This is a genomic window from Collinsella sp. LCP21S3_A9 (genome assembly GCF_052118785.1).
Classification (GTDB): domain Bacteria; phylum Actinomycetota; class Coriobacteriia; order Coriobacteriales; family Coriobacteriaceae; genus Collinsella.
In genome coordinates this window covers 1-41,166 of the sequence record NZ_JBQKGN010000016.1, presented here as the reverse complement: position 1 = coordinate 41,166, position 41,166 = coordinate 1, and the positions used below count along the sequence as shown (strand labels likewise).

Here is a 41,166-nt window from a genome sequence, read left to right as displayed (position 1 = left end):
CTTGCGAAAAACGAATCCAAGTCAGACCATTTCAAATGGTTCGATGTCTGCCCGGATGCGACACATCTGGTGTGTCCATCCTCGCAGTATCCGGTTCTCAAGGTGCACGCCCTCGCGGTCAATCCGGTCCGACCGGGCCGCGCGGCAAGGAGATATATTGCCAGACCGGAGGGGCCCGCGGGGCGGGAATCCCGCACTCCATATTTTGTTCACAAACGAACCAATCCTTCAGCTGTTCCACTGAAGTCATATCTGAAGCATCGGCTTCCGGTATTGGCGATGACCAGCTGGTTTATAGGTGTTGAGGTATCGGTCATCTCTGGTGCGCTACTTTACTCTAACGGCATCTGGTTTTGGTTTCCTGTCGGTAAAAGGCTGGTTTTGGCCGCCAGGCGTCCTTATATATAGAGAAGATCGGGTTCGAACCCGTGCACCGGCAACAAATAAGCGGCCGGCATCCGCCAGTCGCTTTTCTATTCTATGGTGGGCCGTCAGGGGTTCGAACCCTGGACCTTGGGATTAAAAGTCCCCTGCTCTGCCAGCTGAGCTAACGGCCCGCGGATGGCATTGTACCACGGTCTAAGACTATTCCCAACTCCATTGGCCGTTCTGGAAAATCACAATTTCACGTCCATCAGGTGTAATGCCCGTAATATCGATGTCGTCCGTGCCAATCATAAAGTCAACGTGCGTGCTCGAAACGTTGACGCCATGCTCCAGAAGTTCCTCTTTGGACATGTCATACCCGCTTTCGATGCACTCGGGAAAACCGACACCCAACGCAAGGTGACAGCTGGCGTTCTCGTCATAGAGTGTGTCGTAGAACAGAATGCCGCTTTCACGAATCGGTGTGTTCTTGGAAATAAGCGCGACCTCGCCCAGATGAGCAGCACCTTCATCGGTTTCAATAATGCTCGCAAGCGTTGCCTTACCCACGCGAGCGTCATAGTCCACTACGCGGCCGTTCTCGAACTTAATCCAAAAATCGTCAACCTTATTGCCGTGGTGAATGAGCGGCATAGCCGAGTACACGATGCCGTCGGCGCGCATACGATCGGGCGAGGTGAAGACCTCCTCGGTGGGAATGTTGGGGAAGAAAGGGTGACCGTCGGGAGTTTTTCCCTTGCCGCCGGCCCACTCATGGCCTTTCGTCATTCCAATCGTCAGATCAGTTCCATTCGAAGCGGTGTAGTGCAGGCAATCAAATTGATTATCGTTTAGGAAGCGCAGGTTCTTTTCGAATGTGGCGTCATGGAGCTCCCAGTCGCTCTCCGGGTCCTGGCCATCAGCACGAGCGGTGTGCAGAATCGCATTCCACAGCTTATAGACTGCAACCTCATCGGCGTCTCCCGGGAATACCTCGCGCGCCCAAGCAGCGACCGGAGCGCCGGCGATGCACCACGGGTTAATGTTGTAGTCCAGTCCACGGCGGAAGACCTTGCACTGCATGTTCCTCGCCTTAGAAGCTGCGGCAGGCTTAGCGGGATCGATACCCTTGAGGGCAGCAGGGTCCGTGCCCTCAATAAAGATAAAGCAGGCTCCGTCCTGGGCAAACGAATCCAGCTGCATGCGCTTCCACTCGGGAGTCTGCTCAAAATAGCTTTTCTCGACATGCTCGTAGGTAAGCCTCGTCACGGCATCGTCAGCCCAGATGACCGTCACGTGACCGGCACCGGCGTCATAAGCCTCCGCAACCACCACGCGCGCAAATGACGCGCACTCGACGGGAGACTGAACGACGACCTCCTGACCGGGCTTAACGTTGACGCCCTTGCGGACAACGAGACGCGCATAATTGTTAATCTTGGGCTCCAGGGACTTCATACCCTCCAGAGCCTCTTCGACCGTCAGGGCAGCTCGAATCATGTGCCACTCCATCTATCTACAGGACAGTAAAAAGGCGCACCGCAAAAAACGACGCGCCTTATATCTTAGCGATATCTATAGGTTGTAACGCTACTACTTCTTCTTGGAGGCCTTCTTGTCCTCTTTGGCAGCCGAGCGCTCGATAATAGCGTTGAGCTTGTTATCGGACATGCCCTCGGCCTGCGCGCGATACATATTACGCAAGGGACGGATGCGCACGAAGTCGTAGATGAAGTCACCCAGAATGACGATGTAGGACAAAACAATGCCGGCCATCTGGACGGGGCTGGACACCATGCCAGCGGGAGCGAAGTACAGCGAAGACCAAATGGCCACGACGAGCACCATGCCGATAGTAAGCACGGCCCACCAGATGCGGCGGCGCTTGGTGTAGTCCTCATCCTGCTTGAGAAGGATACTCGACACCGTGTAGATGCGGTCCTCCTTGGCGCGCCGCTTAGCCTTGCGGGCGCGCTTCTCCTCTTTAGAGAGGCCCTCGAGGCTCTCGCCCTTCTCGAGCTCCTTGCGGCGTGCCTTGGATGATGCCGGCACGACGCGAACAGAACTCGCTGCCTGACGAGCTGGCTTGGCGGATGCGGCGGACTTGCGCGCAACCCCGGTAACCTCGTGGGATTGCGTGCGCTTGTTCGTGGCGCTGCGGGTACTCACTTACGCGTTCTCCTTCATGCTTGTAAACTGGGAGCCCGTGATGATCTGGAAGGCCTCGCGATAGCGCTCGGACGTGCCATCGATGACCTCGGCGGGCAGATGCGGGGTCTCCCCCGTCATATCCCAGTTGGCCTTGAGCCAATTGCGGACGAATTGCTTGTCGTAGCTAGGCTGAATCTTACCCTCCTCGTAGCTGGCGGCAGGCCAGAAACGGCTGGAGTCGGGCGTGAGGCACTCGTCGATCAGCGTGACCTTGCCATCGATGACACCAAACTCAAACTTGGTGTCGGCAATGATGATGCCACGGGTCGCTGCATACTCGGCGGCAGCTTTGTAGATCTTAAGAGACAGATCTCGGATCTGCGTGGCGATGTCCTCGCCAACGATCTCGCAGCAACGCTCAAACGAGATATTCTCGTCGTGATCACCGATCTCGGCCTTCGTGGACGGGGTGAACAGCGGCTCGGGGAGCTTGGAGGCCTCGGTCAGGCCCTCAGGCAGCTGGATGCCGCAGACGGTGCCGTTCTCGTCGTAGGTCTTCTTGCCCGAACCGGTCAGATAGCCGCGGACGATGCACTCGATAGGAATCGTCTGGGCCTTCTTAACCAGCATGGCGCGGCCTGCGAGATAGTCACGATACTCGGCAAACTCCTTGGGGAAATCCGCCGGATCGATGGAGACGAGGTGATTGGGGACGATATCGGCAAACTTGTCGAACCAGAACGCCGAGATACGGTTGAGCACCTCTCCCTTAAACGGAATTTCGTCGGGAAGAATAAAGTCGAACGCAGAAATGCGATCGGTGGCGACCATCAACAGGTTTTCGCCGGCATCGTAGATATCACGAACCTTGCCACGGGAATCCGGACGACGCTCCATCGTTGTCACGTGAGTCACTCCTTACCTAAATACGATAGAAATGCGGGTTCTTTCCCGCACGTTTTCGCAAACTCGGAGCGGCAGGGACGCGGCCCCTCCTTCACCGAATAGCGAAAAGCTAGTGCTCCATTGTAGTAGATGCCGCGTCCGCCGTGTGCTCGCGGGGCAGATGAATCGTAAAAGTCGTACCCTTTCCAAGCTCCGACTCCACGGATATGTAGCCATGGTGACGCTCGACGATCTGTTTAGTTACGGCGAGGCCGACGCCCAGGCCGCCAGCTTCGCGGGCGCGGCTGGCATCGGCGCGCCAAAATCGTCCGAAGATACGCGACAGATCGTCCTTGGCAATACCGATACCGGTATCCGAAACGGCAATACTGACATGCTTGCGGTCACTGAGCACCGACACTACGACCCAACCGCCCTCGGGGGTGTAGCGCATGGCGTTGCTCATGAGGTTGATGACGCATTGCGTGATCATGTCGGGATCGGCCTCGACGACATCGTCGTGCCCCTGGGTTTCATCTGCAAAGCGAAGGCGAAGGTCACGGTCGGCAAACAGACGCTCCTGGCCGTTCACAATCGATCGCACGAACGGAACCATGTCCACCGGTTCGAGATTGAGCGGAGCCGTGCTGTTTTCCATACGCGATAGGTCGAGCATCTGCTGCACCAAACGAGCCAGGCGACGCGTCTCGGAAGCGACCGTCTCCAGATGCTCGTCGTCGGTGGGATACACGCCATCTTGCATGGCCTCGACCGTTGCAAGCATGGCCATGAGCGGTGTACGAAGCTCGTGTGCGACATCCGAGGTCAGGCGCTTTTCGTGCTTCATATCTTTCTCGAGTGAGGTGGCCATCTCGTCAAAGGTCTCACCCAGCTGGTCGATTTCGTCATCGCCGCGCAAGCCCGTACGAGCAGACAGATCGCCGTCGCGAATTTGCTTGGCTGTGCTCGTAATACGATGAATCGGCTTGGTAAGCATGCGCGACACGAGCGATCCGATAACGACCGAGATGCAGATTGCAACAACCGCGGCAAGAGCCATGGCGTTAAAGGTCTTCTCCCTAAACGCAGAATCTGCCTTAGTGAGCAGAGCGTCGGAGCCGATAGCCCATAGCTTTACCTGTCCGACATGCTCGCCAGAGGACGTAACGATTTCGACGTTGGCAACGCTATCGGAGTCGGTGGGCGCTGACGAGACCGGGCTATGCGAGGCCTTTTTACCGCTCGAGCTGCTCGACGGCAATTCGCTCTCGCGCACATCGGCGGTCGCACTTGCCGAAGGCCATGAGTCGTCATAAACGACAACGCCCTTTTTGTTGACGACCTGCATACCCAGGTCGTCGGACACCAAGCTCGATGTCGCGACCGTGCGCAGCTCGCCCGCAGTCCAATTGCCGTTTTCCTCATACGACGTCGCAAGCTTTTCGGCAGCAGAATTGGCGATCTCGACGATATTGGAGCGCGTGTAATCCGAAAAGACGGTGCCCCACACAACGGAGACAACGCCCACCAGCACCAATACCGTCATGAGCGATGTCAGGGCAAAAGCCAAAGCCATACGCGAGGGATAGCTCATCGCCGGCCGTGAATCGGAACGAGGCGTGTTCCAACTTGCCTTGGAACCCGCCTCGTTCTCCTGCTTGTGCTTTTGTCCGATTTCAAAGCGCGCAGGTGTCATATGTGATTTACCTATTTCTCGTCCGACTTATCGGTCTTGGCCGGAGCCTCGAAGCGATAACCGACGCCGTGAACGGTATAGAGCCACTTAGGCTTCTTGGGGTCGTCGCCCAGCTTGGCGCGAAGGTTCTTCACGTGGCTGTCGATGGTGCGCTCGTAGCCCTCAAAGTCGTAGCCGAGCACCTTCTCGACCAGCTCCATACGGTTATAGACGCGACCGGGATGGCGAGCAAGCGTGGTAAGCAGCTTAAACTCGGAAGCGGTCAAATCAACTTCCTTGCCCTCGACCAAGATCTTGTGGCCCGAGATATCGATGACCAGATCGCCAAAGTCGAGTACCTCAACGGCGGGCTCGTCTGCCTGGTGAGCACGACGGAACAGGGCGCGAACGCGGGCGACGAGCTCGCGCGGCGAGAACGGCTTGATCAGGTAGTCGTCGGCACCAAGCTCGAGGCCGATGATGCGATCCTCGATCTCGCCCTTGGCGGTAAGCATGATGATGGGCACATCCGAGGTATCGCGGATAGTGCGGCAAACGCGCTCGCCGGGGATCTTGGGGAGCATAAGGTCGAGCACAACCAGGTCGAACTGGTGCTTCTCGAACTCCTCGATCGCAGACTGGCCATCGCCAACGCCAACAACCCAGTAGCCCTCGCGCTCGAGATAGGCAGCGACAGCGTCACGGATCGCCTTCTCGTCCTCGACCAGCAGAATCTTTTTTGCATCTGAAGCCATAACACGGCCCCCCTGTCTCAATTAGCTAAGAACAAGCCCATTTTAACGCACCTGAGCCCACCGGGCATCGCATGGGCGCGACAGCTCGGCGGGCGGTACTCACGGTTACAATGGGCTTATTCCCCCGTTGGCGCCTTTTTAACCCCTCGGCGCTAAAGAGAGAACAGGCGAGCGGTAACCGTCTCGGGAATTCCTTGGCTATTACGCACCGTGGCATAGGTTAAAAACGTATTCGATTTTCCCGCCGTAGCTGGATAGTCGCCATATTCGAGAGCGCGGTCGGGCGACAGCAGCGAACCATAGGTTTTAGCGGAGGTATCGATCAGAAAATGCGATGCCTGAACCTTAACCAGATATTTGCCCTTCCTGCCGGCGGCGCACGCGAGCGGTTCGCGCGATAGAAATTGATACGGGCCGCCCTCGTTACCAATGTAGGTACCCATATTGCCCAGGCCGCCCACGCCGGCATAGGTCGCCTCAATGGAGAACACAAACGTATCGCCCATATATACGGCCTCGAAAGGTGACACCGACGAAGGAAGGACCAGCTGAGCCCTCTTGGTATTGTTGCCGTCCGTCAGGTCGATCGCCGTCATGCCGTAGTAGACGCCCTCGTCATTGCGCACGCGGGGTGAGATAGTCAGGATGCCATCGCTCACGCGCGGTGCAGACGCAAAGCGGCCTGTCGACTTCCAGATTGCCTCCGCTTTAGATTCATCGAGCGAACGGCGGTAGCAATATGAATCGCTGCCGGTCTTATTGCCACCGGTCGAAGGCATCTTGTACCAGATGACCGACGAGTCAAAGGCGGTAAACAGCGGAGGGTCGTAGTCCTCACCGCCGCGATCAAGCTCAACGGCATTACCAGTAAGCGCCGCGCCCGACAGGGTTTGCGCATAGAGCTTCCACGACGAATTCGCGTAGTTCATCTCAACCCACGCAAACACGCTATCGGTGGCGCGAACGTCGTAAAACGCATAACCGGAACCCTCGACAGGATCGTCAATCAACGTGGTGAGTGAGCCGTCCCCCATGTTGAACACGCCAAGCGTGTTGGCATGCAGCGCAGATGCGGGCGCCATCATCGCCGCAGCGTAACCTCCATCGCAGTAGTACAGCAGCGTCCCCAATGGCAACGTCCACGACGCCGTCGGCTTAAGATCAATGTCGACGGCCTCATACTCTTCGGTAATCGAGACGATCTTGGAATCATCTTTGATAACCTGCGGCTCACCGGCAGCATCATCGCTGGTGCCCGTTTTTTTCGAGCACCCCGCAAGCAGCGTGGCAGCACTCGCGGCAGCACCACCCAACACAAATCCTCGGCGCGTTACCCCATTCTTAACGCGATCAAAAATACTCATTAGGCAATCTCGGCACGCGCGGCCTCGATGGCACGCGTAAGCTGGTCGGCACAGGAGGTCTTTTTCGTGCCGCACGTATTGCCGGCCAACACCTCAATCACACGATCGGAAGAAACACCTTCGACCAATTTAGAGATGGCCTTGAGGTTGCCGTTGCAGCCGCCGGTAAACTCAACGCCCAGTACTTTGCTGCCGTCATCGGAAAGATTGAGGTGAATATTGCGAGTACACACGCCCTGGGGCTTGTAATCAAACGAAATCATGCGATCTCCTTCTCAGAATGTCATTCGAGACGACTATTATCCCCGTCTTTCCATAAATGCAACGAGGCGCTTTACCGGCAACACACATTACCAGCAAAGCGCCCTAAAAAGCTAACGTTATGCCCGAACCTACTCGAAGCTCAGCTGCTCCAGACGATCGAAGACCGTATCGATGCGGGTGAGGAAGTCCCACGGATCAAAGATCTCGTCGAGCTTCTCCTGGCTGACGGTGCAGCGCGGATCGGCCTCGAGGCGCTCCTTGAAGGTGGGGCCGGAAACACAGTCCTGCACCTCATGCCAGGTCGCCATGGCGTTTTCCTGCACGATTGCGTAGGCGTCCTCACGGGTAATGCCCGTATCGACGAGGGCCAGCAGAACCTTGGAGGAGAAGATGAGACCGCGGGTCTTGTTGAGGTTGGCCATCATGCGAGCCGGATACAGCTGGAGGCCATCGATAACGCGGATAAGGCACTGGAACATGTGGTCAAGTGCGATAAAGCTATCGGCCTGGGCGACGCGCTCGGCAGAAGAGTGCGAAATGTCACGCTCATGCCACAGGGCGACGTTGTCGAAGGCGACCTGGGCGTTGGACTTCACGACGCGCGACAGGCCGCAGACCTTCTCCATGGTGATGGGGTTACGCTTGTGCGGCATGGCGGAGCTGCCCTTTTGACCCTTGCGGAACGGCTCCTCGGCCTCGAGTGTATCGGTCTTCTGCAGATTGCGAACCTCGGTAGCGATACGCTCGCAGGTGGCCGCCGTGGTGGCGAGGACGCCAGCGAGGTAGGCATGATGGTCGCGGCTGATAACCTGCGTGGACAGCGGGTCGTGAACCAAACCCAGGTGCTCGCAGACATACTCCTCGACAAACGGCTCGATGGAGCTGTAGGTGCCAACGGCACCCGAGATGGCACCGAAGGCGACGTTCTTGCGAGCGTCCTCAAGGCGATCCAGATCGCGCTTGAGCTCCCAGGCCCAAGAGCCAAACTTCATACCAAAGGTCATAGGCTCGGCGTGGATGCCGTGAGTGCGACCGGCGCAGAGCGTGTTACGCTCCTCGAAAGCGCGACGTTTGCAGATCTCGCCGAGTTTCTTGACGTCCTCGATAATTAGGTCGCAGGCCTGGGTGAGCTGATAGCACAGGGCCGTATCGCCCAAGTCAGAGCTGGTCATGCCATAGTGAACCCAACGGCTGGGTTTAGGCTCGCCCTCGGGAACATCGGCGTCGATATACTCCTTCATATTGGTCAGGAAGGCAATGACGTCATGGCGCGTGACTTCTTCGATCTCGTCGACCTTCGCCTTCTCAAAGTTGGCGTGGTCGCGGATCCACTGAGCTTCTTCTTTAGAAATACCGATCTTGCCGAGCTCCGCCTGGGCCTCGCAGGCCAGAACCTCAATCTCCTGCCAAATGGCGTACTTGTTCTCGAGGGAGAAGATGCGTCCCATCTCCGGGCGGGTATAGCGATCGATCATGGCGGCTCCTTTTTGGTTATTGGCACGTTGGTCGTAACTCAACCATTGTACCGTGCGCAGGTGCAAGTATAGGCAGCAGGTATTAACCTAACATTTTGCCATTTGCCTAACGTTCACACCCTGTCGGGTTCGAGTCCCGGCACTTTATTGAAAAAAGCACGACACCGTGATGGTGCCGTGCTTGTACTTTTAACTGGAGCGGGCAACGGGACATCCGCGCATTTGCTTCGCAAATCCGCACCGGCTTCAGGCGCCTGTCGGCGCCTTCACCTGCTCGCTACAAACGCTTCGCGTTTGCTTAACGCTCACACCCTGTCGGGTTCGAGTCCCGGCGCTTTATTGAAAAAAGCACGACACCGTGATGGTGCCGTGCTTGTACTTTTAACTGGAGCGGGCAACGGGACTCGAACCCGCGAGTGTCAGCTTGGGAAGCTGATGCCTTACCACTTGGCGATGCCCGCATATGTGGGGGATAGTATAACGCGGTTGTCTTGTTTGATACAAGGGCGCTAACCCTTGTTTTACGCATGGAAAATCATCTTCTTGTTGCTCGAATTGCGAAAACAGGGACTCGAGTAACCTGTTTTACACCGTCTTCTACCTGCTCTTTTGTTTGATTATCTAAAACCGGTCTCCATTTGTTGGGAACTTGGCAAGTTCTTGGTCAGCTCGCGGTACTTACCCGTATGACCCCCGGCGCTAATCTCATCCCACGCGCCGCAATCTCCCAGCGCGGCGCACAAAGGATAAGGAGCAGCCATGTCCAATGCACCCACGCACTCTGTCCACAGCGCAATCGCAACAGCACCGCTGCTCCTATTCCTCTTGTTGTTTCTAGCCTGCGCCACGCCTGGTACCGCCTGCGCCGTCGATGGAAACGATACGCTTAGTTTTCGCACCATCAGCGATATGTGCGGACCGTTTGGCATTGGCAAGTACGAGGCACAAGACACCTCGATTTCTTACTGCATGAACCAAGACTGCCCCGGCCCCAGCAGCCCAGGAGGACCCTGGCGGACCTACAATCAGGGTTGGACATGGCTCGACAACGAGTTTGCCGCCGTCATCTGCCATGGATACCCCTCCGCCACATCATTTGGCGGCCATAACCTAACGGCCGAACGCGCCCGCGCCGCAACCCAGATTGCCGTGTGGATGCTCAAAGGAACCACGCGCCCCGATGGCTCTTTTGCGTATACAAACAACGCCGGCGTTGCCAAAAGCGGCAAGTTCGATCAAGACGCCGAGGTTGTCGCGGCGGCGCGCTGGCTCTACGACAACGCAAAAGCCGGAAATATTAAGGCCGACCCGCATCGCGCCAGACGCTATCACGGACCCGTCTCTAACGAAGGCCGGCACCAGGATATGCTCTACGTTTTGCCCACCATCAACGTATCCTTTGAGAAAAGATCTGCAGACACTGTCATTACCAGCGAGAACGATACGTATCAGTTAGGTGGGGCGACGTTTAACATCTTTGAGGAAAACACAGACAAACACGTCGGCAGCATCAAAATGGACGGCAACGGTCGTGCACGGGCAACACTTTTGCCCAACACGGCATACTACCTAATCGAAACCAAAGCGCCGACAGGCTATCTGTCCCGACGCGATCGCATTGCCTTTACCACCGGAAAGAGCGGCGGACATGTCACAATCAACGAGCAGCCAGGTTCTATCACGCTGCGTGTCGTTAAAACCGATGCCGCCACGAATGCCGGAGCGCAGGCGGGAACCTCGCTCGCCAAAGCCGAATTTACCTGTGTCTCGCAATCTACCCCTGGGTGGACGCGTACCTTCACGACCGAAGGCGATGGCCAGGCGACCTTAAGCGGCATTCCCCTGGGAACCTTTACCCTCTACGAATCGAAAGCACCAGAGGGCTACCTGCTCCCCCATGACAGCTGGACCTATACGGTCGGCCCCAATCAACTAAACGACACGGGCGTCGTTGAGCTCGAACGCCGCATCCCCAATACTCATGTTGCGTTTGACCTCGAGATTTCCAAGTTCAAGGATTACGGGAACGGCGAGCAATCGGGATTAGAACAGCCAGCGGAAGGCGTCGTCTTTGAAATCGTCAGCAACAGCTCTAAGCAGGTCGTAGGCACATTGACGACAAATATCTATGGCTTCGCATCCACCAAAGACCAGCCCAAGGCCTGGTTTGGCGCGGGCACACGACCGGACGGCGTCCACGGAGCCATCCCCTACGATCGTGAGGGGTATACCGTTCACGAGGTCCCGGAAACTGTTCCCGCAGGCTTCAAGCGGGCAGAAGATTGGACCATCGCGCCCGAGCAAATCGCCGACGGAGCCAAGCTTCAGTACATAGTGGACAATCACACCCTTTCGACACATCTCCAAATCATCAAACGCGATGCCCAGACGGGAGCTTCCGTCCCCCTTGCCGGCTTTAGTTTTCAGCTGCTCAACAGCAACCGTGAACCCATCTCTCAAACATGCTGGTATCCGACGCACAACGTTATGAACACCTTTACCACCAATGAGACCGGCACCGTCACGTTGCCAGAATCGCTCAAGCCGGGCACATATTACGTACGAGAAGTCGCAGCCAAAGCGCCCTACCTTGTGGGCGACGAACTGAAGGTGACGATTCCTGCCGATGCAGATCTCACACCTATCGCCGCCGTCTCGTATTTCAACAGCGCGGCAACCGGAAGCATCGAGATCGTGAAGGCTGACGCAGTAGACGGCAGTGCCCTATCTGGTGCCAAGTTTGAAATTCGCGCTGCCGACGATATCGTTTGTCCCGATGGCCACATTGCCGCCCTTGCCGGTGAAGCCGTTGCCGCCGTCACAACTGATGAACAGGGTAAAGCTCGCGTAGACAACCTTTCGCTGGGTTGCGGAACGGCACGATACGAAGTCGTTGAAACCCAGTCTCCCGACGGCTATCTACTTGATCGGACAGCACATATCGTTGAGCTTGCTTATATCGACCAGAAGGTCCCCGTGGTCGAGTCGCAGATCGAATTGTCTAATGATTACACCAAGGTCGATTTCTCCAAGGTCGATATGACAGGCAAGCATGAAGTTAAAGGCGCCCGACTGGTCTTATGCGACGCCGATGGAACAGAAATTGATTCTTGGATATCATCCGAGCAGCCCCATCGCGTGGAGCACCTTGAACCCGGTTCTTATACCCTACGCGAAACAATGTCCCCGCGCTCCTATGACCTCGCTGAAGACGTATCCTTTGAAGTCGAGGATACGGGGAAGATCCAGGCCGTAACCATGACGGATACACCGATTGAGATTAAGGGGAGCGTCGACAAGCAACAAGAAATCGCGCGGCCAACCGCAAAGGGAACAGTAGCGAACGGCGACGGTAAAAACCGGGCGGCGACGCAACCCGACAGTAAGGGCTCCTATTCCTACACCATCGACGCTCAAAACGAATCGAGCACCTGGGTCGACGAGTTCACCGTCACCGACGATCTCGAATGTGCCAAAGACGGCACGGCCAAACTTGTCGCCATTAAAACCCCAATCGCCGTCGGCGACTTAAACGGGCTCTGCAATGTTTGGTATCGAACGTCACCGGCAGACAAGTTGGGCATAAAGGAAAAGGCCAACGCCACACTTGACGATGAACACACCAACCCGTGGCTCGAGACAGCCGAGGTCAAAGAGCGGCTGGGCGAGGATGTGCGGATTGTCGATTACGATGGCTGGAGTCTTTGGAAAGCCGATGTCTCGACCACGGAGTCTTCCACCCTCGAAGTAAAGGACCTTACGCTTTCGGACGACGCTGTTATCACGGGGATTCGCTTTGAGTATGGATCGGTTTCCGCAGACTTTACGACCCGGCGCGACAACGATTCTTGGAATCGCAATGGGCTTAAAGACGAGCATGACGACCTTGACGACGCGGCGGCAGCCCTCAAATCGGATTTACACGGAGCAATCATCCGGATGTGTGCAACCTCATCCTATACGCCCCAAACCGCACTCGCCAACAGTGCCCGTGTTGACCTTTGCCGCAACGGAGGAGGCGAAAAACTCGAGTCGCACGATAAAGATCGTGTTGTTCAAAAATGCGCCATTCCGCAGGATCTTCCAAATACGGGCAATGCACCCATCATCTCTTTTCTCACCGCATTATTGACCGCCGGTGGCACAGCAATTTGGCTCACTTGGCTAAGCTCGGCATCAAAAGAGGAGTAGGTAGAAATAACGGGCGAGCCGATATGCCGGCTCGCCCGTTATCTGGCGTATGTAACCAAAGGCTATTCCGTAGACGCAGACCCGCCGTCAACAAGTTCCAGATCGCCATCCGAAATGCCGTCGGCACCCAAACTCTGCTCTTGCTCCACCTCTTCGCTCATCGTGGACCTGGGCGTCGACCCCTTAGCGCCCACGATATATGCGGCCCCCAAACCCATAGCGATGGCGATCAAAAACAGAACCACATAGACGGGCCAATGGCGTTTGATGTATGAAAACACGCTAACTCCTTAGAGGTCCGCTACGAACGGCGGATGACCTCGGTGACAACCTCGGACACCGTAGCGATGTTCGTCGGGTTGACGTTGTACGGCAAATCGTCTTCGGTGCGCGCGCAGGCAAGACGCGGGCCATCGACACCGGCAATTGTGAGGGCGCGACGGCTCGCCTCGAGCGCGGCATAGGCATCGGTCTTGGAATAGGGCATCTCAAACGCGCCACAATCAACGTGGAACGACTTGCACACCTTGCTGACCAGATTCATGATGCGGCGATCACCCTTGAGCAACTGCTGCTCGCCTTCGACCGTCACGACCGAAAGCCTACCGGCTCCAATGGACTCAAGATTGATAAAGAACACACCACGCAGCTTATCGCGATGGGCTTCGAGGAACGCCTTCATACCGGCGCCGTCACAATCCGAGGCACCCGTTGCCACAAACCAGATATCGTGACCAAGCAGCTCGTCATCACCCATGGAGGCAACAGCCGAAAGCATGTCCTCGGCAGAAGCGCCGTCAGAAGAGGTGGCACCGCCCTTCCAGCCGTTATCATCGTCCTCAAAGTTATCCCAAGAGCCGATACCGCGGCCAGACTTCTTGGCATCGTAGTCATCCTCGACGCCCAGCCAGTCGCTCATGCTGTTCTGCTCATTTTTCTTTTTGCGTCCGAACAAGCCGCCCAGACCGCGCTTCTGAGGCTTTGCCTCCTTGGCGACGGGAGCCGAGATGGTTTCGATGGGCTGAGCGCCCGAAGAAACGGGCATGGAGGGGGCAACCGGTGCCGACGTGGGCTCGGGCCCCTGAGCCGTCGCGAAAGGATCGTCGGCCTGAGCCGAGGGGTCGGGAAGATCGAAGAGGGATGTGCGGGATGCGACGTTGGCCTGCTGCATCGAGGGCAGCGACGGATCGGGGACCGAGGCAAGCGGCGAAGAAGAAGGTGTGGGCACCGGAGCAGAAGCGGGATCGGGGATATTCATCTGCGGACGCGGTGCGGCCTTGGACGAAATCTGTGCCATGAGCGAATCAACCGTCTCGACCCGCGCCGATGCGGGGTTGGCAACCGTGGAGCCGGGATCGCTCGGGGCAGGCATGGTAAAGATCTGCGTAGAGTACGGCCTGGACTCATCGGCGTTAGAAATCACCGGTGTCTCTTCTTGCTCAACGACGACCGTCGCTTCGGTTTCAATCTCGTCGGCGGTGTTCGGCTCGGCGTCAACGTTCTCAACCTGCTCGGCATCGAAACTCTCAGCCGGCTCGGCTTCGGGCGCCTCGATCTCATCTGCAGCATCCTGGGACTCATCGGAAACAGAAAGGGGATCGGCGATGGCAGTACCCTGCTTCTCGAACGTTATCGTGGCATCGAACTTCGCGGCATCGAGCGTCTCGGTGGCGTCGATTGGCTGCTGGGCCTCAAAGGACGTCGTAGCCTCGGCGACCTCCGTCGCGGCAGGCTGCTCAGCCTCATGCTGTTCAAATTCCCGCGCCGCACGCTCACGCTCGGCCTCGGCAGCCTGCTGGTGGGCAATAGCCTCCTGCTCTGCCACCTCGCGCGCAGCGGCACGCTTTTCCTCAAGGTCGTCGACAAGTTTTTTACCCTTAGCGAGTGCGCCCTTAAAGAAGCTTGAAGCGCTGGCTCCAATCGAAGAGAACGCAGATGCTATATCGGCATGGGGCGTCGCGACCGGTAGATCGGCCGAAAAATCGGTATCGCTCTCATAGGAAACGCGCTGCGGATACTCATCGTAATCGCTGGCGGAATCGTCGTACACATCCTGAACCACCGGAGCGGGTGCAGCGGTGTCCGGCTCGGGTGCAGGGCTGGGCTCGGGTTCCGTCTCGGGCTCGGTATCGACGACGGGCTCGTCGGCAGGCGCGGCGACAGGTTCAACCGAAGCAGGCGCGGGATCGATCGTCGGCTCCTCGCCCTCTTCGTAATCAAGCGTGCACGACTCGGGAAGCATCCCCAAGGCACGAATGGCATCAGAACCAAAGCGAATATTACCGGCAGCATTGCGATACAGCTTGGGCTCGGGCTCGCTCGGCTCAGCGACAGCGGGCGCCCCAATCGACTCGACGACATCCTCATCCGCGACCGGCTCGGCAGCAACCTCGGCTTCAGCCTGAGCCTCGGGAGCAATGACACCAATCAGGGTTTCGTCAGCTGAGGCACCCTCAAAGCCATCGATCTGCTCGTCAAAAACTTCGCCCTGCTCGGATTCGGGAGCGATCGGCTGGCCAAACTCGTCCTCGTTGTAGGAGGGTTCTTCGTACTCGATCGTGTTGCCGTAGTCGTTTTGCTGCTGGGCAGCGGCATACTCAGCCGCCGCGCGCGCCATCTCCTCGGCACGACGCTTTTGCTCACCAAAATAGTCATCAAACGGAATGTCGTTGGGGAACTCGTTTTCGCCTTGGTAAGGAGCAACGTTATCCATGACACCGAGCATCGCGGCTACAGAAGACTTATTGCAGACCGCACCGGACGTATAGGGAAGAACAAAACGGTTGGCAATGATATTGGCCGCGTTGGCGAGCGCCACAAGAGAGGCGAGGATCGCAACGATCCAAAGCAGAACCTTCAAAGCGCCGGGGAGCGGCAGAATACGCAGAATGGCGACGGCAGCGGGGACAATCGTGGCGACCGGCAGCATCTTGGCGATGAGCGCGCGATACGGCGCATACGGTTCGCGAGCGAGGAGCTCGGCACGCGGAGAATCGTAATGGGCGACAACAACCACCGGACGGTTGCGCGGAGATGCAAGCGGACCTGTGGCCTTGTGATAGGCAATGACATTTTGACTCACGCCCGTCTTGCCCAGGCGAGAAATAACAGGGCGACCGGTACGCTCGAGCACATACAACACAGCACCGACGATGGCCAGCAGAACACCGATTAAGCCGATGCTGCCGCCAATACCCATAAGCAGGGCACCGGCAAAAGACAGAATGCCTGTGACGGCAAATGCCAGCCTGCTGGGTGCAGGAGCGTTAAATTCCTGGACTTCGGGATCAAAGCCATGATTGCGGAAGATCTGGGCGATATCCTCGGCAGCCAAACGCTCTTCTTCGCTGCACGCCGGCGTGATGCCCGTGCCCTGTAGCAGATGATTGATATAGTTCTGGGTGTTCGCCATGTGCGCTCCACATCCATAATCCGACAAATAGGCCCAATGCTTGCACATTAGAACCGTATATAGTCGAAAGTATACCCCGAGCGAACGCAATCGGCCGAATTCTGGGCATCTTAACGCACTGAGCGGACAAGGATATAGCCTAATCTCCATATCGGATTAAAATCATGGCATCAAATAACCTTCCCATGCGAGGATTCTATGACGGTAAGCGATATGACCGTGACAAACAAAACAAATGCGCCAGAACCCGGTTTCGACAAAACCGCCCAGCGTATCCTCAACCTTTTCTTTGTCCTCAACAGTTCCCCCGAGCCCGTAACTACCGAGCAGATCGTGCTGGATTCTGACCTAGGCTACGGATCGGGCAACGTCGACTCGGATAAGCGAAAATTTCGCCGCGACCGCGACAAGCTACTCGAGCGGGGCATTGTGATCAAGGAAGTTCGCGCCGCGGGTGCCCAGGAGACCGAGGAGAGCGCCTGGACAATCGACCGTGAGCATACGTTTGCCGCGGGCGGCTTGATCACCGCAGACGATGCCGACATTCTGCTAAACGCTATCGATCAGACCCTCATCACGGGCTCTTCGGCCTTTGCGACCCCGCTCGCCGACATACGCTCCAAAATTGCCTATCTTACCGGCGAGACGAATACGGCCGAGCCCCCCGTTCTTCACTCGCCGACGGTCGATGCGGTATGGAGCGCGTTTGCCGACCGATGCGCGCTGCGCTTTTTGTATCAAAACGGACGGGGTGAGCAACGACAACGCACTGTTTGCGTCTACGGCATGTTCGAGCGCGAAGGAACGGCCTACTTTTGCGGCCTAGATGACGCCACCGGCAAAATCAGAACCTTTCGCTGCGATCGCATCGTTCGTGCGTGGCGTCCATCGCGGGCCTACGCCATTCCCGCAGACTTCAATCTCAACGATTACCTCTTCTTTGAATTCGATTTCTCCGATTGCCAGCCCGTCACGGCAACTTTCTCGTTTGCTCCGCAGGCTCAATCCGACATGGTCCACGGCCTCACACGTGGGCGAGGAAGGCTCGAGCACGCCAAAGACGGCTGGACCTGGACCGTTGACGTTCGCGACCTGAATGCGGCGGCGTCATTTTGCATGGAACACAGCGTTGACGGTATGAGGCCCGTAGCGCCCAACGAACTCAAGCAGGCGTGGAACCGCCTCATCGAAAGGACAGTGAGCGCTCATGGCCGTGCGTAAGCTCACCAGCGAACAAAGGCTCTCGCGCTCCATCGACATTATGGAGGCACTCTATGCCGCCGGCGAGGCGGGCATGACGCGAGACGAAATCTGCAGTCGCTTCGATATCTCCGGAGCTTCGCTCGACGAGATCATCGGCATCATCTCGACGCTCGCAGACCGCGAATCGGGCGCGCGCATCATTTGCGAATGCCACGATGAACGTGTGGTTCTCATCGGCGATGCGGGCCGTGTGCTGCCGCTTCGCCTGAGTGCCGCCGAGGGCGCCGTACTCAACCATGAATTGGAGTCACTCGGAATCGAGGAGTGCGCGGCGGCGCGTATCCGGCGCGCACTCCTTCCGGCGGAACTCGGATACAACCAACGCGTTGACGATACCGTCGCCCGCGGATCTTATTGGCAGCAACTCTGCTGTGCAATTCAGGATGGCGTGCGATGCCTCGTCACCTACCGCTCCCTGGACGACCAGCATCCACGCAGGCGATTGATCGACCCCCTAAAGATCACGACCAACGGCGACCAAACGTACCTGATTGCCTGGGATGTCGAGGCAGACGGGCAGCGCTCCTACCGTATGGACAAGATCGAGGAGCTTCTGCTGACGGAGGACTCCGTCGTGCGTCACACGACCGAAAACACGTCCCTGCACGATTCCCTTGCACAGGCAAGCCAGAGCGTTAAGCTCCTGATGCCGCTCGATATGGCAGAACGCGTGAGGTGGGCAGGTATCAGGTCAATTAAAGCCGATGGGGAGGGTACGGCAAGCGTGACCGTTTCCTATAGCTCCGAAAACTGGCTGTTTAGCCAGATTATCGCAGCGGGCGGAGCCATCCGCATCGCAGACGACCCCGCCCTTTCGAAGCGCCTATGTGATGCCGCCGAGGCAATGGCCTTCCGTTCTTAGCGATGGCGTTCGTGCGCTTGGCGCCATAACTGAAGATAGTGGCCGATCTGCGCCGTTTCGATGCGCTGATACGAGCTGGTAGGCAGCGATGTCAGAAATTTCTTGCCGTAACCCTTCGTCACCAGACGCGGGTCGGCCAAAATCAACACGCCGCAATCGGTCGATGAGCGAATCAGGCGACCGGCCGCCTGCTTGACCTCGAGAACCGCCTCGGGCAGCGAGTAGCGTACCCAGGCGCGGTCCTCGCGCAGATTGCGCTCGCACGAGAGAGGATCGGTGGGGCTCGAGAATGGCAGCTTGGGGATAATGACGCATCTCAGCGTCTCGCCGCTGGCATCGAAGCCCTCCCAAAAAGCCTTGAGAGCAAAGAGCGACGAGGTCGACTCGTTGATAAAGCGATCGCGCAAGCGACGGGGAGACGAATTGCGCTGCTGACAATTGAGTTCCAGGCCGGCACGCGCCAGCTTGGGCTCAACCCGAGCGTACAGGTCTTCCATATCGCGGCGATTGGTGAACAGCGTGAGCACCGACCCGCCCATGGCAAGATGGGCATCGACCAGTACGCGCTCGAGCGCGGACAGATAGCCCTCGCGGTCGCGAGGGTCGGGAATGTCCCCCGCCACGACTACGGCCATGTTCGAATCGAAGTCATAGCTCGAATCCAGATGTAGTGACGAGGATGCCGAAGCGGCGATGCGATCGAGGCCTACGGCATGGTTAAAGTGCTCAAAGCTCTTGGACACCGTCATGGTTGCCGAGGCAAAGATGGCCGTATGTACCTCGGGCAGCCACTCGTTCGCCAGGGCCTCGCCGATGTCGATGCGCTCGGCGGTCATGGATTCTCCGCCCGCACGTAGGCGGCGGTTGACCTGCAGCGAGTACACATAATGCTCGTCGGTGCCGTCAATGATGAGCTTGAGGTTCTCGGCCAGCTCGTGCAGACGGCGCGAAATATCGCCCAGGTCGACGACGACCTCGGGTTTATCGGCAACGACAGCCTGCACCAGCGCGGCAACATTTTTATCCGCCTGCTCCAGGGCATCGATAGCAGCGCTGGCAGACTGCAAGAAGTCATGCCAGTCATCCGACTCGCGCAACTCGGGGCCAATCCACAGATTTGCGCTGTCGTAGCCACCGCGGGCGCGACGGCCGAGCTCACGCACGCCGTCAAACACCTCGGCGAGTGCCATGCTCGCGCGTGCGACCGTAGACGTCGCCTTCGCGGTGAGCCCCAGATAAAGCGTGGAGCCTTCGGATGTCGACAAATCACGAGATACCTGGCTCAATGCACCGGAGCTCGACCCGCCAAGGCGCTCAAATAGCACGCGAGATTCGTCTGCCGAGACCACGCGCGCCCACTGGCGGCGCGCCTCGCGCTCGATGGAATGGGCCTCGTCGATTACCCAGTGGCGGATGGGAGGCAAAATTCTCCCTTCGGCCGCAACGTTGCGAAACAGCAGGGAATGATTTGTGACCACAACATCGGCATGCGCCGCGCGACGACGGGCACCGTGGACGAGGCATTTATCGGGGAAGAACGGACACAGGCGGCGAGCGCATTCGCGCGAGGCCGTCGTAAAGTCGGGACGGTTGACGCTGCGCCAGCGAATGCCGAGCGAATCGAGGTCACCATCGGCAGATTGGCACACATACGCCATGATCACCGCAACCGCTGTGAGCGTGTCGGCAGGATCGCGCTTGGTGGTAATCTCGGCCTGACTTCGGCTCATGCGCTCGAGTTTGCGCAGGCACGGATAGTGGTCATATCCCTTGAGCGCACAGAATGACAAGCCTCCGTCCAGCTGTTCGGCGAGTTTTGGCAGCTCGTGGTACATAAGCTGATCGGCAAGATTATTCGATTTGGTCGCAATGCCAACGGTAATGTTGTTTCGGCGGGCGGCCTCGGCAAAGGGCACGAGATACGCCATCGATTTACCGACGCCCGTACCGGCCTCTATCACGCGATGCGTATCCGTAACCAACGCGTCGCGCACCTCGAGCGCCATGGCAATCTGCTCGTCGCGCGGCTCATAAGTGGGATACATGCGATTGACTAGACCACCGGGGGCATAATCCGCCTCAATCTCTTCGCGGCTCGGCATGTTAAGAACCGGCAGCTCGTCGGCATCCACGCGATCATCGGCGCGATCGGCCTTGAGCACGTCGGCGCGGGCGGCGGCAAGCGAGAAAATCGAGCCGGGGTTTTGACCTGCCAAAAAAGAGAAAATGGGACGATAGGACCAAGGAACATCCGCGTGCATATCCGCCAGACGCGCCATAAGGCCCTGCGGCAAGTCCGTAAGGGCAACCAGCAGCACGCGCCACACCCCACACAGGGCATCGACATCCGCATTTGCACGGTGCGACACGGAGTCGCAGCCAAACAGATCGGCCATAAAGGACAACTTGTGCGATGCCAGGCGCGGCAGCGCGATACGGGACAACGCCAGCGAATCGATCCAGATGTCGCTGACGTTGACACCGCCCTTGACCGATTCGATGAATGATCGGTCAAACGTGGCATTGTGCGCGATAACCGGGCACCCGCCCACAAAATCGGCGAGCGCAGCCACGGCCTCTACAGCCGAGGGGGCATCGGCCACATCGGCGTTTGTGATGCTTGTGAGCTCAGTGATTTCGGCAGGGATCAGCTGCTTGGGATGCACAAACGTGTCAAAGCGGTCAACGACCTCGCGGCCCGAAAGACGGGCCGCGGAAATCTCGATAAGCTCGTTGTCCTGGACCGAAAGACCCGTGGTCTCGGTATCGAGGACGATAACATCCTCCTCGATAAGGCCAAACGATTGTGTGCGGGCACGCTCGGCGAGCGTTGCATAGGAATCAATGACAAACCGCGGCGTTCCAGGAGATACAGCATCCTCGATTAGCATGCAATGCCCGCTCGACGGAGACCCATGCGAATCAGACTGTCACAGACCTGCGGGAAGGTCATGTCTTTGGTATGACGAATCTCGTCCGGATACAGCGACGTATCGGTCATACCAGGAATCGTATTGGTCTCGAGGATGACGGGGCCGTCCTCGCTCACGATAAAATCGCTGCGCGAAATGCCCAGACAGCCGAGGGCTTTGTGGGCCGCACAGGCTAGTTCCTGGGCACGAGCATAGTTTTCGGGCGAAATCTGCGCCGGAATACGGTGGATATCCGTGGGATCGACGTACTTCACATCCAGGTCGTAGAACTCACAGTCCTCAGGCTTGCGAATCTCGACGATCGGCAGGGCGCGCACGTCATCCTCGCCGTAGACGCCTACGGTAATCTCGGTTCCCTCGATGCACTTTTCGACCAGCACCTTATCGCCGTACTCAAAGGCCTTGGCGATGGCGGCAGGCAGCTCAGAGGGCTCGTGTACCAGGGAGATGCCGTAGCTGGAGCCGTTGACGGCGGGCTTTACAAAGCAACGCTCGCCGCAAATCTCAACGATGCGATCGATATCAACCTCGTCGCCCGCCTCAAGCGCCAAACCGGGGGCAATGGGGATGCCCGCCTTGGCATACAGAAGCTTTGAAACCTCTTTATCGGCGCCACACGCACTGGCGAGCACACCCGACGCCGTATAGGGGATACCCAGCGTCTCCATGGCTCCCTGCATGGCGCCATCCTCGCCGCCGGCGCCGTGCATGGCGATAAACGCCACGTCAAAATCGCCAGTTGCCATAGTCACCATAAAATCATCGGCAGCCGTATCGAGCAGCTCCACCGAAGTGTAGCCAGCCTCCTTTAGGGCCACCACGACGTTCTTTCCTGAATTGAGCGAAATCTCGCGCTCGGCGGAATGGCCGCCCGCCAAGACCGCTACGTGCATGTTCTCTAGGCTTTTACCCGGCATGGGCAGACTCCTCCTCTATGATTTCTGCAGCTGATACCATATTGTAGCGATACCCCCTACGTTTCCCCAAAATCGAAAGGCTTCCATGAATCCCAGGACTAAATCTCAGGACATTCGCGACTTGAGCCAAAACGATATTCGCGAGCTCGTGGCCGAACTCGGCCAGCCCGCTTTCCGCGCGAAGCAGCTCATTGAATGGGTTTTTGAGAAGAACGTTTGTTCGTTTGACGATATGACCAACCTTCCCAAGGCTTTCCGCGAGCAGTTAAAGGAGGCCTTTGCCTTCGACACGCCGACCGAGCTCACCAAGCAGGTGTCCAAGGACGGCTCTCGTAAATACCTACTCGAGTACCACGATGGCATTTCTGTCGAGACCGTCGGCATGCCCCGTCGTAACAAGCTCTCTGTCTGCGTATCCACCCAAGCCGGCTGCGGAATGGGCTGTGCTTTTTGCGCTACCGGTCTCAACGGCCTCAGGCGCTCGCTGACCGCCCAGGAAATCGTCGACCAGGTACTTCACGTTTCCAATGATTTTGGCGAGCGCGCGACAAGCGTAGTGTTCATGGGCCAGGGCGAGCCTTTTGCCAACTACGATGAGGTTCTTAAGGCGCTGCGCATCCTTAATGACCCCGACGGTATCGGCATTGGAGCGCGCCATCTCACCGTGTCTACCAGCGGTGTTATTCCTGCCATCCGTAAGTTTGCCGACATTCCCGAGCAGTTCACCCTAGCTGTCTCGCTGCACTCCGCTATCCAGTCCACACGCAATAAGCTCATGCCCGGTGTCAAGAAATACACACTCCTGCGCCTTCACGAGGCACTGCAGCTCTACACCGAGAAGACCGGCCGCCGTCCGACATACGAATATGCCATGATCGAGGGCGTCAACGACACCAACCCCGAAATGCAGGCACTCTGCGACTTCTGCGAGGGCACGCTGTGCCACGTCAACCTGATTCAGCTCAACGATATTGAGGGCAGCCCGCTCAAGCCGTCACCGATCCATAAGGTAGAAGACCTTCAACGCCGTCTTGAGTCCCGTGGTATCGAGACCACGATCCGCAACTCTCGTGGCAACGATATCGATGCGGCTTGTGGCCAACTCAAGCAGCGTTTCAAAGTTCAGAAGAACGCGTAGGGGAGACCAGCCTAAACGTTTCATGTGAAACATCAGAAAGCCCCGGTTGCTTAATTGCAACTGGGGCTGTTTCATATTCATCGATTATCTGCATCATACGATTGTCCAGCATTATTTAGGACGATATTAGGGATCCCTGTACTGGTGATCAGACAAGGAACCCTTCAGAATAGATGAGTCATTGTTAGGTACCTAAAGGCCTACATTTTCCCATTGATGATTAACCCAATCTTGGTTGATCTTGGGATTCTTAGTCATCTGAGCCGTACGCATGGCAACGTCCTCGGTCATAACATCCATTTTCTTTTTTGAGGTATCAACGATATCCTGCGCTCCGCGAAGTAAACGACCACGCAATTCATCATCTGTCGCAATCTTATAACCGGCAAAAGCGCCAACTGCAACAGTAGCAGCCAAAGCGACAGCAGTCAGAACTTTATTCCTCATCCTGACCTCCTTGATCAAACTGAATGATTTCGCCAAGAATGCGAGAGAGTTCCTCTTCATCCTTAAATTCAATCTCGATCTTGTTCTTGCCGCGCGAGCTCTTTACGCGAACGTTCGTGTTAAACACCTGACGCAGAACGCGTGCCGCCTTCTTAAAAGACTGAGGCGTTGCGGTTCGAGGCGTTTTTGGTGTCTCTCCGGCAGAAAACAACGGAGCTAGATTTTCTGTCGCGCGGACGGACAATCCTTCCGCAACAACCTTCTCAGCTAACTTAATGCGTGCATCTTCGTATGGAACTGCAAGAATTGCACGAGCATGGCCAGCAGTCAGTTTACCTTCAAAGATCATCTGCTGAACAACCTCTGGAAGATCAAGTAGGCGCAGCGAATTGGTGATTGCAGAGCGAGACTTGCTAACAGCCTTCGACAAGGCCTCTTGAGTCATACCACTCGCATCGATGAGCTGTCGATACCCCTTAGCCTCTTCGACGGGATTGAGATCAGAGCGTTGCAGATTTTCAATCAATGCAAGCGCAAGCATCTGTTCATCATCAACATCTTTTATGATGACAGGAACTTCCTCAAGTCCAGCGAGCTTAGAAGCCTGATAACGGCGCTCACCCGCGATAATCTCATAGCCATTACCGTGCTTGCGTACAAGAAGTGGCTGAAGAACACCATGCTCCTGAATCGACTCACTCAACTCTCGAAGCTCGGTCTCATTAAAATGAATTCTGGGTTGGTTGGGATTCGGAACGATATCTTCGATTGGAAGTTTAGTTTCCGAAGCAGTATTGGATGCGGACGTCGCAGATCCACCGGTCTCATATTCTGCTTCGGAGACCAATGCATTGAGTCCGCGACCCAAACCGCCACGCTTCCTAGGACTAGGCACGCTTGATCACCTCTTTGGCAAGGTTCATATACGCCTTTGCACCCTTATTTTGCGGCGCATATGTAATTACCGGCTCACCGAACGACGGTGCTTCTGATATTTTAACCGTACGCGGAATCAAGGTCTTAAATGCCTTATCGCCAAAGTACGACTGCACTTCTTCGACAACCTGATTTGAGAGCGATGTTCGCGAATCATACATCGTCATAAGCACGCCATAGGTATCAAGGCTCTTATTTAGGCGTGTTTTGACCATCTTCATCGACTCAAGCAGCTTCGTGACACCTTCGAGTGCGTAATACTCACACTGAATCGGAATCAGAACACTGTCCGCCGCCGTCAACGCATTAATGGTCAGCAAGCCAAGTGAAGGCGGACAGTCAATAAATATAAAATCAAACTCATCCTTAACAGGCTCAAGCAGATCTTTCAAGCGTGTTTCTCGTGCAATTGCGCTTACAAGCTCAATTTCGGCACCTGCAAGCTGGATAGTAGCCGGAATTACAAATACTTTACTGCAATTTGTATCCAGAACAAGCGATTCAGCCGGAACATCATTCAGCAATGCATCATAGATGCAGTTATCGAGTTCTTCTTTTTCGATTCCAAAGCCGCTCGTGCTATTACCCTGTGGATCAAAATCGACAATCAGCGTCTTTCGACCCAGTTCACCCAGTGCTGCTGCAAGGTTTACTGCTGTGGTGGACTTACCCACACCACCCTTTTGATTGATGATTGCAATGATACGCGTGTCTTTTGCGCTCTTCGAACGCTTAACGTCGCGAAATCCCACGGTCCCTCCTGGTGTATTTTAAGCTGTTAAACGGAGGATGTTTCACGTGAAACATTCCGATTCATCATCTGTTATGTTTCACGTGAAACATAACAAGTAATCACTATCCATTATGTTTCACGTGAAACATCTAGGCAAGCGGATTCTTCTTCGCCATGCCATTAGCACGTGGAAGCGAGATAGCTGCCGGACGAGATTTTTTTAGAATGATAAACTCGCGATGACCCAAGCCATTTGGCAAATCTAAATCATCTGTCATAAGTGTGGTGAACCCGCATATGCTAGCGGCGGTTAGACCAGACTGAAGTTCGACGTCTGACGGGTTTCCCTTAGTGATAACAAAGAGACCACTATCTATTAGAAATGGTGAAGCGTACTCGACGAGAACTGGTAACGGTGCAAGTGCACGAGCAGTAACAACAGCAAACTGTTTCTTATGGCTTCGGGCATATTCTTCAAGACGATCATGAACCGCGTGAGCATGCTTGAGACTGAGAGCCTCAACAAATGAGTTAACGGCATCAACCTTCTTGCCAACCGAATCGATATAGGTAGCCTTACGTCCGCTAGCAATTGTCAAAGGGATACCGGGAAACCCAGCACCAGTACCCATGTCTAACAAAGCGCCTTCTGGAGCTATGTCTATATAGGGAAGCAACACAAGCGAATCAAGAATATGAAGAACAGCCGCATCTTCGATATTTAGGATGCGCGTAAGATTGGTGGTCTTATTAGCCTCCAAAACGAGATCAAGATGCTCAATACAGGAGCGTAGGGCATCATGGGAGACCTTCAAAGAATAGTCTTCGCAATACGAAATTAGACGACTAAGCATCTGACTTGTCTGCTCATCGGTTAGTACAAACAAGACAAACTCCTATCTGACAAAAATCAGTGTATCAAGAACTTTTGACAAAAAAAGGGGACGTGGAAACCACGCCCCCTTAAGATAAGCTCGTTTAGGTTATCGAGCAACAATCACAACATGACGATCGGGGTCAGAACCCTCGGAATGCGTGTCGACGGCATCGTTGCCGCGAAGAGCAATATGAACCAGACGGCGCTCGTAGGCATTCATGGGAGGAAGCGAAACGCTTTTGTGGGTGCGAACTGCCCGCTCGGCAGCAGACTGAGCCATAGAGGCAACTTTGTCCTGGCGGCGGCTCTTATATCCCTCGACGTCGACGACAACCGGATACCTAAAGCCAAGCTTGCGGCTCACCAACAGCGAGAACATAACCTGAAGGGCATCAAGGGTGCGACCATGACGACCAATTAGGACGGCAAGGTCGGGAGCCGTTACATCAAGAATCAGTTCGCCCTCGTCGCCCTCATACTCATCGATAGGAGAGTTGGCGGCGTCGAAATGCGAAAGGATGGAACGAAGAATAGAAATCGCAACATCGGCAATGGTGTCGAGCTCTTCATCCGTAAGCTCTTCACCAGCCTTGTAGCGCTGTGCAATCTCGAGATAATCGCCCGCGGCCTGCGGGGCAACCTCCTCAAGCATATCCTCGACGATCTCTTCAGACATAACGTACTCCAAAAGTTAGGTACCTAAATAAGATTACTATACCGCTACTTCTTCTTGTGCGGGCGCGGCTTCTTCTCGCGACGCGTGACCTCAACCTGCAGCGGGGCGTTCTTAAGACGCTCCTCCTCTTCGGCCTTAGCCTTCTCGATAACCTTCTGCGTCACAAAGATCTGCTGGATGACCTGCCAGGCAGAAGACACGTCGTAGTACAAAAGAACACCAACGGGCAGGCTCCAACCCATCCAGAGCATCATGACGGTCATGACGACGGCCATCATACGCATGCTCTGGGCCTGCTGACCAGTCTGATTGCGCGACATGTACAGCTGCGGAATCAGGGTCAGGACAGCAAACAGAATCAGGCAAACCAGCGCAGGCAGTGCGACCATAAAGCCATCGGCAAAAGAGGCACTCGGCGTGGTAGTCAGATCGGGCAGAATGTTGAAGAACGAGAAGGTGCCCTCGTTAAAGTAATGCGGCAGGTTGCGCAGAAGCGTAAACAGGGCGATGAGGATAGGCATCTGAATCAGAAGCGGCAGGCAGCCGGACAGCGGATTGAACTTGTTCTCGCTGTAGAACTTCTGCATCTCCTCGGCCTGACGCTGGGGATCGTCGGCGTAGCGCTCCTGGATCTCGAGCATCTTGGGCTGCAGCACCTGCATACGGGCCGTCGACTTGGTCGACTTGAGCATGAGCGGCGTCAGCAGCAGACGGACGATGACCACCAGGATAATGATGGACAGGCCCCAGTCGACCGCAAAGGTCTGGATGAGCTTGAGCAGCTCGAAAAGGATGTTAACGATCCAATCCCACATGTAATTTTTCCTCCGATAGCGAGTGCCCGCTAGGGCACAGGGTCATAACCGCCGACGTGCAGGGGATTGCAGCGAGCGATGCGCCTCACGGCAAGCCAGCAGCCTCTACAAACACCGTATTTCTCGATAGCCTGGACGGCGTAATGAGAACACGTTGGATAATAAATGCAGGCGTCAGGCAATAAGGGCGAAATGACCTGTTGATATATGCGAATAGGAGCGATGGCAACACGTCGCAAAACGTGATTGCTCATCGCTCCTCCCCGGCAACGCCGGCGCGTATCACAAGCGAACGCAATGCCTCGTTCATCTCCTCCGGCGACGAGATCCTCGTCTTGGGGGTCGCGAACAAGATGATGTCATAACCCGCAACGGGAAATCCGCAGCTGCGGGCGGCCTCGCGCATCACACGCTTAGAACGATTGCGCACAACTGCGCAACCGAGTCGTTTAGCACCAACGAAGGCGACCCTTCCAGAGTCGCCTTCGCCAACCGATTCACATATGGTCATTCGAATCAGAGGATGATTGAAACGACGCCCCTGACTGAACACATGCTCGAAATCTTGCCGAGACTTAATAGTCTTCATGCGAGATGTGTGTATCGCTGCTAGACAGTGAGACGCTTGCGGCCCTTGGCGCGGCGACGGGCGAGCACGGCACGACCACCCTTGGTGGCCATACGGGCACGGAAGCCATGGGTCTTGGCACGCTTACGCTTATTAGGCTGATACGTACGCTTCATCTTAAGTTCCTCCTGCTGCATTTCGAGTGTCCGCGAGGGCGCGGACGCAGATATAGACACGTGAGCTTGAAGATTGTAGGGAAATCAATGTTCAAATGTCAAGAAATCAAAGGTAAAAGGTTGCGCAGTTCACACGGTTCCGCCATAAGCCGGATGAGTTTTTGAGTATGACTCCAACTTTTCACGATATTTCACCGAGTTTTCAACAGGTCATGTTGCCAATGTTGAGAACTTTTCGCCCATTTTCCAAAGTTTTCAACATATTTTGAAAACTTGTCGAAAGATGAGAAACATTGCGCGGTGAGCTACTATTTATCCGAAACCTTTTGAAAGATTGCGAGCGGCATGTCTGACGACTTTTACACCATGGTCGATTCCGGTGACCCGGCACCCGACAACGAGCACATTAACGGCGTACGCGAAGAGCGCAAAGAGGGCGAGCAGACATCGAAACAGACACCGAAAACCATGTATGCGGCGCGCATCGCCGTCTATGACGACATGCTTTCGACCCCGCGCGTGATCGTCATCGAGCCGCAAGACATCCGCACGTATCTGGAAGAGACGACTAACACCGTCTACCAGTGCATGAAAGAGCAAGGCGGACACATCTCACTCATGGTTATCCGCGAGATTGTCGAAAACTTTATCCACGCCCACTTTGCCGAGCCCATTATCTCGATCCTGGACGGCGGGGAAACTATCCGCTTTGCCGACCAAGGTCCGGGCATCGACGACAAAGAGCGCGCCTTCGACTTTGGCGTGACCAGCGCAAACAGCAAGATGAAGCGGTATATACGCGGCACCGGGGCAGGTTTTCCCATGGTGCAGGAATACCTGGAAAACGCCGGCGGGGCAGTCTCCATCGAAGACAACATGGGCAATGGCACCGTCGTCACGGTGAGCCTCGACCCCAAGCGCGTGCAGGAAATTGAGCGCGCGGGAGGGCGCGGGGCAGCCGTGCGCCCCGAGGCCCAGGGGTCGGAATACCCACTGCCGGGAGCATTTCCACAGCAAGCAATGATGACTCCGCAGCAAACCATGGCCGCGTCCTCACTACAACAGCCCATGGCTTCGCAGCAGATGCATCAACCCGGCATGCCGCCCATGCAGGACCCCCAGCCCGCGGGACAGACGACAACTCAAGGCTCGGCAGAGTCCATGGTCCCGGCCGATTTGGATGCAGCCGTGATGCAGCAGGTGACGGGCATGCAAGGAGCTCGGCAGATGGGCTTCCAACCGTACCCGCAGGCATATCCGGGACAATATATGCCGCAGCAGGGATACTCCCAGCAATATATGCAGCAGTATCCCCAGGGCTATCAGCAGCCGTATCAGCAGATGCCGCAGCCGTACCATCCCTGGGCCCAGCAGATGCCGCCGCAGCCATACCAACAGTGGCCGCAAAGTTTTCAACAGCCGATGCCAACCATGCAGAGTTCTCAACAACCAGCAGCTCAAATGATGTATCCTAATGCGGCGAATCAATACGCACAGCCGCAACCGGACGTATTTGTGAGCGAGCGCGGCAACGCGGCGCTGGGATATCTGGCTCAAAACCAAGAGTGCGGCGCCACCGACCTGGCGCGAGCATTTGGAAACTCCGCGCCCACGTGGTCACGCACACTCAATGACTTGGCGCAGGCCGGCTTGGTAATCAAACACGGTCAGAAATACCATCTGACCGAACTCGGCAGCGCTCGCGTGCGTGCCCAAAGTTAAGGAACGGGAGAGACAGTGGACGAGGAAGCAAGCATCATCCTGGAGGATGCCATCGCCTTTTGCCAGCGCGACGGCCAAGATGCACGCCTCATCAACATGTTGGGGCAATCGCGTGCCGTGAGCCTGACCGAGGACACCTTGACCATCGAGGCACCGTCGCGCTTTGCCATTGCGCAGCTCAAAAAGCACCAGCCGACTATCGAGCACTACCTAGAAGAGATTGCCTTTGCGCCGATCGCGCTCAACATCGTGGCCCCGCAGGGTCCCACGACAGGCGCCACGGGGGCGGCACCCGTCACTCCCCCTTTGACGACCGTCGCCCCCGTGGCGGCTCCGGAGACCAATGCGAGCGATGTTTCCCGTGAAACCATGCCCCACGCAACAGCCGCGCCGGTAGCAACCGCCCCCAGCGTTTCACACATGCCCGTCGCGCACGACGCGGCGCCGGGCGAAGAACCGGGCGTCGCGATTAAAAACACGCTGTCGGCCGACGATTTCCGCCGCATGATGAATCAGATGAAGGGCGTGACACCCGCCAAGAGCGCAAAACCAGTCTCGACATCGCCTGTGAGCGTCCCCACGGCTGCTGCGGCGGGCGAGCAGAACGCCGATGGCGCGCCCCTCGTGGCCAACTCAAAATTCACCTTCGAAAACTTTGTCTACGGCCCCGAAAACAGCCACGCCTATCGTTCGGCGCTTAAATTCGCCGCACTCGCAGACGAACGCGGTACTTGCACATCCCTGTTCATCTATGGCAAATCGGGCTTAGGCAAGACCCACCTGCTGCTCGCTATCAAAAACGAGCTCGCCGAGAAGTCGCCCGAGATCAAAGTGAAATACGCCAACTCACAGGCATACATCGATGATCTGATGACAGAATTCGACCGCCAAAAGAAGAGTAACGCTCCCATCATGCAGGCATACCACGGCGTGGACGTGCTCATCATCGATGACATCCAAAACATCATCGGCAAGCGCGCGAGCGTGGATTACTTTTTCCAGCTCATGGACGAGTTTATCCGCAACAACAAGAAGGTCGTGATTGCCGCAGACCGTGCGCCCAAGGATCTGAACATGGACGAGCGCCTGACCAGCCGCTTTAACGCCGGCATGCTCTGCTTGGTAGCAGAGCCCAGCTACGAGATGAAGTACAAGATTCTGCAGCGCTATTACGAGAACACGATCGCGGCGGCGCCCGAGGCGGGCGACGACTCGCTGCTGGCGGCCTACGGTGGCGACAGCGGACATCTGACCGACGAGCACTTTAAACATATGGCGGAGGTATCGGGCACCAACATCCGTGAGCTCGAGAGCTTCTGCGAGCGCTGCGCCGGGGAGGCGGGCGACCGCGAGCGCGAGGGTAGCGAGCTGAGCTTCGACGACATCGATGCCATCGCCAGCCAGTACTTCGACACGTCGGCCAAAAAGATCAACGTGCAGACAGTTCAGTCTGTTATCGAGGAGCAGTACGGCGTGACGCATGAGGAGCTCATTGGTCCGCGCCGCAATGCCAATATCGCCAAGGCTCGCCATATCGCCATTTACCTAGCGATCGAGATGTGCGAGATGACAACCACCGCCGTGGGTGCGGAGTTTGGCAACCGCAACCACTCGACCGTCAGCACGAGCTACAAAAAAGTCCAGAAGATGATCCAGGAAGACCGGACCGTGACCGAGGACCTCAAATCGCTACGGGACAAAATTACACTGCGCTCGTAGGGAAATAGGCACACCTGTTGAAAACTTGTCGAAACCGCGGGCATAAGGTGTCTAAAACCCAGCCCGCTCCGATGAAAAGTTTTGCGCAGGTTTTGAACGTGGAAAACGACCCCTGTTGCACACAGGGAACTGTCGATTCTCTTTTTGGGTTTGACCTGCATGTTTGGGAGTAATCAACAGTTTCGTCAGTACTATTACTATTATTAAGATATTTATATCTATAGAAAGGTATTAAAAGATGAAGTTCACCGTCAGCCAGAGCTCGCTTACGCAAGCAATCGGCGTCGTCATGAAGGGTGTCGCTTCGGCATCCACCCTCCCTATTCTGTCGGGCGTGCTCATCAAGGCACAAGACGGCATCTTGGAATTCCAAACCTCTAACTACACTATCTCGATTCGTCACCGCATCGCGGCACATGTGGAAGAGGAAGGTGAGATGGTAATCCCCTGCAAGATGCTCTCCAACATCACCAAGACCCTTCCCGATGCCCCAGTTACCTTTGAGCTTTCGGAGCGCCAGGTGCTGATCGGTTGCGAGAAGAGTTCCTTCCGCCTGAATACGCTCGATGCCAACGATTTCCCCGAGTTCCCGGCCTATGCCATCGAGAGCGCCGTTGAGCTCCCGACCGACATTCTGTCCGAGATGGTCAGCCGCGTGTGGCGCGTCACCTCGACCGACAAGGCCCGCCCCATCCTGGGCGGTGTGCATATGAGAGTCGAAAACAACACCGTGCGCCTGGTGGCGACCGACTCCTTCCGTCTGGCCGTGTGCGATACGCAGGTGGAGACCTCGACGCTCGAGGGCTCCTTTGAGCTCAACGTGCCGGCCGATGCCTTCAACGACGCCCTGAGCATCATGGCGAGCCAGGCGACCATTATGATCGGTGCCACCGACACCCAGGTTGTCTTTGAAGCCGGCAACACCACCTACGTGTCGCGCCGCATAGAGGGTATGTATCCCAACTACAAGCAGCTCATCCCCGATTCGTGCGTAACGAGCGTCAAGATCGACGTGGCGGCTTTTAATGCCGCCCTCAAGCGCGTGGCGGTCATCGCGAGCGCCAACCCCGCCGTCAAGTTTGAGATCGATGTCGAGAACGGCCAGATGGGCCTGTCCTCCATCTCCAATGACCAGGATCTGGCGCAGGAGACGATCGATGTCGAGGCCGAGGGCGAGTCGGGTACCATTGCCTTTAACTACCACTACATCTTTGGCTGTCTCAACGCCCTGTCCAAGGAGAAGGAGATCACGCTGGAGCTCAAGAGCTATTCGCAGGCCGGCATCTTTAAGTCCTACGACAAGATCAACTATCTGTACCTGGTCATGCCGGTGCGCATCTAGCGGCGCCCTATGGCCATGTTCGCCCGCGATCTTTCCGTCGCGCGCTACCGCAGCTTCGATAGCTATCGCCTGGAACTGAGCGATGGCGTGACGGTGCTCGCGGGGCCCAATGCGGCGGGAAAGACCAACCTCATAGAGGCGCTGCAGCTGCTAACGAGCGGCGCCTCGTTTAGGCATTCCACTGCCGTCGAGCTTGTGCACGACGGCACGGGTTTGTGCAAGGCCGAGCTTAGGCTCGAGGGCGATGGCCGCGTGCTGGACATGGGCCTATGCGTGGAGGACGGTAAGCGTTCGTTTAGCCGCAACGGCAAGCGATGTGCCGCCTCTGGTGTGCGCGGCGTGCTGCCGAGTGTTTTGTTCTGCCCCGATCATCTGGATATGGTTAAGCGCGGTGCCAGCGTGCGTCGCGCCGCGCTCGACGACTTTGGTGTGCAGCTGAGCGCCCGCTATGCCGATCTGGCAAGCGCCTACGGCCGCTGCGTGACGCAGCGCAACGCCCTGCTCAAAGAGACATGGTGCTGCCGTGAGATGCTCGGTGCGTGGAATGAGTCGATTGCCCGCGCCGGATCGGCCCTGCTGGTGCACCGCTTGGCCCTGCTCGATCGCTTGGCCGCCCACGTGCGCAATGCCTACGGGCTGGTTGCGTCCGGGGAGGAGGCCGATGTGGCCTATGCGTCCACGTTGGGGGAGCTGCCCCAGACCGATGACCGCGAGGAGCTGAGGGGCTGGGCATACGAGCGCATGCTCGCGGCGCTCGACGAGCGCGCCGACGAGGAAATCCGCCGCGGCGTGACACTCGTGGGTCCGCACCGCGACGAGATTGAGTTTTCGGTCGCCGGCCGCTCGGCGCGCTCGTTTGCCAGTCAGGGTCAGCAACGTACGTTGGTTCTGGCCTGGAAGGTGGCCGAGGTGGCCGTAGCCCGCGATATTCTGGGTACCGCCCCGCTGCTGCTTTTGGATGACGTGATGAGCGAGCTCGACGGCGATCGCCGCGCCGCTTTTTTGCAGCTGATCGGCGACGACATCCAGACAGTCATAACCACCACCAATTTGGGATACTTTACCGATGAGCTACTTGATCGAGCCAAGGTGGTGAGCATGGGTGAGGCATGCTAATTACGAGCGTGAGAACGGCACGGCTGCCTTCAGTGACTTTTTGGGTGCCGAGCGCCAGCGCATCTTGGCGTCGGCTACGCCCGAGCGTCGTGCGCAAATGGAGGCCGCCGAGGAATCGCGCGCGGTCTACCGTGCTTGGAACGCGGTGTGCTCGGGCACGCGCGAGGGCCGGCACGTGACGGGGCTGCGTTATCTTCCCGAGTCCAACGAGCTGCTGGTGTATCTCGATTCGCCCTCGTGGACACAGGAGATGACACTTTTGCGCGAGATAATCCGCGCACGCATGGAGCGTGCCGGCGCGCATGTGGATGGCCTGGTATTTAAGACGACCCGTCCCGGCCATACGCCGCCCGCGGCAAAGGAGCGCCTGCGCCCGGTCGCGCCCCCGCGCCCGCCCGCGCCGCATGCCGACCTGAATGAAGCCGAGCGCGCCGAGATCGAGCGCCAGGTGTCGCCCATCGAAGACCAAAAACTGCGTGAGGCCCTCCAGAACGCCATGAGGGCCAGTGCCGAGTGGGCCAAGGGCGTGCAAAGCAAAAAAGAGTCTTAAATCGCATCTGGTGGCCTTGTATAGGCAAATACCCTCGTCCCCGAGGGTATTTTTTACGATAAAATAGTAAGGCTATACAGATTTTCTTAACCGAAGGAGGACGTGTGGCAAACGAAAACGATTACGATGGCGGCGAAATTAAGATCCTCGAGGGTCTCGAAGCCGTCCGTAAGCGCCCGGGCATGTATATCGGCTCGACGAGCGCCAGCGGTCTGCACCACCTGGTGTGGGAGATCGTTGACAACTCCGTCGACGAGGCCATGGCCGGTTTCTGCACCGAGATTCAGGTGACGGTCCACGCCGACAACTCCATTACGGTCGTCGATAACGGGCGCGGCATCCCCGTCGACGAGCACCCTGTCAAAAAGATTCCGACGCTCGAGGTCGTCATGACGATCCTTCACGCCGGCGGTAAGTTCGATAACTCGGCCTATAAGGTTTCCGGCGGCCTGCACGGCGTGGGCATCTCCGTTGTCAACGCCCTGTCCAAGCGCGTGGTCGTGCAGGTGCGCCGCGACGGCAATATCTACGAGATGGAATTCTCGCGCGGCAAGACCGTCAAGAAGATGGAGGTCGTGGGCGCCTCGGATTCGACGGGCACCACCGTCTCCTTCTGGCCCGACGACGAGATCTTCGAGACCTGCGTCTACGATTTCGATACACTGCACAATCGTCTGCAAGAGACGGCGTTTCTCAACAAGAACCTCAAGATCGTGCTGACTGACGAGCGCGAGGCGGCTCCCCGCGTGGAGGAGTTTTGCTACGAGGGCGGCATCATCGACTTCGTCAAGTTCCTCAACGACGGCAAGGACGTCCCCGAGGCCTTTAAGGAGCCCATCTACATTGAGGGCAAATCGGACCCGGATGCGCCCGTGGCCAAGATGGGCGAGGTCGAGGTATCCCTGCAGTGGAACGCCGGTTATGGCGAGAACGTCATGTCGTTTGCCAACGACATCTACACCCCCGAGGGCGGCATGCACCTCGAGGGCTTCCGCACCGCCCTCACCCGCGTGATTAACGATTACGCCCGCAAGCAGAACCTGCTTAAGGAGAAAGAGGCCAACCTGAGCGGTGACGACGTGCGCGAGGGTCTCTCGGCCGTCATCTCGGTCAAGCTGCCCGATCCGCAGTTTGAGGGCCAGACCAAGGCCAAGCTCGGTAGTTCCTACATGCGCGCGCTTACGCTCAAGATCGTGACCGACGGTCTTGCCGACTACCTCGAGGAGCACCCCAAGCCCGCCCGCGAGATCGTCAAGAAGGCGCAGCAGGCCTGCAAGGCCCGCAACGCCGCCCGCAAGGCGCGCGAGGCGACCCGTCGCAAGAGCCTGCTCGAGACGGCGTCGCTGCCCGGCAAACTCGCCGACTGCTCGGTGCGCGATGCCGAGCTGACCGAGCTCTTCATCGTAGAGGGCGACTCGGCAGGCGGTTCGGCCAAGGACGGCCGTCGCCGAGACATCCAGGCGATTCTGCCCCTGCGCGGCAAGATTCTGAACGTCGAGCGCGTGGGCGACCATCGTGCGTTCTCGAGCGACACCATCCAGTCGCTGATCACCGCGATCGGTTGCGGCGTCACGACGAGCGCCGGCGACGGCGGCGACTTCGATATCACCAAGGCGCGCTACCACAAGATCATCATCATGACCGATGCAGATGTCGACGGTGCGCATATCCGCATCCTGCTGCTGACGTTCTTCTACAAGTACATGCGTCCGCTGATCGATGCCGGCTATGTCTATGTTGCCTGCCCGCCCATCTTTGGCATTAAGGTGCGCAACAAGATCCACTACGTGTATCCCAACGGCCGACAGCCCGAAGACGAGATTCTGCGCGACACCATTCAGAGCCTGGGCCTGAACCCCGACGACAACGACGAGGACGGCAAGGCCAAGGATGGCAAGATCACCAAGAAGCGCAAGGGCTATACCGTCCAGCGCTACAAGGGCCTGGGTGAGATGGACCCCAAGCAGCTTGCCTCGACGACGATGGACCCCAAGACCCGCATTTTGCAGCGCGTGACGATCGAGGATGCCGTGGTGGCGGACCGTGCCGTACGCGAGCTCATGGGTTCCGAGGTGGGCTATCGCCGCGAGTACATTGAAAAACACGCGCATGATGCACGCTTCTTAGATGCCTAACCTGTTCGGCTTTCCCAGCCACCGCACCTTCGCCCTCAATCGTCGGTCGCGTACCCAAGTACGCTTCCATCCTCTTTCGGGCGAATCTGCGGCACCTGGAAAAGCCGTCTCCGTGGTAGGGAACTAATGGACCACGCAAACCATGAGGAGGTAACGTGGCAGACGATATCAACAACAACGAGGGTATGGACGAGGCCGGCGACGCCGGTATGCCCGATGATCTGAAGCGCCTGCTCGCCCGCGCCGAGCAGGGCGAGGACGGCGATCCGGATTCCTACAACCCCGATGTCGAGGATGAAGAGGAAGAGGATGACGACGCCGAGCTCGAGGAGAGCTTTGGCGCGGTCGATCGCGGCGCCTCGGCCGGCGAGGACATCAACGGCGGCCAGCTCCAGATTTCGGAGTTTGGCCGCGAGATGAAGCAGTCGTTTATCGAGTACTCGATGTCGGTCATTACGGCACGCGCCCTGCCGGACGTGCGCGACGGCTTAAAGCCGGTGCACCGCCGCATCCTGTACGCCATGAACGAGAGCGGCATCTACCCCAACCGCCCGCACAAGAAGTCGGCCTGGACGGTCGGCGAAGTTATCGGTAAGTACCACCCCCACGGCGACTCCGCGGTCTATGAGACCATGGTTCGTCTGGCGCAGTGGTTCTCCATGCGCACGCCGCTTATCGACGGCCACGGCAACTTTGGCAACATCGACGGCGACGGTGCCGCAGCTATGCGTTACACCGAGAGCCGTCTGGCAAAGCCCGCCATGGAGCTGCTCCGCGACCTGCAGAAGGATACCGTCGACTGGCAGCCCAACTACGACGAGTCGCTCGCCGAGCCCGTGGTACTGCCCGCACGCTTCCCCAACCTGCTGGTTAACGGCAGCCAAGGCATCGCTGTAGGCATGGCCACCAATATCGCCCCGCATAATCTCACCGAGGCGATCGAGGCCACCTGCTACCTGATCGACAACCCCGACGCCACCGTCGACGAGCTCATGCAGATTATGCCCGGCCCGGACTTTCCCACCGGTGCCATCATCATGGGTAGCGCCGGCATTAGGCAGAGCTACGAGACCGGCCGCGGTTCCATCACCGTGCGTGCCAAGGCCCATGTGGAGTCCACCAAGACCGGCCGCAGCCGCCTGGTCTTTACCGAGATTCCCTACATGGTCAACAAGGGCACCCTGCAGGAGAAAATCGCCCAGCTCGTAAACGACAAGCGCATCGAGGGCATCTCGGATATGCGCGACGAGTCCAACCAAAAGGGCATCCGTCTGGTCATTGAGCTCAAGAAGGGCGTTATCCCGCAGGTCGTACTTAACAACCTGTATAAGTACACCTCGCTGCAGACCACCTTTGGTGCCAACAATCTGGCGCTCGTCAATGGCGTTCCTAAATGCCTGAGCCTGCGCGAGATGCTGCAGCACTACATCGACCACCAGGTTGACGTAGTCACCCGCCGCACCCACTTTGACCTTAAAAAGGCCCAGGCCCGTGCACATATCCTTGAGGGCTACCTTATGGCCCTCGACCATATCGACGAGGTCATTAGCATCATCCGCTCCTCGCAGACCGATTCCGAGGCCAGCAGCCGCCTGATCGAGCGTTTTGGCTTTACGCCCGAGCAGACCACGGCCATCCTCGAGATGAAGCTGCGTCGCCTGACCGGCCTGGAGCGCGACAAGATCCAGGAAGAGCTGGACGGCCTGCGCCGTGCTATCGCCTACTACGAGGACCTGCTGACACACGAGGAGAAGATTCTGGGCGTCATCAAGGAAGAGATGCGCGAGATCTCCAAGAAGTTTGGCGACAAGCGCCGTACCGAGATCAGCCAGGTCGAGAAGGATCTGGACGTCGAGGACCTCATCGCCGACGAGGACATGGTCGTGACCATCACCCACACCGGCTATGTGAAGCGTATCCCGGTGGCCGCTTACCGCGCCCAGAAGCGCGGCGGCAAGGGCGTGTCGGGCGTCAACCTTAAAGAGGACGACGTTATCGACGAGATGTTTATCGCGTCCACCCACGAGTATGTGCTGTTCTTCTCGAGCAAGGGCAAGGTCTACCGTCTGAAGGTGCACGAGCTGCCGGTTGGTACGCGCCAGGCGCGCGGCACCGCAATCGTCAACCTGCTTCCCTTTGAGGAAGGCGAGAAGATTGCGAGCGTCATTAGCTGTCGTGAGTTCCCCGCCGATGAGTACCTGATGTTTGCCACCAAGAAAGGCATGGTCAAGAAGACCGTGATGAGCGCCTATGATCGCAGCCGCCGCGATGGCCTCATCGCCATCAACCTGAGGGACGACGACGCGCTGCTCGCCGTGCGCCGCGTGCGCGAGGGCGACAAGATCATCATGGCCACCACTGCGGGCAAGGCGATCATGTTCCCCGAGGACCAGGTTCGCGCTACCGGCCGCGACACCAGCGGTGTCCGCGGCATTGGCATGAAGGACGGCGTGAGTGTCCTGGGCATGGAGGTCACCAACGGCGAGGGCGACCTGTTTGTCATTACCGAGTGCGGCTACGGCAAGCGCACGCCGGTCTCGGATTATCCGGAGCAAAACCGCGGCGGCCAGGGTGTCTACACCATCCAGATGACCGAGCGCAAGGGCAACCTTGCGGCCATGAAGGCGGTCGGCCCGCAGCACGAGCTGTTTATCGTGACGGAGGGCGCGACGGTCATTCGCGTCAAGACCGACGAGATCAGCCAGACCGGTCGAACCACGCAGGGTGTCAAGATGATGACCGTCGACGACAACGACCGCGTATGCGCTGTGGCCCGTATGGATGCCACCAAGGAGAAGGACGCCGAGGGCGAGGATACGGCGGAGCCTGCGGAAGACATTGTTGAGCCTATGCCCGAGGTTATGGACGAGGCATAAAAGAGCTTCTGACGCGGGGCATATAAGCCAAGATCGGGGCCGGGTGCAGTTCGAATGGACTGTGCCCGGCCCTTTTGTATCTCGTTAAAGAAAAAGCCCGCCCCCAGTGATGAACTGCGCCCCAAATCTTGGACGCCCTAAATAGCGACTAGGCCGCAAGGGCCTGATTCCGGAACTCCTCCGGGGTCAGGCCCTTCAATCTTACCTGCCTCCGGCTCGTGTTCCAGTGGACTATGTATTCCTCCAGGTCGCGTTTGAAATCCTCGAACGTCTTCCACTCGCGGCCCCTGTAGAACTCGTCCTTGACGTGGCCGAAGAGCTGCTCGGTGGCGGCATTGTCGATGCAGTTCGCCTTCCTGGACATGCTCTGGACGATGCCGGCGGCCTCGAGCCTGGATGTGTACGAGGCGTGCTGGTACTGCCAGCCCCGGTCCGAGTGCATGGTCGGGGTGGCGCCCTCGGGGATCTTGGGCAGCAGCTCGTCGAGCATCCTCGCCTGCTGGGCCATGTCGGGCGTGGTCGATATGTCGCTCGCCACGATCTCCTTGGTGCAGAAGTCCAGCGTCGGGGCCCAGTAGGCCTTACCGCCAGCCACCTTGAACTCGGTGACGTCCGTCCCCAGCTTCTGCCACGGGGCCCCGGCGTCGAAATCCCTCGCGATCACGTTCTCGAACGTTCTGCCGACGACGCCCCTGTACGAGTTGTACCTGTGGTAGGTGTTAGCGTCAATCTATTTTTCACCAGTTTCGCTAAACAGGCGCGCCGTTCGCGCAAAGGCGGTTTCACCGGTTGCGCTAACGTATTTTCACCGATTCCGGTCACGGCTT

At 57.4% G+C, this 41,166-nt stretch carries 34 protein-coding genes and 2 tRNA genes; 12 read left to right on the top strand and 24 right to left on the bottom strand.

What is annotated here, in order from left to right; genetic code table 11:
* Positions 1–408, top strand: a 408-nt coding sequence (locus ACTQ05_RS07295) for a hypothetical protein (protein ID WP_441538604.1), incomplete at its 5' end; no start/stop codon positions are given.
* A 73-nt stretch (positions 409–481) separates the two neighbouring features.
* Here the strand turns inward: ACTQ05_RS07295 and ACTQ05_RS07290 are convergent.
* The 10 genes from ACTQ05_RS07290 to ACTQ05_RS07245 all read right to left on the bottom strand — a co-directional run bounded on the left by ACTQ05_RS07290 (position 482) and on the right by ACTQ05_RS07245 (position 9,396).
* Positions 482–557: transfer RNA gene (locus ACTQ05_RS07290), tRNA-Lys, on the bottom strand.
* A 28-nt stretch (positions 558–585) separates the two neighbouring features.
* Complete coding sequence (locus ACTQ05_RS07285) at positions 586–1,866, bottom strand: aminopeptidase (protein ID WP_441538602.1); 1,281 nt, start codon at positions 1,864–1,866, stop codon at positions 586–588.
* Positions 1,867–1,959: 93 nt separating this feature from the next.
* Positions 1,960–2,535, bottom strand: a complete 576-nt coding sequence (locus tag ACTQ05_RS07280; RefSeq protein WP_427717870.1) for a hypothetical protein — start codon at positions 2,533–2,535, stop codon at positions 1,960–1,962.
* Entirely contained in the window at positions 2,536–3,414 is an 879-nt protein-coding gene (locus ACTQ05_RS07275; RefSeq protein WP_154516897.1) for a phosphoribosylaminoimidazolesuccinocarboxamide synthase, read from the bottom strand.
* Positions 3,415–3,532: 118 nt separating this feature from the next.
* On the bottom strand, positions 3,533–5,098 hold the full coding sequence (locus ACTQ05_RS07270) for a sensor histidine kinase (protein ID WP_154516828.1): 1,566 nt from the start codon (positions 5,096–5,098) through the stop codon (positions 3,533–3,535).
* Positions 5,099–5,109: 11 nt separating this feature from the next.
* Entirely contained in the window at positions 5,110–5,832 is a 723-nt protein-coding gene (locus tag ACTQ05_RS07265; protein WP_006236208.1) for a response regulator transcription factor, read from the bottom strand.
* A 152-nt stretch (positions 5,833–5,984) separates the two neighbouring features.
* On the bottom strand, positions 5,985–7,196 hold the full coding sequence (locus ACTQ05_RS07260) for a hypothetical protein (RefSeq protein WP_427748135.1): 1,212 nt from the start codon (positions 7,194–7,196) through the stop codon (positions 5,985–5,987).
* Entirely contained in the window at positions 7,196–7,459 is a 264-nt protein-coding gene (locus ACTQ05_RS07255; protein ID WP_427717875.1) for a TIGR03905 family TSCPD domain-containing protein, read from the bottom strand. The genes ACTQ05_RS07260 and ACTQ05_RS07255 overlap by 1 nt, the downstream gene beginning before the upstream one ends.
* 129 nt (positions 7,460–7,588) lie before the next feature.
* Positions 7,589–8,935, bottom strand: coding sequence for an adenylosuccinate lyase (purB, locus tag ACTQ05_RS07250; protein WP_441538600.1), 1,347 nt, complete (start codon positions 8,933–8,935; stop codon positions 7,589–7,591).
* A gap of 386 nt (positions 8,936–9,321) precedes the next feature.
* Positions 9,322–9,396: transfer RNA gene (locus ACTQ05_RS07245), tRNA-Gly, on the bottom strand.
* 298 nt (positions 9,397–9,694) lie between these two features.
* Between ACTQ05_RS07245 and ACTQ05_RS07240 the strand changes: the two genes are divergently transcribed.
* Positions 9,695–13,126, top strand: coding sequence for a SpaA isopeptide-forming pilin-related protein (locus ACTQ05_RS07240; RefSeq protein WP_441538598.1), 3,432 nt, complete (start codon positions 9,695–9,697; stop codon positions 13,124–13,126).
* Positions 13,127–13,188: 62 nt separating this feature from the next.
* Here the strand turns inward: ACTQ05_RS07240 and ACTQ05_RS07235 are convergent, their stop codons facing one another.
* Together ACTQ05_RS07235 and ACTQ05_RS07230 are read right to left on the bottom strand one after the other, a co-directional pair.
* A complete protein-coding gene (locus ACTQ05_RS07235) occupies positions 13,189–13,407 on the bottom strand; it encodes a hypothetical protein (RefSeq protein WP_427729007.1) in 219 nt (72 codons plus the stop codon).
* 20 nt (positions 13,408–13,427) lie between these two features.
* Complete coding sequence (locus tag ACTQ05_RS07230) at positions 13,428–16,538, bottom strand: hypothetical protein (protein ID WP_441538597.1); 3,111 nt, start codon at positions 16,536–16,538, stop codon at positions 13,428–13,430.
* A 198-nt stretch (positions 16,539–16,736) separates the two neighbouring features.
* On the opposite strand from ACTQ05_RS07230, the gene ACTQ05_RS07225 reads away from it, so the two are divergent.
* Together ACTQ05_RS07225 and ACTQ05_RS07220 are read left to right on the top strand one after the other, a co-directional pair.
* Positions 16,737–17,759, top strand: coding sequence for a helix-turn-helix transcriptional regulator (locus ACTQ05_RS07225; RefSeq protein WP_441538596.1), 1,023 nt, complete (start codon positions 16,737–16,739; stop codon positions 17,757–17,759).
* Complete coding sequence (locus ACTQ05_RS07220) at positions 17,746–18,663, top strand: helix-turn-helix transcriptional regulator (RefSeq protein ID WP_441538594.1); 918 nt, start codon at positions 17,746–17,748, stop codon at positions 18,661–18,663. The genes ACTQ05_RS07225 and ACTQ05_RS07220 overlap by 14 nt, the downstream gene beginning before the upstream one ends.
* Here the strand turns inward: ACTQ05_RS07220 and ACTQ05_RS07215 are convergent.
* The gene (locus tag ACTQ05_RS07215) at positions 18,660–21,554 is read right to left on the bottom strand and encodes a helicase C-terminal domain-containing protein (RefSeq protein WP_441538592.1); all 2,895 of its coding nucleotides are present in this window, start codon (positions 21,552–21,554) and stop codon (positions 18,660–18,662) included. The two genes, ACTQ05_RS07220 and ACTQ05_RS07215, sit on opposite strands and share 4 nt — an antisense overlap.
* Positions 21,548–22,513: a D-alanine--D-alanine ligase family protein gene (locus ACTQ05_RS07210; RefSeq protein ID WP_427748142.1), complete on the bottom strand. Its 966-nt coding sequence runs from the start codon at positions 22,511–22,513 to the stop codon at positions 21,548–21,550. Before ACTQ05_RS07210 ends, ACTQ05_RS07215 begins: the two co-directional genes overlap by 7 nt.
* Before the next feature lie 85 nt (positions 22,514–22,598).
* Between ACTQ05_RS07210 and rlmN the strand changes: the two genes are divergently transcribed.
* A complete protein-coding gene (gene rlmN / locus ACTQ05_RS07205; protein WP_441538591.1) occupies positions 22,599–23,651 on the top strand; it encodes a 23S rRNA (adenine(2503)-C(2))-methyltransferase RlmN in 1,053 nt (350 codons plus the stop codon).
* A gap of 192 nt (positions 23,652–23,843) precedes the next feature.
* Here the strand turns inward: rlmN and ACTQ05_RS07200 are convergent, their stop codons facing one another.
* From ACTQ05_RS07200 to rpmH, 9 genes are all read right to left on the bottom strand, one after another.
* Positions 23,844–24,098, bottom strand: coding sequence for a hypothetical protein (locus ACTQ05_RS07200; RefSeq protein WP_441538589.1), 255 nt, complete (start codon positions 24,096–24,098; stop codon positions 23,844–23,846).
* Positions 24,088–24,966, bottom strand: coding sequence for a ParB/RepB/Spo0J family partition protein (locus tag ACTQ05_RS07195; RefSeq protein ID WP_427795191.1), 879 nt, complete (start codon positions 24,964–24,966; stop codon positions 24,088–24,090). The genes ACTQ05_RS07200 and ACTQ05_RS07195 overlap by 11 nt, the downstream gene beginning before the upstream one ends.
* A 19-nt stretch (positions 24,967–24,985) precedes the next feature.
* Positions 24,986–25,786, bottom strand: coding sequence for a ParA family protein (locus tag ACTQ05_RS07190; RefSeq protein ID WP_441054678.1), 801 nt, complete (start codon positions 25,784–25,786; stop codon positions 24,986–24,988).
* Between the two features lie 130 nt (positions 25,787–25,916).
* Positions 25,917–26,654: a 16S rRNA (guanine(527)-N(7))-methyltransferase RsmG gene (gene rsmG / locus ACTQ05_RS07185; RefSeq protein WP_441538587.1), complete on the bottom strand. Its 738-nt coding sequence runs from the start codon at positions 26,652–26,654 to the stop codon at positions 25,917–25,919.
* A gap of 96 nt (positions 26,655–26,750) precedes the next feature.
* Positions 26,751–27,320 carry a Jag family protein gene (locus ACTQ05_RS07180; protein ID WP_154516793.1) on the bottom strand — a complete coding sequence of 190 codons (570 nt, stop codon included), beginning with the start codon at positions 27,318–27,320 and terminating at the stop codon, positions 26,751–26,753.
* A 44-nt stretch (positions 27,321–27,364) separates the two neighbouring features.
* The gene (locus tag ACTQ05_RS07175) at positions 27,365–28,135 is read right to left on the bottom strand and encodes a YidC/Oxa1 family membrane protein insertase (protein ID WP_427717906.1); all 771 of its coding nucleotides are present in this window, start codon (positions 28,133–28,135) and stop codon (positions 27,365–27,367) included.
* Between the two features lie 29 nt (positions 28,136–28,164).
* On the bottom strand, positions 28,165–28,389 hold the full coding sequence (gene yidD / locus ACTQ05_RS07170) for a membrane protein insertion efficiency factor YidD (RefSeq protein ID WP_154516787.1): 225 nt from the start codon (positions 28,387–28,389) through the stop codon (positions 28,165–28,167).
* Positions 28,386–28,724, bottom strand: a complete 339-nt coding sequence (gene rnpA / locus ACTQ05_RS07165; protein WP_154516785.1) for a ribonuclease P protein component — start codon at positions 28,722–28,724, stop codon at positions 28,386–28,388. The genes yidD and rnpA overlap by 4 nt, the downstream gene beginning before the upstream one ends.
* Positions 28,725–28,744: 20 nt before the next feature.
* On the bottom strand, positions 28,745–28,879 hold the full coding sequence (rpmH, locus tag ACTQ05_RS07160; RefSeq protein WP_019127408.1) for a 50S ribosomal protein L34: 135 nt from the start codon (positions 28,877–28,879) through the stop codon (positions 28,745–28,747).
* Positions 28,880–29,224: 345 nt separating this feature from the next.
* On the opposite strand from rpmH, the gene ACTQ05_RS07155 reads away from it, so the two are divergent.
* The 7 genes from ACTQ05_RS07155 (at position 29,225) to gyrA (ending at position 40,339) form a co-directional block, all read left to right on the top strand.
* Positions 29,225–30,601, top strand: a complete 1,377-nt coding sequence (locus tag ACTQ05_RS07155) for an ATP-binding protein (protein ID WP_441538585.1) — start codon at positions 29,225–29,227, stop codon at positions 30,599–30,601.
* A 15-nt stretch (positions 30,602–30,616) separates the two neighbouring features.
* Positions 30,617–32,320: a DnaA ATPase domain-containing protein gene (locus tag ACTQ05_RS07150; protein WP_441538583.1), complete on the top strand. Its 1,704-nt coding sequence runs from the start codon at positions 30,617–30,619 to the stop codon at positions 32,318–32,320.
* A gap of 238 nt (positions 32,321–32,558) precedes the next feature.
* The gene (dnaN, locus tag ACTQ05_RS07145) at positions 32,559–33,662 is read left to right on the top strand and encodes a DNA polymerase III subunit beta (protein WP_427729028.1); all 1,104 of its coding nucleotides are present in this window, start codon (positions 32,559–32,561) and stop codon (positions 33,660–33,662) included.
* Between the two features lie 9 nt (positions 33,663–33,671).
* A complete protein-coding gene (gene recF, locus ACTQ05_RS07140; RefSeq protein ID WP_441538581.1) occupies positions 33,672–34,778 on the top strand; it encodes a DNA replication/repair protein RecF in 1,107 nt (368 codons plus the stop codon).
* On the top strand, positions 34,765–35,328 hold the full coding sequence (locus ACTQ05_RS07135; protein WP_441056457.1) for a DciA family protein: 564 nt from the start codon (positions 34,765–34,767) through the stop codon (positions 35,326–35,328). The genes recF and ACTQ05_RS07135 overlap by 14 nt, the downstream gene beginning before the upstream one ends.
* A 104-nt stretch (positions 35,329–35,432) precedes the next feature.
* Positions 35,433–37,463 carry a DNA topoisomerase (ATP-hydrolyzing) subunit B gene (gene gyrB / locus ACTQ05_RS07130; protein WP_441048774.1) on the top strand — a complete coding sequence of 677 codons (2,031 nt, stop codon included), beginning with the start codon at positions 35,433–35,435 and terminating at the stop codon, positions 37,461–37,463.
* Positions 37,464–37,648: 185 nt separating this feature from the next.
* Entirely contained in the window at positions 37,649–40,339 is a 2,691-nt protein-coding gene (gyrA, locus tag ACTQ05_RS07125; RefSeq protein WP_441538608.1) for a DNA gyrase subunit A, read from the top strand.
* 148 nt (positions 40,340–40,487) lie between these two features.
* Here gyrA and ACTQ05_RS07120 read toward each other — a convergent pair whose 3' ends face one another.
* Positions 40,488–41,069, bottom strand: coding sequence for an IS3 family transposase (locus ACTQ05_RS07120; protein ID WP_441538606.1), 582 nt, complete (start codon positions 41,067–41,069; stop codon positions 40,488–40,490).
* Positions 41,070–41,166 lie beyond the last annotated feature (97 nt).

Coding starts and splice junctions, on each gene's coding strand:
- ACTQ05_RS07285 (WP_441538602.1), bottom strand. CDS start 1,866: ATGATTCGAGCTGCCCTGACGGTCGAAGAGGCTCTGGAGGGTATGAAG.
- ACTQ05_RS07275 (WP_154516897.1), bottom strand. CDS start 3,414: ATGGAGCGTCGTCCGGATTCCCGTGGCAAGGTTCGTGATATCTACGAT.
- ACTQ05_RS07270 (WP_154516828.1), bottom strand. CDS start 5,098: ATGACACCTGCGCGCTTTGAAATCGGACAAAAGCACAAGCAGGAGAAC.
- ACTQ05_RS07265 (WP_006236208.1), bottom strand. CDS start 5,832: ATGGCTTCAGATGCAAAAAAGATTCTGCTGGTCGAGGACGAGAAGGCG.
- ACTQ05_RS07260 (WP_427748135.1), bottom strand. CDS start 7,196: ATGAGTATTTTTGATCGCGTTAAGAATGGGGTAACGCGCCGAGGATTT.
- ACTQ05_RS07255 (WP_427717875.1), bottom strand. CDS start 7,459: ATGATTTCGTTTGATTACAAGCCCCAGGGCGTGTGTACTCGCAATATT.
- purB (WP_441538600.1), bottom strand. CDS start 8,935: ATGATCGATCGCTATACCCGCCCGGAGATGGGACGCATCTTCTCCCTC.
- ACTQ05_RS07240 (WP_441538598.1), top strand. CDS start 9,695: ATGTCCAATGCACCCACGCACTCTGTCCACAGCGCAATCGCAACAGCA.
- ACTQ05_RS07230 (WP_441538597.1), bottom strand. CDS start 16,538: ATGGCGAACACCCAGAACTATATCAATCATCTGCTACAGGGCACGGGC.
- ACTQ05_RS07225 (WP_441538596.1), top strand. CDS start 16,737: ATGACGGTAAGCGATATGACCGTGACAAACAAAACAAATGCGCCAGAA.
- ACTQ05_RS07220 (WP_441538594.1), top strand. CDS start 17,746: ATGGCCGTGCGTAAGCTCACCAGCGAACAAAGGCTCTCGCGCTCCATC.
- ACTQ05_RS07215 (WP_441538592.1), bottom strand. CDS start 21,554: ATGCTAATCGAGGATGCTGTATCTCCTGGAACGCCGCGGTTTGTCATT.
- ACTQ05_RS07210 (WP_427748142.1), bottom strand. CDS start 22,513: ATGCCGGGTAAAAGCCTAGAGAACATGCACGTAGCGGTCTTGGCGGGC.
- rlmN (WP_441538591.1), top strand. CDS start 22,599: ATGAATCCCAGGACTAAATCTCAGGACATTCGCGACTTGAGCCAAAAC.
- ACTQ05_RS07200 (WP_441538589.1), bottom strand. CDS start 24,098: ATGAGGAATAAAGTTCTGACTGCTGTCGCTTTGGCTGCTACTGTTGCA.
- ACTQ05_RS07180 (WP_154516793.1), bottom strand. CDS start 27,320: ATGTCTGAAGAGATCGTCGAGGATATGCTTGAGGAGGTTGCCCCGCAG.
- ACTQ05_RS07175 (WP_427717906.1), bottom strand. CDS start 28,135: ATGTGGGATTGGATCGTTAACATCCTTTTCGAGCTGCTCAAGCTCATC.
- yidD (WP_154516787.1), bottom strand. CDS start 28,389: ATGAGCAATCACGTTTTGCGACGTGTTGCCATCGCTCCTATTCGCATA.
- rnpA (WP_154516785.1), bottom strand. CDS start 28,724: ATGAAGACTATTAAGTCTCGGCAAGATTTCGAGCATGTGTTCAGTCAG.
- rpmH (WP_019127408.1), bottom strand. CDS start 28,879: ATGAAGCGTACGTATCAGCCTAATAAGCGTAAGCGTGCCAAGACCCAT.
- ACTQ05_RS07155 (WP_441538585.1), top strand. CDS start 29,225: ATGTCTGACGACTTTTACACCATGGTCGATTCCGGTGACCCGGCACCC.
- dnaN (WP_427729028.1), top strand. CDS start 32,559: ATGAAGTTCACCGTCAGCCAGAGCTCGCTTACGCAAGCAATCGGCGTC.
- recF (WP_441538581.1), top strand. CDS start 33,672: ATGGCCATGTTCGCCCGCGATCTTTCCGTCGCGCGCTACCGCAGCTTC.
- gyrA (WP_441538608.1), top strand. CDS start 37,649: ATGGACGAGGCCGGCGACGCCGGTATGCCCGATGATCTGAAGCGCCTG.